Origin of the sequence: Psychromonas sp. (assembly GCF_047632955.1) — a bacterium.
GTDB lineage: Bacteria > Pseudomonadota > Gammaproteobacteria > Enterobacterales > Psychromonadaceae > Psychromonas.
Genome location: NZ_JBLIED010000005.1, coordinates 57,672 through 115,342 on the forward strand (window position 1 = coordinate 57,672; position 57,671 = coordinate 115,342).

Below are 57,671 nucleotides of genomic sequence, written 5' to 3' on the forward strand. Positions count from 1 at the left end.
AAGTGCATCACCTTGCTGGTGTTTTGAGGTGCGAATACCCAAATCATTGATGGCTTTACTGCCGGTCGGGTTTATCGGTAAATCATGTATCTGCCAGACTTGTATTAATACTTTTAAAGAAAATGAAAATTTATTTAAACAAAAATATTCTTTTAAATCAGATTCGAAAAATAACCTTGACTGAGCAGTAAGCCGCGGATAAATCGCAGTTTTCTATCTATAACAGTTATCTATAACAGTTACAAAGACTCGCTATTTTAATGCTTTAAATTCAAGCGAATATTTTCCCAAATTTTTATATTCTATTTCCGTCACTCGATCAAATTGCACTTTGACAACACCCGCATAGGAGCCGGTGATTATCGCTTCTCCTGCCTTAAAGTCCGTGCCGCGTTTGCTCATAAAATTAATTAACCAATAGATTGGGCTTTGCGGAAAAATGTTAGGATGCTTACCGCTAAATTGCTGGCTCTGTGCTCCCTGTTTAAAACTAACCTTTATATCACTTGCCGCATAGGCCTGCGATTTAGTAATTTCAGGGCCAATGAATAAACCTTGATTTGATAAACCATCGGCTAATTTTTCATAAAAGGACGCATCACAATCATTGGCAAAACGGCTCTGTATTAATTCTAGTGCCATATGGCAGCTGGCAATAGCTGCATCTATTTGCTGTTCACTGTAATCCTTTTGCTGGGCAGGTAAATCTTCGCCTAATACAAAAGCAATTTCCGGTTCAAGCTGCGCCAGGCTGTCGTCGGCGAATAGAAAACATTGTGCGCCGCGTTGAATAGTATCGGTAAAGATCGGGGCAACAATGAATTGATCTTTCCCTAAAGGGTGCAGACATTTCCATCCACCCACCTGATCTGCACGTTGTGCGATCATTTGTTGCTGTATTTGTAAGGCATCCTCACTTGAATTGGGACGAAACTGTTCAGCCAGTCGGCCCCTTTTTACGCCTGCTTTGCGTGCCTTTAATAACGCTGTTGCTGCTTGTGAAAATTTAATCTCTGTCATGTTACTGACCTCTAGTGCTAGCGGGTAATGAGCGTATCGATTGGATTAAAAACGTTAATAAGATAAACAGGATGCTGAGAATCGATTCATAAAAAGTAAAGCACTAACATGTTTTTTAATGTGCATTTATGCAAAAGCGTTAAAGAGGTCTCTTTAACGCCTTTGGGCATGAGTATAAAGCAGGCTAGATAATTTTTTTTGCTTTTAAGCACTGTTTTTAAACGCTTTTAAACCTTGTTTTTAAACATAGAACTGATGGCTACAATCACAAACAACAGTGTGTAGATTGAAAAGCTGACAATTAACCATTGCGGCATGGAATAATCTAAAAATTTCCAGACGATATCAGAGCAGTCTCCCGTGGGATTAAATAACCATGGAAGCCATTCATGTAAAGGTGCCCAGCTCGGGAAATTAGGGAAAAAATCACAGGTAAAAAAGGGAGAAGGGTGCATTTGATAATCCGTATGTTGTATCGCTAATAAAGTCCCCCAAACGGCACTTATTCCCCATAATAAAAAAGCAGTCAAACGAATCAAAACACTTTTTGGCGCACTGGCGCCGATTAAACCTGCGAATAAAATACCAAGCATGGCAAGACGTTCGTAAACGCACATAACGCAGGGCTCAAGACGCATCACGTGCTGAAAATATAAAGCACATAATTCAAGGGATAGCGCGCTTGCTGCCAATAATAACCAGGACCAACGCTGCTTGGAGATCGTTTTTAAAATTGCTAACACAAAGATTCCTAATACCAAAAAATAGAGTAACCTAACTTTATCATTTAGAAGGGTTAAATGAAAAGATTTCAACGCCATAATATTTATAAATTATTAAGCGAATATAATAAACTAATTCGCTGTGCTCATTAAAATAGCTGTATTTTTACACAGTATTCGTACAGAGACCCTTCTTTGACTGTTGATGCTTGATTTACATGGATAAAGGACCTGTTTTGTCTATTAACCTCTGTGTTACTATAGAAAGATAAAAAGTAAGGGTGAACATTTATATGGTAAAAAACATAAAAGGGCCTGCAGACATCGCTGAGCAGTATTTGATAGAATCCATTTGGAATGGCTCTATACCAGTACATTCAGCATTGCCGGCTGAACGCGTGCTGGCCGATAAAATAGGTGTGACGCGCACAACGCTGCGTGAAGTTTTGCAGCGTATGTCTAAAGACGGCTGGATTACTATTTGCCATGGTAAGTCAACAAAAGTAAATGATTTTTGGGAAACCTCAAGTTTAAATGTTTTAAGTACTATTACCCGCCTTGATATTGAGCGGCGGGCAGATTATATTGACCAGCTTATGTCAGTACGTACTAATGTCAGTGCCATTATTTTACGCATGGCTGCCAAGAATAATGCAAAAAGTGTGCTTTCTTTTTTAGATAAAGTACCTTCGATTGATGCCAGCAGTGAAGAGTTCACCGAATTTGATTACCGTTTTTATCATCAGGTTGCGGTTTCCTCCAATAATATGATTTATGTTCTGATTCTAAATGGATTACAGGACTTGTATCGTCGGGTTGGCGGTTTTTATTTTTCAAATACCGAGGCAAAATCTATTGCCCTGGATTTTTACTCTGACATTAAAGTTGTATTGGAGAAAGGGGAGATACATCAGATCATGCAGGTTGTGCGCGATTCGGCTTTCGCCAGCGGTAAAATTTGGCTGCATTTACGTCATCAGCTTCCCGATGACTTTCTGGATTAAATAAACTAAATTAATTTTTCATTCTTTTTTATAACAGGATAACTCTTTTGTCTAAAAACAACTTTCTTAACCGGCTCTCCGGTGCACAAAAATTATTAGAAGTCGGAATAATCACCTGTGCGTTTGTCTGCGTTTTTATCAGTATTTCATTGCTCACCTTTTCACCGGTTGATCCGAGTTGGTCACAACAACAGTGGGTGGCAGAAATTCACAATTCGGGTGGTCGGGTTGGTGCCTGGATAGCAGATATTCTCTTTTATGGTTTTGGATTACTCGCCTATTTTGTCCCTGTACTGATTGGTGTTTTTGCCTGGATGTTTTTATGGAAACCAAAATTTAGTTTGGATATTGATTTTTTGAATCTCGGATTACGTATTATCGGGTTTATCTTTACGGTGTTTAGTACTACAGCATTAGCTTCTCTGAACTTTGATGATTATCATTATTACCCCTCCGGTGGTTTGGTGGGCGACATTATTGCGCAAAGCATGTCCGGTTTTTTTAGTTTGTTAGCAGTGAATTTTATTCTGTTAACCTTGCTTGTTTCAGGCACAACGCTGTTACTCGGTTTTTCCTGGCTTAGTTTAATCGATAGTACCGGGGCTGTTGTTATTATTATGTTTACCTGGCTGATAACATTGCCAGAACGCTTTTCACTGTGGCGGAACAATCGCAAAGCAGAAAAGCTATTAAGGCTTAATGAAAATGCGCCGAATCGAAGTGTACCAAAAAATAAGCGTAAAATGGCGCTTGAGCAGCGAGCAGCTTCTAAACTCGCTGCAAAAAAAACGCCTGCTGATAAAGTTTTTGAGTTCCCTGATGATGCAGATGTTGATAATTCATCCTTTGACGATTCAACTTTTGATGATGCAAACAGTGATCAGCAATATTTCGATGCCCCCTTTGATATCGACTTTGTTGAAGATGATCAAAAGGATTTACCGGATTTTTCATTTGCAGCGCCGGAAACAGAAAATATACCTGCTTTTGTCACTGAACCCGCAGCCCCCAAAGCTGCTAAAGCGCAACCGGCTGCCGCGCCTAAACATAATTTTAACCATCTGCCGGAACATGCAAGACCCGCTATTAAAAGAAAGACAGTGGAAGAAAACCTGGCTCCCTTTCCAAGTATCGACTTGTTAGATCGGCCCAATAAAAAAAGCCATCCTATTTCGCAGGAAGAGCTGGACACTGCGGCGCGTTTAGTTGAGGCTAAATTACTTGAATTTAAAATTAAAGCGCAAGTGGTGAATGTCTTACCCGGACCGGTTATTACCCGTTTTGAACTTGCTTTAGCACCCGGCATGAAAGTAAGTACCGTGACCGGTTTAGAAAAAGACTTGGCGCGTGCCCTGTCGGCAATGAGCGTGCGTGTGGTTGATCAAATTCCCGGTAAGTCGGTTATTGCCTTAGAGTTACCGAACAAACATCGGGAAATTGTTTATTCTTCGGAAGTATTAGGCAGTGCCAAATTTAGAGAAAGTAAATCACCCTTGAGTATGGTGCTTGGTGCTGATATTTCCGGGCAACCCGTGGTGGTTGATTTAGCTAAAATGCCGCATCTTTTAGTGGCCGGTACAACGGGTTCGGGTAAATCCGTGGGTGTTAACTGTATGCTGGTGAGTTTATTGTATAAATCCGCGCCTGAAGACGTACGATTGATACTGATTGACCCTAAAATGCTGGAATTGAGCGTATATGAAGGAATTCCGCATTTATTAGCGGAAGTTGTTACTGACATGAAGGACGCGGCAAATGCATTACGCTGGTGTGTTGGCGAAATGGAGCGCCGTTACAAACTGTTGTCTGAACTGGGTGTGCGTACACTAGCAAGTTATAATAGTACGGTAAAAGAAGCCGCTGAAGCGGGCACGCCATTAACAGATCCTCTCTGGAAAGAAGGGGACAGTATGGACTTGAGTGCGCCGGAATTAACAAAATTACCCAGTATTGTGGTGGTGGTTGATGAATTTGCCGACATGATGATGATTGTTGGTAAAAAATGTGAAGAGTTAATTACCCGTATTGCACAAAAAGCACGTGCCGCCGGCATTCATTTGATTTTAGCGACACAGCGTCCATCGGTAGACGTTATTACCGGTTTGATTAAAGCAAATATTCCAACGCGAATTGCATTTCAAGTCTCAAGTAAAATCGACTCAAGAACTATTTTAGGTATGCAGGGTGCAGAAACCCTGTTAGGTCACGGCGATATGTTATATATGCCGCCAGGTGTTGGCGTGCCGATTCGTGTACACGGCGCCTTTGTTGATGACCATGAAGTGCATCGCGTGGTAGCGGATTGGAAAAAACGCGGAGAGCCTAATTATGTACAGGAGATCATCGATGGTGATAATACGTTAGATATGCTGCTACCCGGCGAAGAAGCTGATGGGGATAACGATATCGATGCTTTATTTGATGAAGTAGTTGAATTTATTACTGAAACTCGTAAAGTATCAATATCAAGTATTCAGCGTAAATTTAGAATCGGTTACAATCGCTCTGCGCGTTTGGTGGACCAGCTTCAAGCTCAGGGTGTGATCAGTGCACCATCAGGTGCTAATAGTAATCGCGATGTGCTCGCACCGTCTCCCGTTAAGGATTAATTTATGAAAAAAATGGTTGTAATCATTTCCATCTTGTTAAGCTCATTTCTGTCTTCTGCCGTTTCGGCAGCGACGGACTCTCAGTTATTAAAAGAAAAATTAGCCAAATTCAGTATTGTTAATGCTGACTTTTCGCAACGGGTAAGCAGTCCGGATGGTAAAATATTAGATGACAGCAAGGGCAGGTTAGCCATTTCTCGCCCGGGTAAATTCCGCTGGGAAGCTGTTACGCCCGAAGAGGAGTTAATAGTCTCCGATGGTCAAACCATGTGGATGTATAGCCCTTTTATTGAACAGGTCACTCTGCTTAACTTAAGCGATGCAATACAAGGAACTCCCTTTATCCTGCTTTCCGGAGCGAATGAGTCGCAATGGGCGAATTATCAGGTAAAAAAAGTTAACGATCAGTTCATGGTCAAGAATATTACCGACACTGCGCAGCAGAGATCTTTTATATTTGAATTTAACAAGACAGGTCAGGTTAGTAAATTTATAGTCATCGAAGCGCTCGGACAACGCAGTGAGTTTACACTGACCCATAAAGTGTTAGATAAACCCTGGCCTGCGGGATATTTTCATTTTGAAACTCCGGCGGGTGTTGAAATAGACGATCAACGTTAATGAAAGATCTATTTGAATTTAATAATGATTTTCAGCCATTAGCGGCGCGGATGCGGCCTAAAATTTTTGCAGATTACATTGGCCAGTCACATATTATCGGTACCGGTAAGCCGTTACGGATTGCCTTGGAAAACGGCGCCGCGCACTCCATGATTTTATGGGGTCCACCCGGTACCGGCAAAACAACCTTAGCAGAATTAATTGCGACCTACTGTCATGCGCATGTAGAGCGTCTTTCAGCCGTGACCTCGGGCATTAAAGAGATACGTGCTGCGATTGAAATTGCTCAGCAAAATCGCACTAATGGTATTCGTACCTTGCTGTTTGTTGATGAGGTACATCGTTTTAACAAAGCGCAGCAGGATGCCTTTTTACCCTATATTGAAGATGGCACCATTTTATTTATTGGGGCAACAACGGAAAATCCCTCCTTTGAGCTTAATAATGCACTGTTATCCAGAGCACGAATTTATTTATTAAAAAAACTCAGTGAAGCTGAGATAATCGCGGTGATTGATCAGGCTTGTGCTTCAGAGGATGGACTCGCCGATAAAAATATTAAATTTATTGGTGATGTTAAAGAAAAATTAGCGCAGCTTGTTCAGGGGGATGCCAGAAAAGCCCTTAATTATCTTGAATTATTAGCCGATATGGCGATTGATTCCGAGCAACGTTTATCCATTAATCTGGACCTGTTGAAGGAGATTGCCGGTCGTGAGGGGGTTAGCTTTGATAAAAAAGGGGACCTTTTTTACGACCTGATATCGGCCTTTCATAAATCGGTGCGTGGTTCCGATCCCGATGCCGCACTTTATTGGTATGCGCGTATGCTCGCTGGTGGATGTGATCCGCTGTATGTGGCGCGCAGGTTATTAGCGATTGCATCGGAAGATATCGGTAATGCCGATCCGCGGGCGATGCAAATCGCAATAAATGCCTGGGACTGTTTTGCGCGCGTTGGGCCCTATGAAGGTGAGCGGGCAATCGCCCAGGCTATTGTCTACTGTGCCAGTGCACCTAAAAGTAATGCCGTTTATATTGCCTTCGCCAATGCCAAGCAAGCCGTTAAAGATTTTCCTGAATATGAAGTGCCGTTACATCTTCGTAATGCGCCGACTAAATTAATGAAAGAACTTAACCATAATTTAGGTTATCGTTATGCCCATGACGAAGACGGTGCTTTTGCTGCGGGTGAAGTTTACCTGCCGGAAGAGATACAAGGCAGCAAGTTCTATCAGCCAACGGATCGTGGTTTTGAAAAGCAAATTTCCGCTAAACTTGATTATTTAGAGCAATTAAACCAGCAGAGTAATAATAAACGTTATCAGTGATCGGATTGTTTATTGGATGATCTTTATAACGTATTTACAGTGCAACAGACACAAGGTATGAGTCACTTATATGAATAGTATGGTTATAAATCTGGCATTGGTGGCCAGTGGCGGGGCATTTGGGGCGACATTACGCTATTTAATCGGAATGGGTGTGATAAGCCTCTTTGGAAAAGGTTTCCCCTTTGCTACACTCTCGGTCAATATCATTGGCTCGTTGATCATGGGCTGTATATTTCAACTTGTTCAACAAGAAACCATTGCAGCATCACCCTGGTGGCCGTTGGTTGGTGTTGGGTTTTTAGGTGCATTAACCACCTTTTCAACGTTTTCAATGGATAATTTACTGCTCTTGCAGCAGGGGGAATTATTTAAAGCGATTTTAAATGTCGCATTAAATGTTGTGGTCTGCCTTTTAGCCGCATATGTTGGCACATTATTAGTCTTTAAAAGTTAGGAAGAAGCATGTTAGATCCAAAATTTTTACGTAACGATATAGAACAAACTGCACTACTGTTAGCTTCTCGTGGATATACTTTGAATGTTGAATTAGTCAATCAACTCGAAGAAAAAAGGAAAACGCTACAGATTACCACTGAAACTTTGCAAGCTCAGCGTAACAGCCGCTCCAAAGAGATTGGCCAGGCGGCAAAACGTGGTGAAGATATTACCGCGCTGCGCACTGAAATGGGGTTATTAGGCGAAGATTTAGACCGGGCTAAAGAAGATTTTACCTTGTTAGCCGAGCAGATTAAAAACCTCGCATACAATATGCCCAATTTACCGCATGAATCAGCACCTATCGGTAAAGATGAAAGTGAAAATGTAGAAATATTAAGATGGGGTGAGCCGAAGAAGTATGATTTTGAAGTTAAAGATCATGTTGATTTGGGAGAAGCTCTAGGCGGTTTAGATTTTAAATCAGCGGTTAAAATCAGTGGATCACGTTTTATTGTTATGCGCGGACAAATCGCTAAATTACACCGCTCTTTAGCGCAGTATATGTTGAATCTTCATACTGAGCAACATGGTTATACTGAGTTGTATGTCCCTTATCTGGTTAATGCTGATAGCTTATACGGTACCGGGCAACTGCCTAAATTTGGCGATGATCTGTTTAATACCAAGCCGGCAACCGAAGAAGGCATCGGTATGTCCCTTATTCCAACGGCTGAAGTTCCGCTCACTAACATGAGCCGGGACATGATTTACGATGAATCGGAGTTACCGCTTAAGTTAACTGCCCATACTCCTTGTTTCAGAAGTGAAGCGGGATCCTACGGTCGTGATACCCGTGGCCTCATTCGTCAGCATCAGTTTGATAAAGTTGAAATGGTGCAGTTAGTGCATCCTGACAAAAGTTTTGAAGCATTAGAAGAGTTAACCGGGCATGCAGAGCAGGTCTTAAAAAATCTGCAGTTACCTTACCGTAAAGTGGTTTTGTGTACCGGTGATATGGGCTTTGGCGCAACTAAAACCTATGACTTAGAAGTGTGGTTGCCGGCTCAGGATCAGTATCGTGAAATTTCATCTTGTTCAAATGTAGGGGATTTTCAGGCGCGCCGTTTGCAGGCTCGTTTCCGCCCGACAGGTGCTAAAAAGCCGGAGTTATTACATACTCTAAACGGCTCTGGGTTGGCGGTGGGACGCACTTTGGTGGCTGTGCTTGAAAACTATCAACTGGAAGACGGTCGTATTGAAATCCCGCAGGTATTACAACAATACATGGGTGGCTTGACACATATAGGCTAGCTGTTCCTTAGCATACAACCTTTGAACATATGCAGGCAGATTCTCGCAGCTTTAACTTTGAGAGTCTGGCTGTAATGCATTTTTACAATGGCATTTCTTTATTCTACGTTTACGACCCGTAAAATATATTCCTTTTTACTTTCTCTCAATTGCTAACTTTTTTCTCTTTTAACTTTTGCTTTACTTCGGTGCTTATCAGAAACATGGTCAAAGAAGTGCCGTAATGAATAGAGCATTATCAAACTTGGAATAACCATTAATGCGGTGATAATAAAGAACGTTGACCAGTCATTTAATATATCAATCAATTGACCACTGAATGACGCGAGCGTAGTACGTCCGAGGTTGCCCAATGAAGCTAACAGGGCGTATTGGGTGGCAGAAAATGCGCTACCGGTTAACAGGGTTAAAAATGACACAAAAGCGACCGTTGAAAATGCCGTGGTAAAGTTATCAACCAGTATGGTTGCTAAGAATAGATGCTCATTCGGGCCCACATGGGCTATCCAGGCAAACATCAAGTTACTTGCTGCCATTGCCGTTCCACCAATCATTAAACCACGCACAATGCCAAATTTGACGTTAAAGACACTGCCCAGCAAAGTGAAGAAGATAGTTGCCCCCCAGCCGATAAGTTTTGAATAGTGACCTATTTGCTCATTGCTAAAACCAATCTCTTTATAAAAGACAATCGACATTCGACCCAGAAAAGCTTCGCCAATTTTAAATAAGAATACAAACAATAAAATAGTGAGTGCAACTTGAACACCATTGCGTTTAAAGAAATCCCAAAAAGGCTCAATCACGGTGACACTTAAGAAAGTCATCATTTTAGACTTAAGTACTTTGTTATATTTATTTTCAGCTTGTTTCTGCAATGTTTCGCGTTCAGTGACCGGCTCCCCAACAAACAGGGTAAATAACATTAACACGCCAACGACAACCGCCATGCCATAATAAACACCATTCCAACCCATACTGTCAGCATTCATAAAAGCAAAATAACCCGGCAGCGAATAACCTGTCCACCAACCGATCACCGCCATCGCCGCAGCTTGCGGTAATTTACTGGTTTGCTGTCTTGGAAAGGTATCTATGCGATAGGCGTCAATGGCAATATCCTGGGTAGCAGAGGCGATAGCAATGCCCAATGCCAGCATCGAAGTCATCATCAGATTAGTAGCAGGGTGCGTCCCTGCAATCAACAAGGTGAAAACCAAAATGAATGCCTGGCAAAGGAATATCCAGCTGCGACGTTGTCCCAGAAGGGGATAAAGAAGAGGGAGTTTTACTCTATCGATTAACGGCGCCCACAGAAAATTAAAGGCATAGACAGTAAATACTGATCCAAAATAACCTATTGCGGCACGCGTTAAACCGGCATCCTTTAACCAGCCTGACATGTTGGAGCCGATTAAAACCCAGGGGAAACCACTTGAGCAGGCAAGCATAAAGACCCATAACAAGCGCTTATCTAAATAGCTGTGGAAGGTATCCTTCCAAGATAGCGTTGTGCTCATTAGGTTTTCCTTTTGATTAAAGCAACGCAGATAATGATTATCCGCATCATTGTTGTAATTTTAACATGGGTTAGTCCGGCAATATATGAGCGCTAGAGAATGAACCTTATGACGGGTTAATACAACGTCAGTTTAGTGTTCGAACTGATGGCCTATTAATTCAAATCGCCAGCCCGTTAACAACTTGGGTTTATTGGCAGTTTGTCTTTGCAGAGCGTCTAATTTCCACAACCAGCTTAGATATTCGTTAATTACTCGTTTAGAGGCGATTAACTCAAGGGGTAAATTATATTGTTCAGCGCATGCTTGAATTTTATCGCGCATTGATTTCATGGTGCTTTTATACCCGGGAAAATCGACCAAACGTATCACCAGTGATGGGTAATGACTTTCGTCCTGGTTGAGTGTCTGGGTAATGATGGTCAGAATTTGTTGTCCATGAATACGAATTTCGTTGGGTAATAAATGTAAACGACGCAGATCTTCTAAACAAGTGGGTTGGTAATAGGCCAATAACCACAGGTGGTCAGCTTTGACGACAAAGTTAAGCGCCAGATTACGTTCCTGTGCGGTGAGTAAACGCCATTTTGCCAACGCTTTTATAATGGCCAGTCCCTGACGATCCAATTTAAATAAATTGTTAAGCGACTTATAAGCTTTATCGGGATCGGTTTTTAGCATCTTTTGATCAAGCACCGCCTGACACTCCTGCTCAAAGAAATGCAGCATGTTTTTATCTTCAAGTTGTTTTTGGAGTTTCTCCAGGCAGGGTTGTAAATGTAAAACATCTATCGCCGCATAGCTTATCTGCTTTTCACTTAAAGGCCGGGCACACCAGTCTGTTCGTGATTCACCTTTATCAACAATAACGTCCTCCAATGTTTCAACCATTTTAGCATAACCCAGCGAGGCGCCCAGGTTGAGAAAAGAACAGGCTATTTGGGTATCAAAAAGAGTGAAATTAAGATCACCTTTATGTTCGCGTATAATTTCCAAATCTTCACTGCTGGCATGCAAAATTATGTTTTTGTTATCAATCGCCTGCCAAAAACTTGACAGGTCGCCGACCGCAATAGGATCGATTAAGGTGATACGGGTATTTTGAGATATTTGTAACAAGCCTAAATTTGCCAAGTAAGTGCGTGTGCGAACAAATTCGGTATCAAGTGAAATCGGGCTGCTATCAAGGGTTGTTATAAAATCATGCAATTGTGCTGTTGTTGTAATTATTTCAAATTGCATCGGTGCAACCTATATATTATTAATTTAAGAAGGGGCTATATTACGTAATTAGTTGCTGATCTGCCATTGATATTCACATTTTCCGTACACTTATAAATATTTACGTTAAATGCATAGATATTCTAAATAATTGCATAGGAAAAGCATTTAAGATCCAATAAATAAACATTAAACACTTGATTATAGAGTTTATTTTAATCATATTGGTAGTTAAGGCTTTGATTTAAAATAGGATCGGATTATCCATTCGCTGAGCTGGGAAATTGCTTACAGATTTAACTAGAATGCACTATTTGATCTTGCTATATTGTTATATTGAGATCGATCAATTAGAATAAATTTTCTAAACGGAACTAAATAACCTATATCTGCAAGTGACTGTTATATAGATGGTAGGGCTTAATAGTAAATGCATAGAGGGTGGTAAGGAAAAAAATGACTAAAACAATGTATGAAAAAATCTGGGATGCGCATTTGGTTTATGAACCAGAAGCAGGCTCTCCAATTCTGTTTGTTGACAGACACCTAATGCATGAAGTGACCAGTCCACAAGCATTTGAAGGCCTTAAACTGCAAAACCGTAAAGTGCGCAACAAGCACAGCATTCTAGCCACAATGGATCATTGTGTACCGACCAAAGATCGCAGCAAAATTGTTGATCCTGTTGCGGCAAAACAGATTCAAACCATGGCGGTTAACTGTAAAGAACATGATTTAAATCTTTATGATATGAGCAACGTTAACAACGGTGTTATTCATATTGTTGTTCCTGAGCATGGTTTTGTTCATCCAGGTATGGTTGTTTGTTGTGGTGATAGCCATACTGCAACACACGGAGCATTTGGTACACTTGCATTTGGTATCGGTACTTCTGAAGTTGAACATGTAATGGCAACACAAACATTACAACAACAAAAATCAAAAACATTGCTGATAAAAGTAGAGGGGAAACTTTCTAAATATGCGACCGCTAAAGACATTGCATTAGCCATTGTCGGTAAAACGGGTACCGCAGGCGGTACTGGTTACGTTATTGAATTTGCTGGCGATACCATCGTTAACCTGTCTATGGAAGGTCGTATGACTTTGTGTAACATGGCTATCGAAGCAGGCGCACGTGCAGGTCTTATTGCACCGGATCAAACCACCTTTGATTACCTAGAAGGTAAAGAGTTTGCACCTAAGGGTAATGATTGGGATGCGGCCGTTACCTATTGGAAAACCCTTCCTTCTGATAAGGGCGCTGAGTTTGATAAAGTGATCACCCTTAAAGCTGAAGATATCGCGCCACAGGTTACCTGGGGAACTTCACCTGAACAGGTGATGTCAGTGAATGGATTTATTCCTGCACCCACTGATTTTGATGATGCAGTTAAAGCACAGGCTTGTGAAAATGCGCTTAAATACATGGAAGTGACAGCTGGTCAGAAAATAACCGACGTTAATGTCGATATTGTATTTTTAGGCTCTTGTACTAACGGTCGTATTGAAGATTTTCGTTCTGCTGCCGAGATGATTAAAGGTAAAACAGTTGCAGCTGGTGTTCAGGCAATTGCAGTCCCTGGTTCTTATCCTGTAAAAGAGCAGGCGGAAGCGGAAGGTTTAGACAAAATATTTCTTGATGCCGGTTGGGAATGGCGTGAACCAGGCTGTTCAATGTGTCTTGCTATGAACGGTGATGAATTAACCGACGGTCAACGTTGTGCTTCTACTTCAAACCGTAATTTCGAAGGTCGTCAAGGTAAGGGTGGACGTACTCACCTTGTTTCACCAGCAATGGCAGCAGCGGCATCTATTGCCGGACACTTTGTAGATATTCGAGATTGGGCATAAAGGGAACAATAATGGAAGCTTATAAAAAACATACTAGCATTGCGGCATTAATGGATCGCAGTAACGTTGATACAGACCAGATTATTCCAAAGCAGTTCTTGAAAAAAGTTGAGCGCACGGGTTTTGGTATTCACCTTTTTCATGATTGGCGTTTTCTGGCAGATAATGTCACCCCCAATCCTGCATTTGAACTTAATAAACCTGCCTTTAAAGGCGCTAAAATTTTAGTTGCGGGTGAAAACTTCGGTTGTGGCTCTTCGCGTGAGCATGCTCCCTGGGCGATCGCTGATTACGGTTTTAATACTGTTATCTCAACCAGTTTTGCGGATATTTTTTACACTAACTGTTTTAAAAACGCTATTCTGCCGATTAGAGTAAGCAAAGCTGAACTTGCTGCATTAATGGCGGAAATTAATGCTGATGAAGGGGTTGAATTTTCGGTTGACCTTGAAGCTGAAAAGTTAACCACACCAGGCGGTATTGTTATTCATATTGAAGTGGATCCGTTCCGTAAAGAATCTTTACTGGGTGGTCTTGATGATATTGCGTGGACATTAAAACACCAAGATAAAATTACTGCTTTTGAAGAAAAACAAAAACAAACATTACCTTGGTTATGGAAATAATCGTTTTTAACGTCTGAAAAAACAACATAAATTATAAGGCGCATTGATTGCGCCTTTTTTATGAAGAATTTATTCGATTAAATCCCCTTTTTTTAACTATTTTAATCAAATAAGTTTTTTACTTTTAGAAGTGATCTGGTGAATAAATTTAATGGAGTAAGGCAATGAGCCGAGAAAACGTTGTCCAGTTAATGGATACAACATTACGTGATGGAGAGCAGACTCAGGCGGTTTCATTTACGCCTGCTGAAAAAGTAAGTCTTGCCAAAGCATTATTACAGAAATTAAAAATAGACCGTATTGAAGTGGCTTCCGCGCGTGTTTCCGAAGGTGAAAAAGAAGCTGTAACAAAACTCAACAGCTGGGCAAGTCGCGAAGGCTTCATCAACAAAATAGAAGTGTTAGGCTTTGTCGATCATACCTTAAGCGTGGACTGGATAACGGATACCGGCGGAAAGGTGTTAAATCTGCTTGCCAAGGGCAGTTTGAAACACTGCAACGAGCAGTTACGCAAAACACTGGCTGAGCATATCGTTGATATCAAAGAGACTATCAGCTACGCGCAGCAGCAGGATTTACAGGTTAATATATATCTGGAAGACTGGTCAAACGGTTACAAAGACAGTCCTGAATATGTTTATCAAATGGTCGAACAATTACAGGATAGCGGGATCGCTCATTTTATGTTGCCTGATACACTGGGTGTGATGTCTCCCGATGAAGTGTTTGAAAGTTTAACGGATATGGTAGGGCGTTTTCCAACGTTGAATTTTGATTTTCACCCTCACAATGATTACGGCCTGGCGACGGCAAATGCCATGTTTGCGGTCAAAGCTGGCGTGTCTTCGATACATTGTACAATGAACTGTTTAGGTGAAAGAGCTGGTAATGCCTCTTTGTCTGAAGTGGCGGTGGTTTTACAAGACAAACTTGGCAAAACGGTGAATATTGATGAAAGCCAAATTCTTAATTTAAGCCGCCTTGTGGAAAATTATTCGGGTAAACGTATTTCCGATAATACGCCTATAGTTGGCGCTGATGTATTTACCCAGACCAGTGGAATACATGCCGATGGCGACCGCAAAGGGGGATTATATATCTCTGCATTAACCCCCGAGCGCTTCGCCCGTTCCCGCAGTTATGCCCTGGGTAAAATGAGTGGCAAAGCCTCTCTCGCCAAAAATTTAGAAGCGATGAATATTGAGCTTGATCCGGATCAGCAGAAAAAACTGCTCAAACGTATTGTCAGATTAGCCGATCAAAAAGCCAGTATCAGTGCAGATGATCTGCCTTTTATTATTGCCGACCTTTTAGAGCGAAATCATTACAACTATGTTGAGCTGTTAAACTGTTCGATCAATTCCGGATTAGACTTAGAATCCACGGTCAGTATCAGATTGCGGGTTAAGGATAAAATTTATAAAGCAAGCGGCAGTGGTAATGGTGGTTTTGATGCATTTATCGGTGCGATGAAAAAAGTATTAGATAAACAAACATTCATTTTCCCAGAATTAATTGATTATCAACTGCGTATACCACCAGGTGGAAAAACCAGCGCGTTAACCGAATGTACTATTATCTGGTCAGATGAAAAAAACCAATTTACCACGCGTGGTGTTAATGCCAATCAGGTCATGGCAGGTATCGGCGCAACGATTCGTATGATTAATCTCAAACTGCATAACAGTAACAGCTAAATAAGTGTTACATGTAAAAAAGCCTTAATCCTTCGATTAAGGCTTTTTTAATAGGTTACTGGCTTGTAATTAGTTAGACTACGTAAAAAATCAGGTAAGTAATAGAGAAGGAAATAATAATGCGAGTTTGTGGTGTAGAGTTAACGGGTAATGAAGCTATTATCAGCATAATACAGTTAAAAAATGGTTTATATGATGTCCCTAAAGTGCGCGCGGCTAAATTCAGCCTGCCCGATGCGATTAATACCGATCCCCTTAAAAAGTTTCAGTTTGAATTTTCACAATTAATGAAAGATTATCAGGTAGATACCGTTGTTATAAAACAGCGTGATTTAAAAGGAAAATATGCCGGTAATCCTTTGAGTTTCAAAATCGAAGGCGCATTACAGTTGGTGGCAGATTTAAAGGTGCACGTTTTATCAAGTCATTATATTAAAGAAGGTTTATCTATGGCTCAGGTAAAACCCGATATACGCGAAGTCGGTTTGAAACAATTTCAAACCCAGGCGATGCTCACTGCATTTGCTTATTTGGAGCAGCAAGCGGCCTTATCTCGACAAAATTAGTACTTTAATCCTGATTCCGCAGGAGAAATTTTTTTTAAGGGGTTTTGTTCCCTCTTATTTTATTGCTATAAAACATTCGGGATATTTTATAGCAATTCTATTAATTAGGCGCCGGAAAAATTCATGAAAGCAAGGCATTGATTGCAGTAACTAGATGTTCTAATTATAAAATTAATAACAAAGACTAAAACGTAGTTTTATCTAGCTAGCAGGTGTTTTAACCAGCATAAATGTGCAGAAAATTAATGGATTTGGTACAATAATACGCACAAGCCGCTTTAATTGAATTGAGATGAAGATAAAGTACAATTCATTTCAAATTAAAAATATGCTGCATCATTTTTTCTTTTTTAAGTTGCTCCCGCTTGACTTCACTTTGATCATCCTTAAACTACATCGTTTTATCCTTTCGGAATGTTTTGCATGAAAGTTTCAGATTTTTCTTTTGAATTGCCGCTAGAATTAATTGCTCGTTATCCTATGAAAGACCGTTCGGCCAGCCGTTTATTATCGGTGCAAGGAAATTCCGGCGAATTAAAACATTTACAGTTTACCGATGTAGTCAACCTTATTGATGAGAATGATTTACTTATTTTTAACGATACACGGGTTATTCCTGCTCGTCTGTTTGGTGAAAAAGAGACAGGAGGAAAAATAGAAGTGCTGGTTGAAAGAGTATTAGATGACAAAAGCTTCCTTGCCCATCTGCGCAGTTCTAAATCACCGAAACCGGGATGTAAGTTACGTTTAGAAAACAGCATTGATGCTGTGATGGTAAAACGTCAGGGTCCTTTATTTGAAATACACATTGATCATCACAGTTCTGTATTAGACATGTTGGAATCAATTGGCCATATACCATTACCCCCTTATATCGACAGGCCAGACGAAGATTCCGATAAAGAGCGTTACCAGACCGTTTATAATAAAAATCCGGGTGCGGTTGCGGCCCCCACTGCAGGTCTGCATTTTGATCAGGCAGTCCTGACAAAATTGCAGGATAAAGGTATTGATTTTGCTTTTGTTACCCTGCATGTTGGTGCGGGAACCTTTCAACCCGTCAAAGTAGATAATATACTCGATCATCAAATGCACAGCGAGTATGCTGAGGTATCTCAACAAGTTATTGATAAAATAAAATCTACCAAAGCAAAAGGCGGGCGTGTTATTGCCGTTGGTACAACCTCTGTACGATCTGTTGAAAGCGCAGCACAAGCTAGTATTAAAAGTGGTCATGACCTTATTCCCTTTTTTGCTGAAACAAGTATTTTCATTTACCCGGGTTATAAATTTCAGATAGTTGATGCACTAATTACCAATTTCCATTTGTCAGAATCGACACTGCTGATGCTGGTGTCCGCTTTTTCAGGCAAAGAACATATTGATAATGCATATAAAATTGCTATTCAGGAAAAATATCGTTTTTTTAGTTATGGTGATGCAATGTTTTTAACTAAGAAAAATCCACAGCCGTTAACTATTTAAAGCACTTGAAGATTCTATTTTTGAATCAACAAGTGCTTTTGTTATAGATAAGACCAACAAAAATAAAATCAGATTGTTCATCTGATAAGGAAAATCATGGAATATAAATTAATTAATACAGATGGGCGTGCACGTCGCGGCCGTTTGATCTTTGATCGCGGCAGCGTTGAAACCCCAGCATTTATGCCCGTTGGTACTTACGGTACAGTAAAAGGGATGACGCCTGAAGAGGTCGATGCAACCGGAGCAGAAATATTATTGGGGAATACCTTTCACCTATGGTTACGCCCAGGACAGAAAGTCATCAAAGCACACGGTGATTTGCATGGTTTTATGAATTGGAAAGGGCCCATTTTAACCGACTCCGGCGGCTTCCAAGTATTTAGCCTAGGAAAAATGCGCAAGATAAAAGAAGAAGGCGTTTATTTTCGCAGCCCTATTAACGGTAGTGAAGTGTTTTTATCACCCGAAGTATCGATGGATATACAGTACGATTTAGGATCTGACATTGTAATGATCTTTGACGAATGTACGCCTTATCCGGCGACCGAAGAAGAAGCTGAGATCTCAATGAAACTTTCCCTGCGCTGGGCACAGCGCAGCCGGGATCGCTTTAACGAACAACAAAACCCGAATGCTTTATTTGGTATTATTCAAGGTGGGTGTTTCGAGCAGTTACGCGATATCTCATTAGATGGACTAACCAAGATAGGTTTTGACGGCTATGCTATTGGCGGCCTTGCAGTGGGTGAGCCAAAAGAAGATATGCACCGTATTTTAGAATATGTCGCACCTAAAATCCCTGAGGATAAACCCCGTTACTTAATGGGCGTTGGTAAACCTGAAGATTTAGTTGAAGGCGTACGTCGCGGTATTGATATGTTTGATTGTGTTATGCCGACCCGCAATGCCCGTAACGGGCATCTTTTCACCACCGATGGTGTGGTGAAAATTCGTAACGCTAAACACCGTGAAGATGCAACTACTTTAGATTCCGAATGTGATTGTTACACCTGTAAAAATTATACTCGAGCATATCTATATCATCTTGATAAATGTGGAGAAATACTGGGTGCGCGACTAAACACTATCCATAACTTAAGTTACTACCAACGTTTAATGAAAGGTTTGCGTGAAGCCATTGAACAGGGTAGATTAGAAGACTTTGTTGATACGTTTTATCAACGCATCGGAAAACAAAAACCGTTGCTAAACGTTTAACAAATTTATCAATAACAATAATATTCAATTTTAATTTAAAAGGGTAACAAAATGAGTCTATTTATTTCTCAAGCACATGCAGCAGCAGAAGGTCAACCTGAAGGCAGTATGTCTTTTATTTTGATGATGGTCGTATTCGCTGCGATATTTTATTTTATGATTTACCGTCCTCAGTCAAAACGCACTAAAGCACATAAAAGTCTGATGGAAAGCATTGGTAAAGGTGACGAAGTCTTGACCCAGGGTGGTTTAATTGGTCGCGTTGTTAAAGTTAATACCGAAAACGATTATCTTCAGATTGAATTAAATGAAAATAATGTTATCTCGATTAAAAAAGATTATGTGACAGCTGTTTTACCAAAAGGTACGCTTAAATCTATCTAAGAAATATTCAGCTTTTTTAATAGAAAGAACGAAGTAATAAAAAAACATTACTTCGTTCTCATTTTATTAGGCGCTTCATTTAAGGACAATACAGTGTTAAATAAATACCCTATGTGGAAGTATTTGCTGCTTTTATTTATAGTTTTAATCAGTTTACTTTATGCCGCCCCCAATCTATACGGGGAAGATCCTGCCATTCAAATTTCTGCAACCCGTGGAGCAAAAGTCGAGCTTTCCACTCTGGATAAAGTTCAAGATATTCTCAAGCAGTCAAATATCACGCCTAAAAGTGTTGTGCTTGAAGATGGACAGCTTTTAGTTCGTCTCAAATCCAGTGAAGATCAACTGTTAGCGCGTGAAACCGTTGTGAATGAATTAGATAGCAGTTTTGTTACTGCGCTTAATTTAGCGCCTTCAACCCCTGCCTGGTTAGAAGCTATTGGTGCCGGGCCACTGAAATTAGGTCTTGATTTACGCGGCGGTGTTTATTTTCTGATGGAAGTAGATATGGATGAAGCCGTCAGCAAAACACAAGAGCAAATGGTCCAGGATTTACGTGGCGATTTACGCTCAGAGAAAATCAGATTTCGTGGTATCTCTAAAGCTAAAAGCGCAACGGGTGTAGAGTTGACCTTTACTGACCAATCCATTCTCGATAATGCGATTGATTATTTAAAACCTATTAATCCAGGTTATCAATTCTCTGAATCTGTCGATAATGACAATTATATTCTCACAATTGAAATGACAGAGCAGAAATTACAAGCGAGCAAAGAGTACGCGCTGCAGCAAAATTTGACTATTCTTCGTAACAGGGTTAATGAACTGGGCGTCGCTGAGCCACTCGTTCAACGTCAAGGTACGGACAGAATTGTTGTTCAACTACCAGGTATTCAAGATACGGCGCGTGCGAAAGAAATTCTTGGTGCAACTGCCACGCTTGAGTTTCATGCGGTTGACTCAGATACAAATATTAATGATGCGTTAGCAGGACGTCTGCCTTCTTCTTCTATCGTTTATAAAGAGAGAGATGGTCGCCCCGTGGTGGTTAAGAAACAGATTATTTTAACCGGTAACCATATCGTCGATGCACAATCTGGCAACGATGAAATGGGACGTGCGCAAGTTAGTATTTCACTTGATTCAAAAGGTGGCAGCATGATGTCGCGTTTTACCAAAAATAATATTGGTAAACCGATGGCAACTCTGTTTATCGAGTATTTACCGACAGGCAAGAAAAAGCCGAACGGTAAGGCGATCATTGAAAAGCGTGAAGAGGTTGCCAATGTGGCCACCATTCAAGCGCAGCTTGGCCGGAGTTTTCGTATTACCGGGCTTGATAACGCCGCAGAAGCACACAATTTGGCACTATTACTACGCGCAGGTGCGCTTATTGCGCCTATTCAAATCGTACAGGAACGTACTATTGGACCAAGTTTAGGACAGCAGAATATAGATAACGGAATTAAAGCAATGGTCTATGGCTTACTTGCTGTTGTCTTATTCATGTTTGTTTATTATCGAAAATTTGGTGTTATTGCTAATACTGCTTTGTTATTTAATATCGTCATGATTATTGGTTTTATGTCTATGATCCCCGGGGCAACATTAACCCTGCCGGGTATTGCCGGTATCGTCTTGACCGTTGGTATGGCCGTTGATGCAAATGTGCTCATATTTGAAAGGATTCGAGAAGAATTGTCTGCTGGGAAATCAATCCAGAAAGCAATTCATGAAGGTTATTCTAATGCTTTTTCTACCATAGCCGATGCGAATATCACTACTTTCATCACCGCAATAATTTTGTTTGCTGTGGGTACCGGACCTATTAAAGGTTTCGCTGTTACGCTCGCGATTGGTATTGCAACTTCTATGTTCACTTCTATTTTCGGAACGCGTGCTATTGTAAACGCTGTCTGGGGTGGTCGTAATGATATTAAGAAACTATCAATCTAGGGCAAGGAAAAATTATGTTTGAGTTATTTAAAGCTAAAAAAACGCTGCGTTTTATGCATTATTCAAAACCGGCTTCTTGGTTTTCAATGGTGTTAATTGTAGCCTCATTTGCCGCGTTAAGTATTAACTGGTTAAACTGGGGTCTGGATTTTACCGGTGGTACCGTTATTGAAGTTGGTTTTGAGCAACCTGCGGTATTAAAAGATGTTCGAGTAGTATTAGCATCGAGTGATTTTTCCGATGCCATCGTTCAGCATTTTGGTACTAGTCATGATGTTATGATTCGTTTAGCGCCTCGTGAGGGAGTTCAAGGGGAAGTTATCGGCACTCAGGTTTTGGAGTCATTGCAGAATGCTGATTTCGGACAAGTGGATATGCGTCGAATTGAATTTGTCGGACCTAACGTAGGTGCTGAATTAGCCAATTCCGGTGGTCTAGCTATTATCATTGCGCTTATCTGTATTTTAATTTATGTCAGTATTCGCTTTGAATGGCGCTTGGCATCAGGCTCTGTATTAGCTTTAGCCCATGATATTATTATAACGCTTGGCATATTTTCATTCTTTAAAATTGAAGTGGACTTAACGGTATTAGCCGCTTTATTAGCTGTTGTCGGCTATTCACTCAATGATACTATTGTTGTATTTGACCGAATACGTGAAAATTTCCGCCTGCTGACAACCACTCCTCCCATTGAAATTGTCGATATATCACTTACGCAGACCTTAAGCCGAACCTTAATTACCTCCGGAACCACTATTTTTGTATTGATTTCACTGTTTATTTTTGGTGGTGCGTTGATCCATGCTTTTGCTACCGCATTGTTGATTGGTGTTGTTGTTGGTACTTACTCGTCTATTTATGTCGCCAGTGCACTCGCCATCAGATTAGGCATTTCACGTGAACATATGATTCCAGAAGTTGTTGAAAAAGAGGGCGCAGATCAGGCTCCCTTATCATAAGATGAACTAAGTACCTTAAAAGCACTGCCCGCAGTGCTTTTTTATTTCAACACATCTAACTTTACTTTCAGGTTGTTATAGTTCACTCTTAAATCTCTTCTCTTAAAAGGTTTTTTCATGAGATTTTATCGTTCAATATTGTTTGTTTTACCGGTTTTATTTACATTAACTGCTTGTCAAAGCCTTTCCCACACTGAGCAGGATCTTTCAACGACAAATGAAGTCATTACTAAACTACCTCTCTCTACTGCTGTCCAAGTAGACTACCAAGATGAAGTTAAATTATTAAAAATTAATCAATTGCTTGCGGAAGAAAAAGACCTGGATGCTAGACAACAGGCCGCATTATTTTACGAACGTGGGGTTATTTATGACCGAATGGGGTTGGCGGCACACAGTCGTTATGATTTTACCCAGGCATTGAATGCTGATCCTACCTTTGCAGACGCTTACAATTTTTTAGGACTGTATCTGTTATTATCCCAATCCTTTGATGAGGCCTTTGATGCTTTTGATTCGGCATTAGAATTATCCGATGATATGCAATACAGTTATTTACACCGGGCAGTTGGCCTCTATCAAGTCGGGCGTTATCAATTAGCAATGAATGATATTGAAAGGTTCTATGCGCTTGATAAAAATGATCCCTATCGCGTTTTATGGCGTTTTATTATCAACAGTAAAGTCGATCAGGTAAAAGCTTTACAGACACTTAAATCATCAACTCAACTCAGCGATGATAAGCGTTTTGCTTGGGCAATCGTGGATGTTATAGCGGGCAGGGTAACAGAAAAAGATTTTCTTGAAAGTCTTTCCTACGGTGTTCGCACCAACAAAGATCTTGCCAGGCGTTTATGTGAAGCCTATTTTTATCTTGGGCAGTGGCATAAATTGTCAGGTAATTTAGATAAAGCTATCTATTACTTTAAATTAAGCACCGCGACAAATATTCATGAGTTTATTGAATATAAATATTCATTGATAGAGTTAGCCACTATTCAAAGAAACTTACAGACGGCTAAAGGTAAAAAATAACCCGCTTGCTTTTATGTTAAAATGATTTTCTTATAAAAAAGGTAACGATAAGTTACCTTTTTTGTTTAGATTCTTTTAGTTAATAATTAGATGTTATCTAAATAGCGCTCAGCATCTAAGGCTGCCATACAACCGGTGCCGGATGAAGTGATTGCCTGGCGATATATATGATCGCTGACGTCACCTGCCGCAAAGACACCTTTAATAGTGGTTTGTGTTGCGTTTCCTTCGTTACCGGATTGCACTTTTAAATAACCGTGATTCATCTCAAGTTGCCCTGCAAACATATCGGTATTAGGTTTGTGGCCAATCGCAATGAAAACACCCATTACTTCCAGAAGTTCTGTTTTTTCGGAAAGAGTCTCTTTTAAGCGCAGACCCGTTACGCCCATTTCATCACCCAAAACTTCATCTAAGGTTCTGTCCGTATGTAAGATAATATTACCGTTTGCCACTTTTTCATTGAGTCTGTCTAACAAAATCTTCTCGCTGCGAAACCCGGTACGGCGGTGAATAAGATGCACTTCGGAGGCGATATTTGACAAATACAATGCTTCTTCAACGGCAGTATTGCCGCCGCCAACCACTGCAACTTTTTGATTTTTATAGAAAAAACCGTCACAAGTCGCACAAGCTGAAACACCACGTCCCTTAAATGCATCTTCCGAGTCAAGTCCTAAGTAGCGTGCCGATGCGCCTGTGGCAATAATTAACGCGTCACAACTGTATGAACCATTATCGCCTTTTAAGGTAAAGGGCGGTTTGGTTAATTCAACTTCATTGATATGATCAAAAATTATTTCAGTATCAAAACGCTCTGCATGTTCTTTCATACTGTCCATTAAAGCGGGGCCGGTCATATCAGCCGAACCACCTGGCCAGTTTTCAACATCAGTGGTTGTGGTAAGTTGTCCACCTTGTTGCATGCCGGTAAGCAACACAGGATTTAGATTTGCACGTGCGGCATAAACCGCTGCAGTATATCCCGCAGGTCCGGAGCCTAAGATTAATAATTTGTGATGTTTTATTTCGCTCATAAAGATTCCTTGAAAAAGAGAGATAAATTATAGGGGCTAATACTAACCCCTCTGAAAAAAAAAACAGTAAAAAAAAACGGATATTTCATTGAAATATCCGTTCAAATTGATAGTTAAAGCCTATTAACTACATCTCTATTATAAAGTAGCCTTAACAGTTTCACTGCTCGCACTATTGGTCGCAAAACTACTGCCGGCTTGGCGTTCTGATTTAGTTATTGCCTGGCGCTCAGTGGCAGCAACAATAATTATTTGAGCATTCGTATCAAGCGGTCCGCTGACGGTTTTAGTCATTGGTGAAGTTGAAGATTTTTTGAAATTGCCGGCAGGTGCCTGTTTTTCATTAACAGCTGCGGTTTCTTTAACTGCTTCAGTTTCTTTAACCGTAACGCTTTCTTTAACTGCTTCAGTTTCTTTAACCGTAACGCTTTCTTCAACTGCTGCGGTTTCTTTAACCGTAACGCTTTCTTCAACTGCTGCGGTTTCTTTAACTGCTTCAGTTTCTTTAACCGTAACGCTTTCTTCAACTGCTGCGGTTTCTTTAACTGCTTCAGTTTCTTTAACCGTAACGCTTTCTTCAACTGCTGCGGTTTCTTCAACTGCTTCAGTTTCTTTAACCGTAACGCTTTCTTCAACTGCTGCGGTTTCTTCAATTGCTGCGGTTTCTTCAACTTTAGGCGTTTTTTCAACTGTAGCAGTTTCTTTAACTTCAGTGCTTTCTTCAACTGTAGCAGCTTGAATGCCTGCGGCAGCAGATGAAATTAGCTGAGCTTCTGCAATTGCAGCATTAACGCTGCTTTGAATCTGTTCGACCGTTTCTTGAACAGTAGCGCTGTTATCAATGGTTTCAATGTCCGCTGCAACGGAAGCTTGAGCTTCTTTACCGCTGATTTCGGCCATGGCTTGATCTGCAACGGGCACAAATTTAGCTTCACTATTAACATTTTCAGATTCCGGGTAGCGACTGCTTACCGGATCCTGTAAATCTTCTGCTACGGGTGATGCATCCTGATCACTGTCAGAAGTTGTATTTTTCTTAGTGCGCTGAGCATTATTACGCAGGTAACGTGAACGACGACTTGGCATTGCAACTGCTTTATGTTCTTCAGTTTCACCTTCCGTTGGAACAGTATTGTCTGTCAGCTCTGATTTTGTATCAGTGACTTCAGCTTTTACAACTTTACTTTTTGGTGTTGACGCTTTTTTAACTTTAGGCGTGTTAACGGCAGGTTTAACATCCTGGGTTTTTAACTGCTCAACAGCTGGCTCTTCTGCACTGACCGGCTCTGCTTCACGGGTATTTTGAATACGTACTTTTTTACGCATATTTCGTCGCTTACGGCGAACTGCAACGACATCATCATTTGCCGGAGGCACTGCAGCGGTTTCTTGCTTTTTAGGGCGTTCAGGCTCTTTGCGGGGAGTGGCTTTAGCTTCCGTTGGCGCTTGCGCAGCACGACTTTTATCGGGACGATTTTGAGTACGGTTGCGATTACGACTGTTGTTACGGTTATTGCGAGGAGCAGTGACATTCTCTGCGACAGGTGGTACTTCTTTTTTCTCAACAGGCTGCGGTTTTTCGCTCTCAGTGAATGCAGCAGATATCGCAGAAATTATTTTCGAAAAGAAAGAAGGTTTTGCTGTCGTTACTGCTTTTGGTGCAGAGACCGTTTCTTTTTTTGCTACTTTTGCCGGTGTAGTAGCTTGTTTGGGGCTTGAAAAACCGGACAAAACAGGATCAGCCTCATTGTTATGTTCATCTTTGATGACATTAGGAACATAAACCGTATGTTGTTTTTCAAGCGCATCGTAATTGATATCTTCTTTGCCATCTTTACGGGTACGTTTAATTTCAAAGTGCGGGGTTAAAAGGTTCGCATTAGGAATGATATAAACTTCGCAAGAATGACGTTTTTCTATTTTTTGAACATCTTTACGCTTTTCATTTAACAAGTAAGCGGCAACGGCAACCGGCACTGTCGCTTGAATTTGTACTGTGTTTTCTTTTAAGCCTTCCTCTTCTATTAACCGTAAAATGGCTAATGCGAGGGATTCATTATCGCGGATAGTACCTTGACCATGACAGCGCGGGCAGACACGCGAAGCCGATTCACCAAGAGAAGGGCGTAGACGCTGACGGGACATTTCCATCAAACCAAAACGCGAAATACGACCTAATTGGATACGCGCTCTGTCCTGACGCACGGATTCGCGCATGCGGTTTTCAACTTCACGCTGATGACGAGGTGGGGTCATATCAATAAAGTCGATAACCACTAAACCGCCCAAGTCACGCAGGCGTAATTGGCGGGCTATCTCTTCGGCTGCTTCGAGGTTGGTATTAAAAGCGGTTTCTTCAATGTCACCACCACGTGTAGCACGTGCAGAGTTGATATCAATAGAGGTTAACGCTTCGGTTGGATCAATTACAATTGAACCGCCGGAAGGCAAGCGAACTTCACGTTGGAAAGCCGATTCAATTTGGCTTTCCACCTGATAATGAGTGAATAATGGAATTTCACCTTGGTATAATTTTAAGCGGTTAACGTAATCAGGACGCACCATGGCGATGTGGTTTTTAGCAAGTTCAAAGGTCTTTGCATGATCAATCACGATCTCACCAATGTCGCGGCGCAGATAATCACGAATAGAGCGCACGATAACATTGCTTTCACGGTGGATTAAAAATGGCGCTGGCTGAGAACGCGCAGCTTCGTCAATGGCTTGCCAATGATTTACTAAAACATTCAGATCCCATTCCAGTTCTTCCGGTGTTTTACCAACACCCGCGGTGCGGACGATAAGCCCCATGCCGTTGGGCAGTTTAAGGTGGCTAAGCGCTTCTTTGAGTTCAGTACGTTCATCGCCTTCGATGCGACGTGAGATACCGCCTGCGCGAGGGTTATTTGGCATTAAAACTAAATAACTACCAGCTAAACTGATAAAGGTGGTTAAGGCTGCGCCTTTATTACCACGTTCTTCTTTTTCAATTTGGATAATAACTTCCTGGCCTTCTTTTATAACGTCTTTAATGTTCGGACGTCCTTTAAAAGAATAACCTTCGGGGAAGTAAGTGCGGGCAATCTCTTTAAGAGGAAGGAAACCGTGGCGTTCTGCACCATATTCTACAAATGCAGCTTCTAAGCTAGGCTCTACACGAGTGATTTTACCTTTGTATATATTTGCTTTTTTTTGTTCATGGCCAGGACTTTCAATATCTAGGTCATATAACATCTGACCATCTACTAGGGCTACACGCAACTCTTCTGCTTGAGTTGCATTGATTAACATTCTTTTCATTTAATAAACTCTTATATTTTATAGTTATTTTTAATTTGTTGGTTATGTATTTGTTCACTTGACCTCGAGTCTGGTTATACAGTCTCGCGACTGGAAAATATGTAGAGGTGCATTTGAAAGTGAGAGCAACGGTCTGATTCTTTTTGATTGATATAGATCAAAATACAAGAATAAGTTTAAGACTCAACATTATGTTTTTTTTGGTTGTTTAGACTGCTAGCTAATATTTTTATTAACGAGTCATTAACTTATCGATTGTCTCATTAATAGTACTTTACCCGCAATATAAATTTTTAGATATTAACTGTTTAACACGTGATAAACTTAACAGATGGAACAGATAAACCACTTAGTACGCATACTTGAGATTACTCAAGAAAATGCACAACAACGAATCGATAATTATCTTCGTTTACATTTAAAAGGCGTCCCTAAAAGTATGATCTATCGGATTGTACGTAAGGGAGAAGTACGTGTTAATAAAAAGCGTATCAAACCGGATTATAAACTGCAAACGGGCGATTTTGTCCGTATTCCGCCCGTGCGTGTTGCAAAAGAAAATGCCTTGCCTTCCCCTAAATTGAACCAAATAGCGCGTTTGGAATCGCGAATCGTCTATGAGGACGATGCTTTAATCATTTTAAATAAACCTTCAGGTCTTGCTGTACATGGCGGCAGCGGCCTTGATTTTGGCGTTATCGAGGGATTACGTGCTTTACGTCCGGAATCGCGATTTTTGGAGTTAGTACATCGACTTGATAAAGCCACCTCGGGGTGTTTACTGATCGCTAAAAAACGCAGCATGTTACGTGCATTGCATGAACAACTACGCAATAAAACAATGAATAAACAATATCATGCTCTGGTTAAAGGAACCTGGGAAAAAAAATGGCGTAGTGTGACTGCTCCGTTACTTAAAAAGGCGCAGGACTCCATTGTAAAAGTGAGTGAACTAGGTAAAGCATCTGAAACTCGCTTTAAAATTTTACAGCGTTATCAGGGAGCGACATTAGTTGAAGCATCTCCGGTGACGGGAAGAACGCATCAGATACGTGTCCACAGTGCATCTAAAGGGCATAATATTGCCTGTGATGATCGTTATGGTAATGAGCAATTCAGCAAAGAGATGCACGCATTGGGCTTAAATCGCTTATTTTTACATGCGGCGCACATTACTTTTTTTCATCCGGTATTAGAAAAAAAGATGACCGTGAGTGCGCCTCTCTGTAATGAACTGACGTCTCTGTTAGAAAAACTGCAAAAAAGTTAAGATCAAACTTCAGTTTTGTTGATAGCCGGGGCATTATTTAAGTGTCCCGGCTATAAAAATTAAATCTCAAATATCAACATTAAGCTATTAAACATAACGGAAATTTATGCACTCAAATAAACTGCCGCCTGGGAATCCGGACAATAATAAATATTCAGTTATTATTTTCGATTGGGATGGCACCCTGATGGACTCTATTGATAAAATCATCAATTGTGTTACGCAAGCCGCAAAGCTTACTGATGTAGTTGCTCCCTCTGCCGAATCAATTCGTAATATTATTGGTCTCAGCTTAGAGAAGGCAATGGCGACACTTTTTCCGATGTTATCTTTCGCTAAACAAGCTCAGCTGATCGAGACCTATCGTCATCAATATACCTATTTGAATAAACAAGAAACTCCCTTTTACCCGGGCATTAAAGTCTGGCTTAAGTTGTTAAAAGAGCAAGGTTACCTGCTCGCAGTTGCCACGGGGAAGGGGCGGAAAGGACTTGACCGATTGCTTTTGCAATATGAGGTAACAGATCTTTTTTCAATTACCTATTGCGCAGACGAAACGCTGTCTAAACCTCACCCTCTGATGTTAAACAACATATTAAAAGAATTAGAAATCAATGCAGAACAAGCTCTGATGATCGGGGACTCTTCCTTTGATCTGGAAATGGCAAATAATGCTAATATTGATTGTATTGGCGTGACTTATGGCGTGCACTCCGAAAGCATCTTATCCCGCTACAACCCCGTTGCAATTTTAAGTGATTTACCCACCCAACTTTGGAAATATATTTAAAATTCAATAGCTTTGGCGTTATTGCCAAAGCAATTAACAACCTTATTTATAAAAATTATTTCCCTTCAATTTTTCTTATTTGCACAATAACACCCATTAATGGGTGGTCTAAATAATGAATTTCTTCACTTCTTAAGCGACGTCTCTGATCAAATAAAGCTTCTTTAATCACAATTTCCTGATTATTTTCAACGCGGTTAGCGTCTCTATTAAGATCGATGATTTCAACACCATTTTCACTTTCAAGTATATTTGAATTTTGTACAGGCGCGATCTGTGGTTTGATTTTTTCCTGTACTGTTTTTTGACGGATAATGAATTGACTGTCTATATAAAGATAATGATCTAAGTATATTTTAAAATTCCCATCAACTGCCCATTTATTTTCCGATTGAGGTCCGGCTTCGAGATTTTCACCGCCAAAAAGATGGATGGGTTTTGCGCTGTTATTGCTTTTCACGGGCATCCGCCAAGCCATGTGCAAAATTGGCTTAAAGCCTGCATGTGCGGCTAAGCTTTTACGTTGTGCGCTGAGTTGCAGGTGCGAGCTGTCTAAGAGGATAAAGTTATTGGCATTTTGAACAAATTGCTGCGCACCGATAACCACCGGATTAGTCTGCCCCGCGGCATTTACCTTTAATATTTCGGTACTGTTGGCAGTGTCCAGCGTAAGAAAATCGTCAGATAATCTTTCACCGGTTTTTTCAAAACTGATATCACGTTGAAAAAGCAGTACTTCAACCTCAAACCAGCGCTCTGCAGCATTGGCTGAAAATGAGAAGCACAGCAGTATGATTGGTAAAAAAAGTTTGTAATTCAAAGTGTTATCCTTTAGCTTGTTTTATTAAATGTGATTCAAAACTATGAAGTAATTGCATAATCCAGTTTATTCGATGCTTGTTGTCCGACAGGTCACAAATAAATTTAAGTTTAGTGGGGCCGTCCAGTTTAAAGGTATTTGCCTGTGTTTGCAGCAATGACACCAAGAACATTGGATCCACCGGTGTGTTTTCTGTGAATAAAATATTACCACCATTTGTATGCGCTTCTAAACGTTTAATACCTAATGGCGTGCACTGTTGTTTTATTGTCGCCACCTGGATAAGATTTTTAGCAGAAGCGGGTAATAGGCCGAAGCGATCTATTAATTCCACCTGAATTTCTCTTAATGCCAGTTTATTTTTACTGCCGGCAATACGCTTATACAAAGATAAGCGCTGATTAACGTCAGGCATGTAATCCGTTGGAATCAATGCCGGAATACGTAGTTCAACTTCCGCTTGACTTGCCAGCAGATGTTCTAATGTAGGTTCCTGGCCATTTTTTAATGCCTCGATCGCTTGATTTAACATCTCCATATAAAGGTTGTAACCAATACTGGCAATCTGTCCAGACTGTTCATCGCCCAATAATTCACCGGCGCCGCGAATTTCTAAATCATGAGTCGCCAGTGTAAAACCGGCTCCTAGAGTATCTAACGCCTCAATAGCCTGAAGCCTTTTTTGTGCATCTTTAGTCATCAGTTTGGGTGTTGGTGTTAAAAGATACGCATAGGCCTGGTGATGTGAACGGCCAACGCGGCCGCGCAGTTGATGCAATTGTGCAAGGCCAAGGTGGTCAGCACGATTTATGATGATCGTATTGGCGCTGGGAATATCAATACCGGTCTCAATAATGGTACTGCAAACTAACACGTTTTGACGCTGATGATAAAAGTCAGCCATGATTTTTTCAAGCTGGTGTTCATTCATTTGCCCATGAGCAACAGCTACTTTTGCCAGTGGTATAAGCTGCTGTATCTCCTGGGCCGCTTTTTCGATGGTTGCGACGTTATTATGTAAAAAATAAACTTGTCCGCCACGCATGATTTCACGGGTTATTGCATCGCTGATAATTTGATCTTTCTTTTGCACGACAAAGGTTTTTACCGCTAAGCGTTTCGCCGGAGGTGTTGCGATAATCGACAGATCTCTCATGCCATTCATAGACATATTTAATGTTCTGGGAATGGGAGTCGCGGTCAGGGTTAAAATATCAATTTGTGCACGCAGGGCTTTGATCTTTTCCTTTTGGCGCACTCCAAAGCGATGCTCTTCATCAATAATTAACAACCCTAAATCAGAAAATGTCACGTCGCTGCTGAGCAGTTTGTGAGTGCCGATCAGAATATCAATTTTTCCCTGGTTTACCTCTTCGAGAATCAGTTTCTGCTGTTTTGCAGTTTTAAAGCGCGACAGAACCTCGATACGCACCGGCCAATTAGCAAATCTATCTTTAAAATTTTCATAATGCTGCTGTGCGAGCAAGGTGGTTGGCACTAGAAGAGCAACTTGACGGACATTATCCGTAGCGAGAAAGGCCGCGCGCATGGCCACCTCGGTTTTACCGAAACCGACATCACCACAAACCAGCCTGTCCATCGGCTGTGCAGAACACATATCAGATAAAACCGCCTTGATGGCAAGCGCCTGGTCATGGGTTTCTTCAAAAGGAAAGTCGTTGCTGAACAGCGCATAATTAGTTTTATTAAATTTATATTTAAACCCGACCTTTGCAGCACGCTGTGCGTAAACTTCAAGCAGTTCTGCGGCGACATCCCGAACTTTTTCTGCGGCATGTTTTTTGGCTTTTTGCCAGGTTTCGGTGCCTAATTTATTAATCGGGGCATTTTCTACATCATGACCGCTGTAGCGGCTGATCAGGTGAAGCGAGCTTACGGGCACGTAAAGTTTATCACCGCGCAGATATTCCAATTTAACAAACTCGGTTAAATGGCCGGCAGTTTCTATCGTTTCCAGGCCTAAATATTGACCCACACCATAATCAATATGAACAACGGGCTGGCCTATTTTAATCTCTGCCAAATTACGAACGATATGATCAGTGCTGTAGTTTTCATCGTTATTTTCTTTACGTCGCCGCCGTTGGGTGACTTTATGGCCCAACAATTCATTTTCGGTGACAAAGGCAAATCCGGTATCTTCCAAGATAAAACTGTTTTCAACCTGGCTGATTGTGATCCCAAGTTGCTTCTTACTTTTGACAAAAGAGCTCAGAGTAGAAAAGTCGCCAAGGCGTAATTTTAAAGGCGCTAATAACTCTAATAAAGACTCTTTACGTCCCGCCGATTCAACACTAAATAATATTTTTCCGGTAAAATTGGTGAGGAACTGCTGAAGCTTTTTTAACGGCGCATTTTTGTTATGTTCAATCTGAATATCTGGCATCGGTTGTACTGCGCAGTTCTGCCTGGCGCTTTTTGGGTGCTCAAAAGCTTGCCTGCGAAAATCGTAACGAGGCCACTGGTTTATAAGTTCAAAACACTGTTCATGACGCAGGTATAATTCTTCGGGCGGCAGTAAAGGGCGCAACAGATCAACGGATTTTTCCTGATAACGGGTTGAGATGGTTTGCCAAAAATCAATGCAGGCTTGATTGATATCACCGGCAATTGCCAGCCTGGCGCCACTTGGAAAATAATCAAATAAGCTGGCGCTGTCAGCAAAGAAAAGAGGTAAATAATATTCAATCCCCGCCGGTAAATTATGCTGACTAATTTGCTCAAAGAAAGAGTCTTTAGCGGTTGACAACGGTGAAGGGAATTTATGGGTAAATTGCGCTTTAAAACGCTTAATAGCGTCTTTGTCCGTTGCAAACTCATGCGCGGGTAATAATCTTATTTCTGCAATAGGTTTTAAAGAGCGCTGGCTTTCACTGTCAAAGGGACGAATAGAGTCAATTTCATCGTCAAAAAAATCAATACGGTAGGGGGTATCGCTGCCCATCGGATAAATATCTAACAAAGATCCTCGCGCGCAGAACTCGCCGTGCTCCATGACCTGTTCAACCGCATAATAACCGGCTTCCTGAAGGTCCGTCCGCAGTGCTTGTAATTCAATTTTTTGTTTGTTTTTTATTATTAAAGCGTACTGTTTTAAATAGGAAGGGGGGGCGATACGCAGTAACAGCGTACTGATTGGGACAATTAATATCGCATTTTTAAGATTTGGTAACTTATATAATGTTTCTATACGGTTGGAGATAATGTCCTGATGAGGCGAAAAATTATCGTAGGGCAGTGTTTCCCAATCAGGGAATGTAACGAGTTCAATATTATCTTCAACGAAAAAATCAAGTTCCTGCCTGATTTTTAAAGCCGTGGGGGTATCATTAACGATCAAGATTAAGGGGGATGCTTGTTGTTTGGCGCACTCACTAATAGCCAAAGCTTGACTACTACCGAGTAAATTTCCGAATATTAAATGATCTGATTTTTTCTTTAATGCAGGAACAGATAATAAAGCTAGGTCAGTCATTGAATGTGTTATCCATTTTATTCATTAAAAAATTTATTTAACTATTTTTAACTGTTTACGGCAAATATGCAATGAACTTTGAACTTTCTGTTGCGTATTTAGCAACAAATAGGCCATCGCTTTGATTTAAATACTTTTGGGTATCTTGATCTTTGCGAATCCATTAGAATGTCGATTAATAATTTTTAATCAAAGAGTTATTTGCCATTTTCTGATTTTTTCAGCATTTAATTTCCATTGTTAATGGCAAAATGACAGCTTAAATAATAAAGGTATTTATGTTTTATCCCCTTTGTGTATTTATCGGCTTACGCTATACAAAATCAAAGCGTAATAATAAATTTATCTCATTTGTTTCTTTGTTTTCAACGGGCGGCATTACCCTAGGTGTGCTGGCACTGATCACTGTTTTATCGGTGATGAACGGTTTTGAAAATGAACTTAAAGTCAGAATATTAGGTGCAATTCCGCATGTGATCATCAGCAATGAAGAACAGGTTATAGATGATTGGCAAAGCCGACTTCCGGCATTACAGAAGATGCCGTTGGTCAAGGCCGTCGAGCCTGTAGTTCGCACTGAAGCTATTATCCAGAGCAGTAAAAGCCTTCAGGGGGTCCAACTTGACGGTATTATACCCGAGTTATATGCAAGTGATGTGGTTAAAAATCATATTATTATGGGGCACATAAGTGATTTAAAAGCGGGACAATACAATGTTATTATTGGTCAAAGCTTAGCACAGCAACTGGATGTCACTAAGGGTGATAAAATTCGCATTATCTCTTCCAGAGGCAGTCGTTTCACGCCTTTAGGACGGATTCCCAGTCAGCGAAATTTTACCGTGGCAGGGTTGTTTGAAGTTGGATCCGATGTTGATCAACAACTTGTTTTATTACATGCGCAAGATGCTGCACGGTTAATCCGCATAGGCCAAAAGCAAGTGACCGGCTTACGGCTTTATTTTAATGATGCTTTTGATGTACAGAACTGGGTGCCGCCTGTTTTACAAGAGGGACAAACGCTGCATGATTGGCGGCAAACCCATGGTGAATTATTTGCTGCTGTAAAAATGGAAAAAAACATGATCTGGTTATTGTTATGCCTGATTATTGCCGTTGCTGCATTTAATATACTCTCTTCTTCGGTGATGGTGGTCAATGATAAAAATGCGGAAGTGGCCATTTTGAAGACCCTGGGCATTAAAGGCTCCACCCTTAATTTTATTTTTATTATTCAAGGTGCCTGGAGTGGAATTGTTGGTGCGCTTGTTGGTACCGCATTGGGAATGTTGGTGAGCGCATACATCAATGAAATATTATCATTCCTGGGGCTTAACCTGCTCTCTAATGCATCCGGAGGCACTCGATTATTACCGGTTTTGTATGAACCAGTACAGATATTTGCAATCATATTTGGTGCTATGTTATTAAGTTTAATGGCGACCTTGTACCCCGCTTATCAAGCCGGGAAAGTCAGCCCTGTAGAGGCATTAAGATATGAATGATGAACTTTTAGTGTGCCGTAATTTAAGTAAAGTGTATGTTGACGGCAAATTATCAACCACGGTATTACATAACGTTGATTTATCCGTTAAAGCGGGGGAATTATTAGCCATTGTGGGCAGCTCCGGATCAGGCAAAAGTACCCTATTACATTTGTTAGGCGCGCTGGATATACCAACTCAAGGCGAGGTATTTTATCAGGGTAAGAATATTCATCAATTAAGCGCAAATGAACAGGCGCAATGGCGTAACCAATGTTTGGGTTTTGTCTATCAGTTCCATCATCTCCTGTCTGAATTTAGTGCCCTTGAAAATGTTGCTATGCCTTTATTAATTGCGGGTAAAAGTATTAAAGTGGCAACCCAAAAAGCGCAGGCTATTTTAAAACGTGTTGGTTTGGAGCATCGGGTTTCACACCGGCCCTCTGAACTTTCGGGCGGAGAAAGACAGCGAGTTGCGATTGCCCGTGCTTTAATCAATGAACCTAAATTGGTTTTGGCCGATGAGCCTACCGGTAATTTAGATGCAAAGAGTGCCGAGAGTATTTACCAGTTGATTGTCAGCCTTAATGAAGAGTCAGGTACCGCTTTTGTGGTGGTGACTCACGATCAACAGTTAGCTAATAAATTAATGCGCCAGGAACATATGAACAGTGGTGTCTTACAGGAAAAAGTATAATGTTTCGCCCTTTGTTAATCTTCGTCGGCTTACGCTACAGCCAAGCTAAACATAAAAATAAATTTGTTTCGTTTATTTCCATGGCATCCATATTAGGCATAGCGCTGGGGGTGACGGCATTAATTGTCGGCCTATCGGCAATGAATGGTTTTGAAAAAGCATTACGTGATGAGATGTTAGCTATTATTCCTCATGCTGAGTTAGAAACGGTCAATGGCAGCTTTAAAAACCTGGACAGGTCATTAACGCAGGTCAGGCAGCATCCCGATGTTATTGCTGCAAGCCCGTATATTATGTTAAACGGTCTGTTACAAAAAGATGACAAAATAAAAGCGTTACAAATTAGAGCAATAGCCCCGGAAAGTGAAAGGGAAGTCACTTCTGTCGAAAGTTATATAAAAGGCGGTGGCTGGGCGTTATTAAAAAGCGGGCAGCGTTCAATCATATTAGGTAAAAGTGTCGCGTTAAAACTTGCCTTGAAGGTTGGTGATTCGTTGACCTTATTATTACCGCAGGACTCGGGGCCGCAATTAAAATCGCCCCGTCAAATTAACCTCACGTTGGTGGGTTTATTTGCAATGGGAGGGCAGTTGGATAACTCCCTTGGTTTTATGCATATAGACGATGCCAAACAAATATTGGGATTCGACAGCGCTAACGGTATTGCCTTCAAAGTGGCTGATGTATTAGATGCACAAAAAATCGCCCGGGATGTGGGGTACAGCCTAAATGATTATCTCTATATAAAAAGCTGGATCACCAGCCAGGGTTATTTATATCAAGATATTCAGATGGTTAAATCTTTAATGTACGTCATTTTATTACTGGTTATCGCGGTTGCCTGTTTTAATATAGTCTCTACTCTGGTCATGGCAGTTAATGAAAAAAGAGGCGATATTGCAATTTTAAAAACCATGGGCGCCTCAAAATGGATGTTACGTGGCATATTTATCGTGCAAGGGGCATTCAATGGTCTGGTTGGTTGTCTTTTAGGCGCGGTTATCGGCATTTATGTTGCTTCTAATTTAACGGCTATCGTTAAATCCATAGAAACTGTCATAGGCCATAAATTTTTATCGGGTGATATCTATTTTATTGATTTTTTACCCTCATCTTTAAATTATGAACAGGTCACCGTTGTAGTTATCGCCGCTTTTCTGATGAGTGTTTTATCTACCCTATACCCCGCCTGGCGAGCAAGTAATATTCAACCGGCATTGGAACTGGGCTTTGCTCATTAGATTGCCTGTTAAGGTTATAAACCGAATGATTACAAATTGAGCGCGCCATGTTTTTCTAATAAATTGGCGATAGCTTGAGCGATTTGTTGGTAACCTAAGCCGTTAGGATGGATAAGGTCACTGTGGTATTTAGGCTGCTGTAATGTATCTGTGATTATGTCATTTTCAATCACTACCCGCATATCATCGGCAACTTGCTGATATTGCGCAAAGGGGGATAAAATCAGTCCCGGGCGGGGAACCGCAATAAGAACAACTTGAATCTTTCTTTCTCTTGCTAACCCTATCATCTCCTTCAGGTTTTCTGCCATTAATGTTAAATCACGCTTTTGGATCATATCATTTGCACCATGGCACAAAAGTAATAATTGGGGTTTATGTAATGCTAAAAGAGCGTCTAATCTTGCCAAGCCGTCACGGCTTAATTCGCCATTTATCCCTGCATTAATAATACTGATATTGATTAATTCACTTAACTGAGCAGGATAACTTTGTGTTGTTGATGCACCATAGCCAAAAGTAAGGCTATCACCAAAAGCTAATATGGGTTGTTCTTGACTAAGGGGGGTTAACATAATGGTTGGCTCTGAACAGGAAAGAAGAAAAGCTAAAACGGGAAAATAAAAAATAGATCGTTGCATTGTATCTCCCTAAAATTAGAATATAAAAAAACGCACTATAAGTGCGTTTTTTGTTTAAGATTAAACTCTATTAGTCATCTAAAATGTTTAATAAAATCAGTAAGTGAACAAACATATTAAATAAGTTTAAGTATAACGATACGGTCGCATTGATGTAATTAGTTTCCCCGCCGTTAATAATACGGCTTGTATCAAACAGGATCATGCCGGACATGATTAAGACAACCACACTGCTAATAACAACCTGCATCAAAGGTATTTGTAAGAAAATATTTGCAACCATGGCGATAATAACCGCAATCATACCCGCCATTAAAAAGCCGCCCATAAATGAAAAGTCTTTGCGTGATGTTAATACATAAGCTGACAGAGCAAAGAAAATAATAGCGGTTGAACCTAACGCTTGCATTATAAGTGCCGCGCCATCTTCCATTGCTAAATAATGGTTGAGCATATTACCCAGTGATGCTCCCATCACGCCGGTAAAGATGAAGACCCAAAAGATCCCTTTACTGGAATTTGCATTTTTAGAGACAACAAACAATGAGCCAAAACCCACAAGCATAAGCACTAAAGATGCGGTCGGACCGATTTGCATCATAGTCGCTAAAGTGGCTGTTAAAGCAGAAAACGTCAGCGTCATGGCCAATAGCATATAGGTGTTTCTAAGTACTTTATTAATTTCAATACCCTGGCTCTTTGAGCGAGTATCAGTAATGGGTGAATTCATTTTTCTCTCCAAGTTGTTCATAAGAATCATATTTGATAATAGCACGGCATTGATTAAATGCGCTAGTTTTTCTAATACATAGCCAAATACTTGCAGATGCACAGTTTCTTCTTAATGAAAAACAGCCGCTATCATTTATATTATCTATAAAGGTCGGTGATAAAAGATCGATGAGAAAAAACGAGATTGTAGAGTTATGATTTTAATGAAGTGATAATTTCTGTTGCACGGGGAAGCATGAGTGGAAATTAAAAAGGCGCTTAATAGCGCCTTTTATTGGTATTTAATATGAAATTAAATGAAAGGTTATTTAGCGCCTTCGATAATACCAACAAATTCTTCAATTATTAGTGCAGCACCACCAACTAAACCACCATCGATGTCAGGCTGTGAAAATAATTCTTTTGCACTTGAAGCCTTAACACTACCGCCGTAAAGGATTTGTACTTTTGCAGCAACAACTTTGCTTTGTTCTGCTAACCAAGTACGGATGTGTGCATGAACTTCTTGAGCTTGATCTGAAGAGGCAACTTTACCTGTACCGATAGCCCAAACTGGTTCGTATGCGATGACTGAGTTTTCTAATGCTTCAATACCAGCAACATCGATAACCGCTTTAAGCTGTGTTTCTACAACATTAAATGTTTTATCTGTTTCACGTTCTTCTAACGTTTCACCGATACATAATACAGGGACTAAAGCATTTGCCTGGATTGCAACAAATTTAGCGGCAACAACTGCATCAGTTTCATTGTGATACTGACGACGTTCGCTGTGACCGACTAAGCTGTATTTTGCACCGAACTCTTTAACCATGACAGGTGAAGTCTCACCCGTAAAAGCACCTGAAACATGGGTGCTTATATCTTGAGCACCAAATTCGATGCTGTTATTTGCAACTAGGTTTGCTACTTGTTCGATGAAAATAGTAGGGGGACAAACTGCAACTTCAACATTTTTTGCAGCATCTGCTGCAGCTTCAATGCCTTTGACTAAAGTAGACACAGATTCTTTTGTACCGTTTAATTTCCAGTTAGCCATTACTAGTGGTGTTCTCATGCTTTTCTCCATTATTGCTATTAAATTAAAATTCGAATTCAATTATAAGTGACTCTTAGGTTAAGCCTACCTTTTTTTTAGAAAATGATCAGATCATGCTTTCTAAGAGACAATTCCATGATCTATAACAAAGCCCATAGATTGAAAGTTTATCTTTCAAATCTAAATTAATTGTTTTATTTTTACTGCTTGATGCTGTTGATAATATTGTGTTTCGGTTGCGGTGGTTTCTTGGTGGTGATGATTTAACGTTTCTTTATCAAAAGCAATATCACCACCATCAATGACGCCGGAGCTTTTATCTATCTCTTTAAAATTAAAAAGTGCGGTATCAGAAAGATGCGAAGGCACAACATTTTGCATGGCGGTAAACATAGTCTCTAACCTGCCCGGAAATTGCACATCCCATTCGTTTAACATATTCTTGGTTATTTGACGCTGTAAATTAGGCTGTGAACCGCACAAATTACAGGGAATAATAGGGTACTCTTTTAGTTTTGCGTACTCTTCAATCTGTTTTTCTTTGCAGTAGGCTAATGGACGAATAACCACGTGTTCACCATTATCTGAAACCAGTTTTGCCGGCATAGATTTTAATTTACCGCCAAAAAACATATTTAACATCAGCGTTGCCAGCATATCATCTCTATGATGCCCAAGCGCAATTTTAGTCGCCCCTAACTCTTTAGCCGTCCGGTACAAAATACCGCGTCTTAAACGTGAACATAAACTGCAGGTTGTTTTACCTTCGGGAATGATATCCTGCACAATACTGTAGGTGTTTTCCTCGACTATTTTATAATCAACGCCTAATTTTTGTAAATATTCCGGCAGGATATGTTCGGGGAAACCTGGCTGTTTTTGATCTAAGTTGACAGCAATAATATCAAAATTAATGGGGGCAGCGGCGCGTAATTCAAGCAGAATATCAAGCATGGTAAAACTATCTTTCCCACCGGACAAACAAACCATTACTCGATCACCGTCTTCGATCATATTGTAATCTGAGATCGCCTGACCAGTGGATTTGCGTAAAGACTTGTTCAATTTTTTTAGTGAGAACTGTTGTTTTTTAGAAAGTACGTCTGACATTAATAAACCTTGGAAAAGAGAGCTGATGATTTCGAGCATTGTACAAAATTAATTTTTAAGATGCAAAGCCCGACTTAATCGCATCGGGACATTAAGCTTATTTATTATGTTCGAGTTCACTTGGTTGGGTGATTTTAAGTTCACGCGGACGCGCGATTAAGTAACCTTGAATGCCATCTATCTGCATAGATTCCAGCATCTCTCTTTGTGCTAAATGTTCCACGCCTTCGGCGGTAACATAACAATCCATGCGGTGTGCAATATCTATAATCATCCTTACAAACTGCTGATCCGCGCTGTCATGTTCAATATTATTTATTAAACTTGCATCAATTTTAACAAAATCAGGTTTAAGGGTACGAAATAGACTGAATGAACCCACTCCTTTACCAAAGTTACTAATTGCAGATCTTGCGCCCACACGTCTGAGCATATCAAAAACCCGTTTACTGGAAACAATATTACAATCAAGTAACTCTTCCTGCATTTCGAAAATCAGCGTTCCAGCTATCAACGATTCACGTCTTAATAATCTTTCCAGCCATACGATAAAGCTACTATTTTGGATAGCGGTACTGCTAACATTAATTCCCCAACGACTGCTGGGGTCGGTTTTGTTACGGCATTGGTTTATTATTTTCTCTATAATCAATTGCTCAAGTTTAATCGTCATATCAACACGTTGAGCCATTGCAAAAACAGTATCAGCCGGTATCACTCGACCTTCATCGGAGACGAATCGGGTGAAAATTTCTTCGTAGCCTTTCATCTTAGGACGCAGTGCCAAAATCGGTTGGTGTAATAATGTGATACCTTTTTTAGCGATGATGTTTTCTATCACCTGACGCCACTGTTGCTGTCCGGATTGGTTGCCATTATCATTACTCTGCTGAAATACCCAGCTATTAACACCTTCTGTTTGTGCTTTTGCCAAGGCTAAATCAGTGCGTGCTAAGACTTGTTCAGGTAGCTGTCCCGAGATGAATGATGAGATACCGTTGTAGGCAATACTGTCGAGATTATGGCGATCTTGATATTGGTCAAATCGTATTTTCAAGTCCTGTGCAACACGTTGAGCTTCACTGACGTTCATTCCCGGTGCGATCAGCGCAAAATCGGATCCGCTGATTCGGTAAACCGAGATGTTTTCATGCTGAGAGGTGACTTTCAGGATCATTTCAGTTAGGTTCTCAAGGTATAAATCACCTTGCAGGAAGCCCTGCTGAGCGTTTATTGCCAGTAATTCACTTGCTCGAATAATAGATAAGATGGCATGTTTTTGCCCGCTTTCTGCGTTTAAAATTTCGCTTAAGGTTTTGCGGAAAGCATTTCTGTTATTGACGCCAGTGAGGTTGTCGGTATTTGCCTGCTGGGTTAATTTTTTGATCTTGTCTTGCTGTTCATTTAAGCGGTCTTGCAATGATTTTTTTTGCTCACTTAATAATGCGGAAACTTTAGTATAAGGACCCGGCGGTGCCTCGGACTCTGATATTTCGTCAATGAAGCTTGTTTCAATCTTTTTTAACACGCGCCAGAAATTAAAAATTATAAATGTCGCCGCAATGATTAATCCGCTATAGATGGCAAATAGAATATTTTGTATCAGCCCGAACAGCATATTATTTTTAGACTTATACTCAATTAACTGCTTACTATTTTCGGAGGTCACAAAAGTTGTAGGGATGGAAAATAACAAGTGGCTAATCTTAACGGCTTGTTTGTTTTCATAAACCAGAGGAAGCAGCAATTGATGATTAGTCACCTTAATATAAGAAAATTGATTTTCTTCAACTAACCGGCTTAATCCGGTGTCGTTCAGGATAAGGGGGGTTTCATCTAAACTGAGTTGTTGAATAAGCAGTTCTTGTTGCTGAGAAAGAAGCGGATAGAAGACAACTCTTATAACTAAAGTGATTGCCACTGCTGATAAAAATATAAATAAATAACTTACCCACATGGTTTTTTTATAATTGTTCATGCAAATTGACTCCGTAATTTTATGAACGATAATATATTCTTCTGGTTAAAACTGCCGGACAGCCCTATCGCTTATTATATATTAAAACTTATTGATTTTAATATATAAAAGTTAAATAAATCTAATGTTAAATATTATTTCCTATAGTCTGGTTGCTGACTTTTAAGCAAATTTTTAGTGATCATCTGTTGCGGCGAATTGAATATATTATCCGCCGTATTGTTTTCAACGATGATACCCTTTTGCATAACAATAACTTGATCGCTGATGTGACGTACCAAATTCATATGATGGGAAATAAATATAAAACTGACCCCTTTTTTCTTTTGTATATCTAATAAAATATTCACTATTTTGAAACCGAGAGAGATATCTAAGGTTGATAAAATTGAATCTGCAATAACGATATCAGGATTTAAGACCATCGCCCGTGCTATGGCGACTTGATGTTGCTGAACCGCCGACAACATATTTGGATAGAATTGCAGATAATCAGGTAATAACCCAACCAACTCCAATGTTGCAATGACCTGTTGTTCTCTTTGTGATGCCGTTAAATCAGTGTTTAAGTCGAGCGGGGCGGATAATATTTTGCCGATAGTCGCTTTAGGGTTTAGGGAAACAGTCGGATCCTGAAATATCATACGAACCGATTTACACCTATCCTGGCGTGACATGCTCGCAACAGCATGACCATTAATATATATATTACCGGAAGTGCTTGGAATAACGCCTGCAATCATTTGTACCAAGGTGCTTTTCCCTGAGCCATTTTCACCAATAATGGTCAAAATTTGTCCCTGCTCAAGGGTGAAATTTATTGGCCCGATGGCGTTACGAAAGCCCGAGGATAAAAAAAACTTACTACCTTTATATTGTTTATATAAATTATCGATACGAAGAAGTGCTGTCATACTATTTTGTCATCTAAGGTTGGGTAATGGCAACGGATCATATGGCCCTTATAATTTAAAGTGTCAGGTTTTTTTACGCAGGTTCTTTGCGCTCGCGGACAGCGTGGTCCTAAACGACAACCTATGGGTAACAGGTTGGATGACGGAATGTTGCCCGGTAATGTATATAATTGGCTTTTATGAATAAGATCCTGGTTAAAATTCAACGTGGTTTTTATCATCGCTTCCGTGTAAGGATGCATTGGGCTTTCATTAATTTGTTTATAACTACCGGATTCAACGGCCTGACCACAGTAAATCAGAGTAATAAAATCGGACAAATTACAGATAGCGCCAAAGTTATTACTTAGTAACAGAATGGTTGTATTGTGCAAGCGGTTTAATTTATATAATAAGCGCAGTATTTGCGCCTGAGTAACGGCTTCCATGGCATTGGTTGGTTCATCTGCAATAATAAGTCTTGGATTATTAGCAATGGCCATTGCGATCATTATTTTCTGGCAAATACCTTCCGATAGTTGGTGAGGGTAACTTTGTAATACAGCCCGATCATTCTGAATGCCCACTTTGTGAAATAATTCTTTTATTTGCCGCGTTGACGTTTTTTTTCTATTGTGTTTTATTTTATCTAATAGTCGGTTTTTTAAAGAGGTCTTGGGTAAAACTTCATTTATTTGCAGGAATATTTTTTTACTCGGATCTAAATAAGATCGCGGGTGTTGAAATATCATGGCGATTTCTTTGCCCATTATCTTACGTCGCTCAGAGGGAGATAGCTTAGTTAAATCCTTTGAATCTAAGAACATTCTATCGACCGTTACCGTCCAATTAGAGTTATGTAATCCTAAGATGGCGCTGGCAATTAAACTTTTACCTGAGCCTGACTCTCCAAATAAACCGTGAATTGAGCCATCAACAATATGTAATGATACTTTATCAACCACCCGCGTAGTGCCCTGCGCCGTGGTGATATCAATACTTAAGTTGCGGATATCTAATAGAGCCATCAATCTTCCCCTTGTATAATTGCATGACGTAAACCTTCCGTAAATATATTAACTACCATGATGATAATAAAGATCACCAGACCTGGCAGTATGATAAGCCATGGGGATAAATAAGATAAAACGATGCTGTCAGCTATTAGCTTGCCTAATTCAATATCAGGTGATTGAGTGCCAAACCCCAAGAAACCAAGCGTTGCTATTTCTAATATGGCCATAGTGAAAATTCTATTTACCAGGGTCACTATCGGTTCGAGAATGTTCGGGTAGATACCAAAGCGTAGAAGACGCATATTGGTTGCTCCGTCAAGTTGCAGGGCAACGACATATTGCTTGTTCAATTGACTGTCGATGGTGTTGTAGATACCACGTATAAACTGCGGAAGGAGTGAAAGAGAGACGGCTATTAATGCGTTTTGATAACTTGGGTCGAATAATACAATTAAAATAAGTGCAATAAGTAAGGTCGGAATAGTTAAAAGAGCATCGAGAAGATGATGTAAAACACTGGCTTTAACACCTCTTGTTAAAGCCGCAGTCGATCCAATAAGAGTACCAAAGAATGTGATAACACAAGTTATCAGTAATGCGCCACCGAAGGTGAATTGAAAACCTTTAATTAAACGCGCTAAGGTATCTCTGCCTAAATCATCGGTACCAAACAGATGTTCAGTCGTCCCGCCTGCAATCCAATAGGGAGGTGATAACAAGCGTTCTGGATCCTGTAAAAAGGGGGAATAAAGTACCAGAATATCAGCAAATAAGGAGATCAGAATAAGCGCAATCCCAACCCACATGGCAAACACCGCAAAGTTATTTTTGAGGAAAATAGACCAAATATAGTGCCATGGAGATTGTATTTTTTGCTCGTTAAATTCGTTATTTATCAGCATATAACATTTTCCGTGTCGTGGGGGAAATAACCATCTGTAAAATATCGATGGCTATGCTCGATAATAAAATGAATCCTGAAATAATGATAACAGCGGCAGAGAGTGCCAAATAATCGCCGCCTCTGATACTGGTTAATAACCACACCCCCGAGCCTTGCGCAGCAAATACAATTTCGACCGTCATAGCAAGCGATATAATCGTATTTAACTGCAGCCTTAATTGCGGGATAATGGGCGGCAATGCATTTTGCAGCACATGCCGGAAAATAATCTCTATGACCGTCAGCCCTTTAGCATTTGCAGCTTTTATATAATTGCTTTTCATGACCTGAGTGATTGAATGCCGGGTGAGCCGGATTATTTCACTGGTGAGGAAAAAAGATAAAACCACCGAGGGTAATATCAGATGCGTTAAACGGTCCACAAAGGCTGATAGGTTATACAGGTCTGAGGCTAATAAACTGTCTATCAGCTGAAAACCGGTGACCATTGGAATTTCATAGATAGGACTGATATTGCCATCGATTGGCAGGCCTAAATCGACGGTTATAGGCAACATAATCAGCATGATCGCGAGCCAAAATGCGGGCAGCGCCAGACCAATAAGTGCAATTGACATAATGGCATAATCGATGATCCCATTACGATAAATTCCGGCAAGAACCCCAAGGGGGATACCAATAATAACGGAAGCGAGCAAAGCCACTAAACAGAGTTCCAGTGTTGAAGAAAATGCAATCAGTCCATTGAGCAGGTGAGATTTGTTATTAATTAATGAAACACCCCATTGACCTTGTAAAATATTACCCATGTAATCTAGATAAAGCATAAATAGATTAATATGCTGAACGGGCGGATCCTGACTTGACCAAAGTGAAATTGTAAATGCAATGATAGAAAGGATAAGCGCTGTCATTAATAATAAATTTAAGCGGCGGAATAAATAGTTAAGCATAGTTAATGAGCTTCTGTTTTTTTGACATTTTGGAAGTTTATACCGGTGAACGGATCAACCAAAAAGCCAGATATGTTGGTATTAAATGCATCCATACGAAGTACATGTGCAATTGGAAAATAAATACGTTCCTCCTGAATAATTTTTTGCAGTTTATAATAATTTTTTATTCGAGTGGTGAAGTTTGATTCTAATAGAGTTAAATTCAGCAAAGACTGCACCTCTTTACTGCACCATTGACTGGAGTTGCCTTCTAATACGCTTGAATCACAACTTAATAAGGGTCTGAATATACTATCCGGATCATTTATTTTTCCATTGACCGCAGTCACATAGGTATCATATTCACCATTGAGCAAACGTTTTTCAAGTTCGCTTTGAGTCAAAAGGATTATGTCACTTTTTACGCCTATTTTTAATAGGTTTGCCTGAATTAATTCCGCTATTTTATAGAAACTATGGTTAAAAAGTGAATTTTTGACGGGTGTAAGAATACTGATGGTACTATTAAAATCATAACCAATTTCCTGCAGGGTGCTTAATGCCTCTAGTGGTTTGTATTGAATGTCAGTTGACCTGCGATTGTACGCCCAGGATTGATGGCTTAATAGCGTGCTTGTTGCGGTCGCACTTTCATAAAAGACTGCCTCTAAAAGGTTTTTTTGATCGACGGCTTTAGAGAATGCCTGACGAATTTTTTTTTCTGTAAAAGGCATTTTATTACTGTTGAATGCCCATAGCAGGATATTGGCGGTAGGTTCGCTGCTGAGCAATATATTAGATTTTTCACTCATCTGTTTTAACTGGCTGGGTGCCGGATTGGCAATAATATCGCATTCACCCGTCAGTAGTTTTGCATAACGTTTGGTATTATTTTCCGTCACGTCAAAGATAAGATTGTTTACCGATACCTTATCTCCCCAAAACTTAGGATGGTTGATGTAATGGGTGATCCCGGCATCATTGCTGCTTTTAAATTTATAGGGACCTGTTCCAACAGGATAAAAATCAATTTTTTCAGGCGTGCCGGCAGCCATCAATCGCTGGGAATACTGTTTAGAAAGAATCACTGAATAATGAGCCGCCAGATTGTCAAGCAAGGTGATATCCGGTTTTTTTAAAATAAACTTAATTGTGTAATCATCAATTTTGACAATATCTGTTATTAAATTCGTAAAGGGGTGGTTAAAAAAATAATAATTCATCCCGTGATTAACGGAATGGAAAGGATGCTTGGGATCGAGCATTCTTTTTAGACTAAAGATCACATCATCAGCGTTGAAATAACGGGTCGGAGTAAAATAATCGGTTTGATGAAAGTTAACCTTGTTGCGCAGGAAAAAAGTATAACTTAGTTTATCTTCACTTAACAACCAGCCTGTCGCAAGATCAGGAATATAGCGATGAGTGGTTGGATCTCTTTTAACCAAGCGGCTATACAACTGATGAGTTGTTGCATCTAAGCTTGAAATATCGTGACTGATTTGCGGATTAAAAGAGAGAGCATTACTTTCCGGACAGTATATTAAACTATCCTTTAGTGAGGATTCGCTCTGATAACATCCACTTAAAATAAGTGCCGTAGTAAAAATAACAATAAAATGCTTGGTCAAATCTATTATCCTATTTGATATATAAATATAGCCAACTCCCTGAAGGTGATAAACAATGCTCTTCGTTGTTAGCAGACTTGGACTTTGAATAACGACATAATCAGCCTTGTGCCTAGAATATTATCATTTATCGTCTTGCTGATGCCTGCATCTTCAAGTAATTTGGGCATAAATCCTTCGCCATTTTTGATTAGAGCAATATTACTATTTATTGTTAACAAAATTGACCAATAAATTGAAGCTGGATCATTTTATTTATATTTTTTCTATATTACTCATTATCTTATAGGTTAATAACAAAGAGAAAGGAAGAAATAATATTTTCCCTACTGCTTGACCATACAATATACCCGGGGCTTGAAAATAGAAAGTGCTAAGGGTGACAAAAAGGCGTGGTTTCCTGCGTCATCTTAGCTGCATTTGAGACAGTAACCAATTTCATATCCCTCAAATTTTAAGGCAGATCATTGCAATAAAATTTAAGAAAGTTGTTAAGCCAAAAGCATATAGGTTGAAACGGGTAATATATCGGCAAGCTTTCTGGTTATTTTCCCACTCTTTGATGTTACCAAAGCAAACTTAAAGCTGGTAATAATAACATCGCAGCCGCATAACCTATCGCGGCCATCAATGTGCACCAAATAGACCATGTCCGTCACTAATGAGAACATGGTTATTAGATGTTGAGTCAATAACTAACTGTATAATTCTGCAAATTTATCTATCAATTGCTGCTCTGATTCGATATTTTCAGGATCAATAATAATACAGTTGATTGGACAGACCGCCATACAAGTTGGCTTTTCATAAAAACCGATACATTCAGTGCAAAGATCCGAATTGATTTCATAGATCTCTACGCCAAAAAAAATGGCTTCATTGGGGCATTCCGGATCGCACATATCACAATTGATACAGTTATCTTTAATTAAGAGTGCCATGGTTATTTACTGTGCGGGTTACGGGTGTTTTGGCCGTTATTAAGGTTACGCATTAACAAAGCATGACTCAGGTCGATTTCTTTTGGAATCGGCATATAGAGTACGTGCCCTGAACCGGGTGCAACATCAACAAGTTCACCTTTTTTGGTCTGCAGCTGCTCCAGGGTAAAATTAATATTGCCCTGCGGTGTCATCAATTCAAGTTGGTCACCGACTAAAAATTTATTTTTAACCATCACCTCAGCGAACCCCTGAGCGTCACGCCCTGTCATTTCGCCAACAAATTGTTGAGTATCACTAATAGAGTAACCATAATCATAGTTTTGATATTGATCATGGCTATGACGGCTTAAAAAACCTTCCGTATACCCCCGATGAGCAAGATTTTCTAATGTGCCCATCAACTTAGGATCAAATGGTCGACCCGCGATGGCATCATCCATTGCCTTTCTATAAACCTGTGCAGTGCGCGCGCAGTAATAATAACTTTTGGTTCGGCCTTCAATTTTTAAGGACTGCACCCCGATACTTAAAAGACGTTCAACGTGTTGAATCGCGCGTAAGTCTTTGGAATTCATGATGTAAGTACCATGCTCATCTTCAAAGGCGGGCATGTATTCATCGGGACGACCTTGCTCTTGTAATAGGAACATTTGATCAGTCGGTTTGCCTTCACCCAGGGTTGGATCCGGACGCTGAATAGCAACAATATCGCCGGTTTCATTTTCTGTTGCCGGGTGCGCATCATATTTCCAGCGGCAAGAGTTGGTGCATGTTCCCTGATTGGGATCGCGTTTGTTAATGTAACCAGACAACAAACAACGGCCAGAATAGGCCATGCACAGTGCACCATGAACAAAGACTTCAATCTCAATATCAGGACAATGTTGTCGAATATCTTCAATTTCATCTAATGACAATTCCCGAGATAGGATAACCCGTTCAATACCTTGTTTTTCCCAAAATTTCACACTTGCCCAATTCACGGCATTCGCCTGCACACTTAAGTGCACCGGCATATCAGGAAAGGCTTCCCGTACCATCATGATCAAACCGGGATCAGACATGATTAAAGCATCTGGTTTTAAATTCACAATGGGATGCATATCCCGAATAAATGTTTTTAATTTAGAATTATGGGGTTGAATGTTGCAGACAACATAAAGCTTTTTGCCCTGTGCGTGTGCTTCATTGATGCCAATTTCTAATTTTTCAACATTGAACTCATTATTTCTTACACGCAGTGAGTAACGGGGTTGACCGGCATAAACAGCATCTGCTCCATAGGCAAAAGCATAACGCATATTTTTTAAAGTTCCGGCGGGGGAAAGTAATTCAGGAGTCATAATAAATCTCTATTCTGATATCAAGTCAGGGTAAACCATGTGGTTTATGGGCGGCATATTCTACTTGCTTTGGTTATAAAGTCTTGGGGTCAGATCAATTCTAGGTGCTATAAGAACAGATTAAAGTAAAAATAGCCTAGGAGGGCGTCAGTTTAAGCCTTAACAACCCGTAAAATCATGAACAAACATAAATTAAGTTTCACATTTTACTATCGCATCCCTATACTATGGAATAATTTTATAGTCCCAGTGAATTAAAACGACGTTTTAATCATTGAACTACTGGCATCACTAATTAGGTTCTACATGGAAAACACAGAAAAATTTACTAACAACAAACAAATAATTAACTTTCTAACTGAACAGTTTCCTTTATGTTTTACGACGGCTAATCATCCCGCAAAGCCTTTGAAAATTGGTATATTTCAAGATCTTGCTGTACGTTTAGAAGATGAGCAACGGGTTAGTAAAACGCAACTACGTGGTGCTTTACGTCAATACACTTTAAGTTGGCGTTATCTGCACTGCATAAAAGAATCAGAAAAACGTGTTGATTTAGACGGTGGCGAAGGTGACAGCGTTTCTGCTGAACATGCAGAGCATGCTTTAAAAACACTCAAAGAAAGCAAAGAGAAAGTGTTTGCTAAACAGAAAAAAAACCAGAAAGAAGCTGCACCCGTCAGAGCCGCCAAACAAGTTAATGTGCCTAAACGTGTAGAGAAAAAAGTGTTCAAAAAAGAACCTTCTCCTGACCTGAGTAATTATAAAGAGGCAACTCACTCTGAACTTACGCTAAAACAAACTGTCAAAGTTTTACTTGGAAAATCACCCGTTTCAGCCGTTGTTGTTGAAATTTCAAAAGATGATGTGCAGGTACAACTTGCTTCTGGAATGATGGTAAAAGTTAAAGCCAAACATTTAATCGTTTAAAGGAATATTGATGAACAAATATTTTCGACACTTAGCCGTTATAGCTGGTTATTTATATATTGGTATAGTTTACGCTGTTCCAGCCGATGTCAGCAGCGTAGATCTCCCGCAATTAGAGCAACAAGCACAACATGCCAAAGTGACGAAAAGAGTGAGCGACCTATTCAGTCGTTCTCATTACAAATATATACCGTTAAATGACGCTCTTTCGCAAAAAGTGTTTGAGCGTTACATCGAGCAGCTCGATTATAATAAACAAATCTTTATGCAGAGCGATATTGATGCATTAAAAAAATATCAATTTTCCCTCGATGATAATCTACAAACAGGCCAATTAAAGCCTGCCTATGACATTTACCAACTCAGTCTGAAACGTCGTTATGAACGTTTTAGTTATGCTTTATCTTTGCTCGACAAAGAGATCAAGTTTGATACTGCGGATGAGTTTCAATTTGACCGTAGCAAGGCCCCCTGGGCAAAAGATACCGTTGAACTTAATCATATTTGGCAGGAAAAAGTAAAATCCGATGCGTTAGTGCTTAAATTAAGCGGTAAAAAATGGCAAGAAATCAAAGAGCTATTAAGTAAGCGTTACAATTACGCGCTTAAACATTTGACTCAAACTGAAAGTGAAGACGTTTTCCAAACGTTTATGAATGCTTATGCGCGAACCATTGAACCCCATACAAGCTACTTGTCACCGCGTAATGCCGAACGTTTTAAAATGGAAATGAACTTGTCTCTGGAAGGAATAGGGGCAGTTCTGCAACTCGAAGATGATTATACTGTTATCAGAAGTCTTGTGCCCGGTGGGCCCGCAGAGCGTTCTAAGCAAATATTCAAAGACGATAAAATAATAGGCGTCGGACAAGATGATGCTAAAATTGTCGATGTGGTTGGCTGGCGCTTAGATGATATTGTCGATTTAATAAAAGGCCCGAAAGGCACCGATGTTAAATTACAGATTTTATCGGGTAAAGCCGGAGATAAAAGCCATATTGTGATCATTACCCGCGAGGAGATACACCTTGAAGACCGGGAAGCAAAATCATCTGTAGAAGTAATTGACGGTCAAAATATTGGGGTTATTACGATTCCCAGCTTTTACATGAAATTAAGTGAAGACGTTGATAAAGAATTAGCCGGATTAGCAAAAGAAAATGTTAAGGGCATTATTATTGATTTACGTAATAATGGTGGCGGTGCATTAAGCGAAGCAACATTATTAACCGGTTTATTTATCAAAACAGGTCCCGTTGTACAGGTACGTGACGGACGTAATCAAGTTTTAGTCCACGAGGATGAAAATAAAGCAATCAGTTATAATGGGCCTTTAACCGTTCTGATTAATCGCAATAGTGCATCGGCCTCTGAAATATTTGCTGCGGCTTTACAGGATTATGGACGTGCGATTATCATTGGCGAACAAAGTTTTGGTAAAGGGACAGTACAACAGCACCGTCGTATTTCTCGATTTTATGATAAAGACGCGGATCTGGTTGGTTCAGTTCAATATACCATTGCTAAATTTTATCGTATCGACGGTGGCAGTACGCAAAACAAAGGCGTGATTCCTGATATTCAGTTTCCAACTGGAATCGATCCCAGTGAAACGGGTGAAAGTCTGGAAGATAACGCATTACCCTGGGATAATATAAAATCAGCTAATTATTCTCCCGTAGATAATTTAAAGCCTGTAGTTAAGTCATTAACTAAAAAGCATAATTTACGCATTAAAAATGAAGTTGAGTTTACTTACTTAGAAAAGGATATTGCAGAATACCTTCAAGAAAAAGATATGACGACAATTTCTCTTAAAGAAAGTGAGCGGGTTAAATTACGAGAAGAAAACGAAAAGCAGGCTTTAGTGCGGGTTAACGAGCGTTTAAAACGTGCCGGTTTATCCGAGGTGAAATCACTGGATGATGTTCCCGATGATTTTGAACCTATCGATGCATTTTTACTTGAAGCTGCTGCTATTACGCTGGATTATAGTAACTCTTAATTTGTGTCTTTGATTTTAAAAGCCGGCTATATAATAGCCGGCTTTTTTATATTGTTAGTTTAGCTGTTACCAATTTATTACTGTTAATTTTAACCGCATAGGATTGGCCTGTTTGCTATAAGGTTAGTTATAAAAATCAATCGGACGAATAACTAAATTAATTTTGTCCTGCTGAACTTCGACATAACTTAAATTATTACGCCAGTCGCCCACATCATAGCGCTGCGCAGGTTGGCCATTAACCAAAATATCGTGACAAGCGACACGATGGGTATGCCCATGGATTAAAGTTTGAACATGGTGTTCTTCCATTAAGCGTAATACTTCATCTTTAGTAACATCCATCACTTCGCGATGTTTATAGACTTTCTTAGACTGGCTTGCATGACGAATTTTCCAACCTATTTTTTTACGCAGAAATAACGGTAGAAGGTTAAAAACGAATTGCAGTAGCGGGTTATGGATCAGCTTACGCATTTTTTGATAATTTTTATCTGCTAAACAAAGCGTATCACCATGTAAAATCAATATTTTTTTGCCATATAAATTTATTTCACAGTGTTCCGGTAACAATTGCATTGATGATTGTTGTGCATATTTTTTGCCAATCATAAAGTCACGGTTACCGTGTATGTAATACAGTGGTATATTATTTTTTAGTGAATATTCCGATAATTTAAGCGCCACTTCATTCATTAGGGGAGTGCGTTCGTCATCACCGATCCACACTTCAAATAAATCACCCAAAATATATAAGGCATCCACCTTTTCAGCTTCATTGTGCAGAAACTGAAAAAATGAACGGCTTATTTGCGGATGTTTTTCACTGAGATGCAGATCGGCGATGAACAGTGTGCGCATAGAAGACACCCGTTAACCGTTAAGCAACAGTGACACTTGTGATGATCACATCTTCCAGTGGTACATCCTGATGCACAAAACCAGAGTTACCCGTCGCCACGTTTCTTATTTTATCAACAACATCTGTGCCTTCAACAACTTGTGCAAATACGCAGTATCCCCAACCATCAGTTGTTTCTGATTTAAAATCTAAAAACTTGTTGTCATTAAGATTAATAAAGAATTGCGCAGACGCAGAATGAGGTTCCATTGTTCTTGCCATTGCGACGGAATATTTGGTGTTTGACAGGCCGTTGTTTGCTTCATTTTTAACCGGTTTGTTGGTTGGCTTTTCTTCCATTCCAGCTGCAAATCCACCACCTTGAACCATAAAACCATCGATAACACGATGAAAGATAGTATGGTCATAATGACCAGATTGAGCATATTTAATGAAGTTGGCAACGGTGTTAGGTGCCTTTTCTGCATTTAAATCAAGTTTAATATCACCGAAGTTTGTGTGTAAAGTAACCATGTTTAGATCCTGTAATTGAAAAAAAAGTAAATCCCCTCAGGGTTTGCGCATATCATACCCTAAAGCATCAGATTCATTAAATACAAAGGGTGAATTTCTACTAATTGCGGGTTAGAATGCCCGTTCTATAGTGATCAGATTGGAAGCCCCATGTTAAAAATATACAACAGCTTAACGCGACAAAAAGAACTGTTTAAACCTCTCATTCCAGGCAAAGTTGGTATGTATGTGTGTGGTATAACTATTTACGATTATTGCCATATAGGCCATGGTCGCACCTTTGTTGCTTTTGATACTGTGGCGCGTTATTTGCGTTTTAGCGGATACTCACTTAATTATATTCGTAATATCACCGACGTAGACGACAAAATAATTAAACGGGCGGCTGAGAATAATGAAAGCTGTGAGCAATTAACAGCACGTTTCACCGAGGCCATGCATCAGGATTTTGATGCGCTGTTTATGCTGCGCCCGGATATTGAACCTCGTGTGACAGATCATATGCCGGAAGTTATCGCTATGATTGAAAAATTGATCGCCAAAGGGCACGCCTATCTTGCCGAAAATGGTGATGTTTTATTTGCCGTTGAAAGTTTTAAAGAATACGGTCAATTAAGCGGTCAAAATTTGGAGATGTTAAGGGCTGGATCGCGTGTCGAGGTTGAAGAGAGTAAACGTAACCCGTTGGATTTTGTGCTTTGGAAAAAGGCAAAACCCGCTGAGCCTTTCTGGGCTTCTCCCTGGGGAAACGGCCGTCCCGGTTGGCATATTGAATGTTCTGCCATGAACCATAAACATCTTGGTGAAGTCTTTGATATCCATGGTGGTGGCTCGGATCTTGCTTTTCCGCACCATGAAAATGAAATTGCGCAATCCTGTTGTGCGCATCATGGCCAGTACGTGAATACCTGGATGCATTCGGGCATGGTACAAGTCGACAAAGTTAAAATGTCAAAATCCCTTAATAACTTTTTTACCATTAAAGATGTATTAAATGTTTATGACAGTGAGTCGCTGCGCTACTTTTTGATTTCCGGGCATTACCGCAGCCAACTTAACTATTCTGAAGATAATTTAAAGCAGGCGCGTGCCAGTCTGGAGCGTTTATACACTGCTATCCGTGATCTGACTTTTGCTAAAGACACCGCGCAGAATAAAACTAATCCGTATTATCAAAGATTTGTTAAAGCAATGGATGATGATTTTAATACGCCTGAAGCATTAGCCGTATTGTTCGATCTTGCTAAAGAGATAAATCGTCTTAAACAGTCAGATATTAAACAGGCATCTGTATCTGCACGATTATTAGTGACCCTGGCTAATGTGCTTGGTTTATTAAATCAATCACCAGAGCAGTTTCTGCAGGGTGATGAATCTCAAGATGAAGTTGCCATGATTGAAGCACTGATCAAGCAGCGTAATGATGCTCGAACCAATAAAGATTGGGCGGCGGCGGATTTGGCGCGTGATAAACTGGCTGAATTAAAAATCGTTTTAGAAGATGGCCCGAGCGGTACAACTTGGCGAAAACAGTAAGTATTTTTTAGCGCTTAAGCATTTTTCAAGCACTTTTTTAGCACATTTGACGGCTTTAGTAAGTTAATTTTACTAAAGCCACAAATTCTGGCGTTTATAGCGGCATCTTTTATTAGATGGAGAGAAAATGGAATATTCTGTTCTGATATTATTTGTACCCACTTTTTTTGCGGTATCGGCGACGCCCGGAATGTGCATGACCCTGGCAATGACCCTGGGCATGACCATAGGCGTACGAAAAAGCCTGTGGATGATGTTAGGTGAATTAGTCGGGGTGGCACTGGTGACCATTTCATCACTTATTGGTGTGGCAACTATTTTATTAGCCCGACCGAATATGTTTCTGGTGCTCAAATATCTGGGTGGCAGTTATCTATTTTATCTGGGCATACAGATGTGGCGCTCCCGCGGTAAAATGGCGATTCCTGAAAATTTTGCGCAACAGGATAATGTTACTCGCAAGTCACTTATCATCCAGGGTTTTGTGACTGCCATTGCCAATCCCAAAGGGTGGGCATTTATGATTTCATTATTACCTCCTTTTATTAATGCTGAGCTACCATTGTATCCACAGGCTATGATTTTAGTGACTATCATATTGTGTTTTGAGTTTGTCTGTTTATTGCTTTATGCAACAGGCGGGCATACTCTGCGCCATCTTTTGCAGCAGCGTGGTAATGTTATTCTGCTGAATAGAATTGCCGGTAGCTTAATGCTCTGTGTCGGACTGTGGCTCTGTTTTACCTAAAAAAGTGACACTGAAATGATTATTTGAAGAGAGGGTGATAATGGATAATATTGGTTGTAAAGTGATTGTTTCAGGAACAGTGCAGGCGGTTGGTTTCCGTTATTTTACCCGTGAGCAAGCACGTTTGTATAATCTTATGGGGCATGCAAAGAATTTACAATGCGGTGACGTTGAAGTTGTTATCTATGGT

The 57,671-nt window shown here is 40.1% G+C and carries 50 protein-coding genes (2 of these 50 cut by a window edge); 27 read left to right on the plus strand and 23 right to left on the minus strand.

From position 1 onward, the window contains the following. A protein-coding gene (locus ACJAZP_RS05460) for a cysteine-rich CWC family protein (protein WP_415229723.1) crosses the window boundary here: on the plus strand, positions 1–184 show its 3' portion. 65 nt of this gene lie to the left of the window's left edge; the window shows 184 of its 249 coding nt (coding positions 66–249); its start codon lies beyond the left edge, outside the window; its stop codon occupies positions 182–184. Positions 185–252: 68 nt separating this feature from the next. Here the strand turns inward: ACJAZP_RS05460 and ACJAZP_RS05465 are convergent, their stop codons facing one another. Together ACJAZP_RS05465 and dsbB are read right to left on the minus strand one after the other, a co-directional pair. After that, complete coding sequence (locus tag ACJAZP_RS05465) at positions 253–1,020, minus strand: hydratase (protein ID WP_415229724.1); 768 nt, start codon at positions 1,018–1,020, stop codon at positions 253–255. Between the two features lie 227 nt (positions 1,021–1,247). Then, the gene (dsbB, locus tag ACJAZP_RS05470; protein WP_415229725.1) at positions 1,248–1,763 is read right to left on the minus strand and encodes a disulfide bond formation protein DsbB; all 516 of its coding nucleotides are present in this window, start codon (positions 1,761–1,763) and stop codon (positions 1,248–1,250) included. A gap of 272 nt (positions 1,764–2,035) precedes the next feature. Between dsbB and fadR the strand changes: the two genes are divergently transcribed. The 6 genes from fadR (at position 2,036) to serS (ending at position 9,059) form a co-directional block, all read left to right on the plus strand. Next, positions 2,036–2,746, plus strand: coding sequence for a fatty acid metabolism transcriptional regulator FadR (gene fadR, locus ACJAZP_RS05475; RefSeq protein WP_415229726.1), 711 nt, complete (start codon positions 2,036–2,038; stop codon positions 2,744–2,746). Between the two features lie 47 nt (positions 2,747–2,793). Then, on the plus strand, positions 2,794–5,355 hold the full coding sequence (locus tag ACJAZP_RS05480) for a DNA translocase FtsK 4TM domain-containing protein (protein WP_415229727.1): 2,562 nt from the start codon (positions 2,794–2,796) through the stop codon (positions 5,353–5,355). Positions 5,356–5,358: 3 nt separating this feature from the next. Beyond that, a complete protein-coding gene (gene lolA / locus ACJAZP_RS05485; protein WP_415229728.1) occupies positions 5,359–5,976 on the plus strand; it encodes an outer membrane lipoprotein chaperone LolA in 618 nt (205 codons plus the stop codon). Further along, complete coding sequence (locus ACJAZP_RS05490; RefSeq protein WP_415229729.1) at positions 5,976–7,307, plus strand: replication-associated recombination protein A; 1,332 nt, start codon at positions 5,976–5,978, stop codon at positions 7,305–7,307. The genes lolA and ACJAZP_RS05490 overlap by 1 nt, the downstream gene beginning before the upstream one ends. A 70-nt stretch (positions 7,308–7,377) precedes the next feature. Continuing rightward, on the plus strand, positions 7,378–7,764 hold the full coding sequence (gene crcB, locus ACJAZP_RS05495) for a fluoride efflux transporter CrcB (RefSeq protein WP_415229730.1): 387 nt from the start codon (positions 7,378–7,380) through the stop codon (positions 7,762–7,764). An 8-nt stretch (positions 7,765–7,772) separates the two neighbouring features. After that, positions 7,773–9,059 carry a serine--tRNA ligase gene (gene serS / locus ACJAZP_RS05500; RefSeq protein WP_415229731.1) on the plus strand — a complete coding sequence of 429 codons (1,287 nt, stop codon included), beginning with the start codon at positions 7,773–7,775 and terminating at the stop codon, positions 9,057–9,059. 152 nt (positions 9,060–9,211) lie between these two features. Here the strand turns inward: serS and ACJAZP_RS05505 are convergent, their stop codons facing one another. Beyond that, positions 9,212–10,579 carry an AmpG family muropeptide MFS transporter gene (locus tag ACJAZP_RS05505; RefSeq protein ID WP_415229732.1) on the minus strand — a complete coding sequence of 456 codons (1,368 nt, stop codon included), beginning with the start codon at positions 10,577–10,579 and terminating at the stop codon, positions 9,212–9,214. A gap of 132 nt (positions 10,580–10,711) precedes the next feature. Further along, entirely contained in the window at positions 10,712–11,821 is a 1,110-nt protein-coding gene (gene rnd, locus ACJAZP_RS05510; RefSeq protein ID WP_415229733.1) for a ribonuclease D, read from the minus strand. A gap of 435 nt (positions 11,822–12,256) precedes the next feature. On the opposite strand from rnd, the gene leuC reads away from it, so the two are divergent. The 10 genes from leuC to nlpI all read left to right on the plus strand — a co-directional run bounded on the left by leuC (position 12,257) and on the right by nlpI (position 23,586). After that, the gene (leuC, locus tag ACJAZP_RS05515; RefSeq protein WP_415229734.1) at positions 12,257–13,654 is read left to right on the plus strand and encodes a 3-isopropylmalate dehydratase large subunit; all 1,398 of its coding nucleotides are present in this window, start codon (positions 12,257–12,259) and stop codon (positions 13,652–13,654) included. Positions 13,655–13,665: 11 nt separating this feature from the next. Then, on the plus strand, positions 13,666–14,280 hold the full coding sequence (leuD, locus tag ACJAZP_RS05520; protein WP_415229735.1) for a 3-isopropylmalate dehydratase small subunit: 615 nt from the start codon (positions 13,666–13,668) through the stop codon (positions 14,278–14,280). A 164-nt stretch (positions 14,281–14,444) separates the two neighbouring features. After that, complete coding sequence (locus ACJAZP_RS05525) at positions 14,445–15,977, plus strand: alpha-isopropylmalate synthase regulatory domain-containing protein (RefSeq protein WP_415229736.1); 1,533 nt, start codon at positions 14,445–14,447, stop codon at positions 15,975–15,977. Between the two features lie 119 nt (positions 15,978–16,096). Beyond that, a complete protein-coding gene (locus tag ACJAZP_RS05530; protein ID WP_415229737.1) occupies positions 16,097–16,543 on the plus strand; it encodes a DUF3010 family protein in 447 nt (148 codons plus the stop codon). A gap of 423 nt (positions 16,544–16,966) precedes the next feature. Then, the gene (queA, locus tag ACJAZP_RS05535) at positions 16,967–18,028 is read left to right on the plus strand and encodes a tRNA preQ1(34) S-adenosylmethionine ribosyltransferase-isomerase QueA (RefSeq protein ID WP_415229738.1); all 1,062 of its coding nucleotides are present in this window, start codon (positions 16,967–16,969) and stop codon (positions 18,026–18,028) included. Between the two features lie 96 nt (positions 18,029–18,124). Beyond that, entirely contained in the window at positions 18,125–19,249 is a 1,125-nt protein-coding gene (gene tgt, locus ACJAZP_RS05540; RefSeq protein WP_415229739.1) for a tRNA guanosine(34) transglycosylase Tgt, read from the plus strand. A 51-nt stretch (positions 19,250–19,300) separates the two neighbouring features. Then, positions 19,301–19,633, plus strand: a complete 333-nt coding sequence (gene yajC / locus ACJAZP_RS05545) for a preprotein translocase subunit YajC (protein ID WP_415229740.1) — start codon at positions 19,301–19,303, stop codon at positions 19,631–19,633. Positions 19,634–19,726: 93 nt separating this feature from the next. Further along, positions 19,727–21,589, plus strand: a complete 1,863-nt coding sequence (gene secD / locus ACJAZP_RS05550; protein ID WP_415229741.1) for a protein translocase subunit SecD — start codon at positions 19,727–19,729, stop codon at positions 21,587–21,589. A 14-nt stretch (positions 21,590–21,603) separates the two neighbouring features. Beyond that, positions 21,604–22,551, plus strand: a complete 948-nt coding sequence (gene secF / locus ACJAZP_RS05555) for a protein translocase subunit SecF (RefSeq protein ID WP_415229742.1) — start codon at positions 21,604–21,606, stop codon at positions 22,549–22,551. 117 nt (positions 22,552–22,668) lie between these two features. Continuing rightward, entirely contained in the window at positions 22,669–23,586 is a 918-nt protein-coding gene (gene nlpI / locus ACJAZP_RS05560; RefSeq protein WP_415229743.1) for a lipoprotein NlpI, read from the plus strand. Positions 23,587–23,672: 86 nt separating this feature from the next. Here the strand turns inward: nlpI and trxB are convergent, their stop codons facing one another. Together trxB and rne are read right to left on the minus strand one after the other, a co-directional pair. After that, positions 23,673–24,623 (minus strand): thioredoxin-disulfide reductase, encoded by a 951-nt coding sequence (gene trxB, locus ACJAZP_RS05565; RefSeq protein ID WP_415229744.1) that lies wholly within the window; start codon positions 24,621–24,623, stop codon positions 23,673–23,675. Between the two features lie 138 nt (positions 24,624–24,761). Next, positions 24,762–27,923: a ribonuclease E gene (gene rne / locus ACJAZP_RS05570; RefSeq protein WP_415229745.1), complete on the minus strand. Its 3,162-nt coding sequence runs from the start codon at positions 27,921–27,923 to the stop codon at positions 24,762–24,764. Between the two features lie 331 nt (positions 27,924–28,254). Between rne and rluC the strand changes: the two genes are divergently transcribed. Further along, positions 28,255–29,193 (plus strand): 23S rRNA pseudouridine(955/2504/2580) synthase RluC, encoded by a 939-nt coding sequence (rluC, locus tag ACJAZP_RS05575; RefSeq protein ID WP_415229746.1) that lies wholly within the window; start codon positions 28,255–28,257, stop codon positions 29,191–29,193. A 106-nt stretch (positions 29,194–29,299) separates the two neighbouring features. Continuing rightward, positions 29,300–29,983 (plus strand): HAD family hydrolase, encoded by a 684-nt coding sequence (locus tag ACJAZP_RS05580; protein ID WP_415229747.1) that lies wholly within the window; start codon positions 29,300–29,302, stop codon positions 29,981–29,983. Between the two features lie 55 nt (positions 29,984–30,038). Here the strand turns inward: ACJAZP_RS05580 and ACJAZP_RS05585 are convergent, their stop codons facing one another. Both ACJAZP_RS05585 and mfd read right to left on the minus strand, forming a co-directional pair. After that, positions 30,039–30,803, minus strand: coding sequence for a peptidoglycan binding protein CsiV (locus ACJAZP_RS05585; RefSeq protein WP_415229748.1), 765 nt, complete (start codon positions 30,801–30,803; stop codon positions 30,039–30,041). A 4-nt stretch (positions 30,804–30,807) separates the two neighbouring features. Beyond that, positions 30,808–34,299 carry a transcription-repair coupling factor gene (mfd, locus tag ACJAZP_RS05590; RefSeq protein ID WP_415229749.1) on the minus strand — a complete coding sequence of 1,164 codons (3,492 nt, stop codon included), beginning with the start codon at positions 34,297–34,299 and terminating at the stop codon, positions 30,808–30,810. A 278-nt stretch (positions 34,300–34,577) separates the two neighbouring features. Here mfd and ACJAZP_RS05595 point away from each other — a divergent pair, with 278 nt between their 5' ends. The 3 genes from ACJAZP_RS05595 to lolE are packed head-to-tail and all read left to right on the plus strand — an operon-like array spanning position 34,578 to position 37,721. Further along, positions 34,578–35,804: a lipoprotein-releasing ABC transporter permease subunit gene (locus tag ACJAZP_RS05595; protein ID WP_415229750.1), complete on the plus strand. Its 1,227-nt coding sequence runs from the start codon at positions 34,578–34,580 to the stop codon at positions 35,802–35,804. Further along, a complete protein-coding gene (lolD, locus tag ACJAZP_RS05600; protein ID WP_415229751.1) occupies positions 35,797–36,480 on the plus strand; it encodes a lipoprotein-releasing ABC transporter ATP-binding protein LolD in 684 nt (227 codons plus the stop codon). Before ACJAZP_RS05595 ends, lolD begins: the two co-directional genes overlap by 8 nt. Beyond that, complete coding sequence (gene lolE, locus ACJAZP_RS05605; protein ID WP_415229752.1) at positions 36,480–37,721, plus strand: lipoprotein-releasing ABC transporter permease subunit LolE; 1,242 nt, start codon at positions 36,480–36,482, stop codon at positions 37,719–37,721. Before lolD ends, lolE begins: the two co-directional genes overlap by 1 nt. A gap of 29 nt (positions 37,722–37,750) precedes the next feature. Here the strand turns inward: lolE and ACJAZP_RS05610 are convergent, their stop codons facing one another. From ACJAZP_RS05610 to yegQ, 13 genes are all read right to left on the minus strand, one after another. Continuing rightward, the gene (locus ACJAZP_RS05610; RefSeq protein ID WP_415229753.1) at positions 37,751–38,362 is read right to left on the minus strand and encodes a GDSL-type esterase/lipase family protein; all 612 of its coding nucleotides are present in this window, start codon (positions 38,360–38,362) and stop codon (positions 37,751–37,753) included. A gap of 70 nt (positions 38,363–38,432) precedes the next feature. Beyond that, the gene (locus ACJAZP_RS05615) at positions 38,433–39,092 is read right to left on the minus strand and encodes a Bax inhibitor-1/YccA family protein (RefSeq protein ID WP_415229754.1); all 660 of its coding nucleotides are present in this window, start codon (positions 39,090–39,092) and stop codon (positions 38,433–38,435) included. A 306-nt stretch (positions 39,093–39,398) separates the two neighbouring features. After that, the gene (tpiA, locus tag ACJAZP_RS05620; protein ID WP_415229755.1) at positions 39,399–40,151 is read right to left on the minus strand and encodes a triose-phosphate isomerase; all 753 of its coding nucleotides are present in this window, start codon (positions 40,149–40,151) and stop codon (positions 39,399–39,401) included. 162 nt (positions 40,152–40,313) lie between these two features. Beyond that, positions 40,314–41,243, minus strand: coding sequence for a tRNA 2-thiocytidine(32) synthetase TtcA (gene ttcA, locus ACJAZP_RS05625; protein WP_415229756.1), 930 nt, complete (start codon positions 41,241–41,243; stop codon positions 40,314–40,316). 97 nt (positions 41,244–41,340) lie between these two features. Beyond that, positions 41,341–43,221 (minus strand): EAL domain-containing protein, encoded by a 1,881-nt coding sequence (locus ACJAZP_RS05630; RefSeq protein WP_415229757.1) that lies wholly within the window; start codon positions 43,219–43,221, stop codon positions 41,341–41,343. A gap of 134 nt (positions 43,222–43,355) precedes the next feature. Further along, the gene (locus ACJAZP_RS05635; RefSeq protein WP_415229758.1) at positions 43,356–44,135 is read right to left on the minus strand and encodes an ATP-binding cassette domain-containing protein; all 780 of its coding nucleotides are present in this window, start codon (positions 44,133–44,135) and stop codon (positions 43,356–43,358) included. Next, the gene (locus ACJAZP_RS05640) at positions 44,132–45,142 is read right to left on the minus strand and encodes an oligopeptide/dipeptide ABC transporter ATP-binding protein (RefSeq protein WP_415229759.1); all 1,011 of its coding nucleotides are present in this window, start codon (positions 45,140–45,142) and stop codon (positions 44,132–44,134) included. The genes ACJAZP_RS05635 and ACJAZP_RS05640 overlap by 4 nt, the downstream gene beginning before the upstream one ends. Continuing rightward, a complete protein-coding gene (locus tag ACJAZP_RS05645; RefSeq protein ID WP_415229760.1) occupies positions 45,142–46,032 on the minus strand; it encodes an ABC transporter permease subunit in 891 nt (296 codons plus the stop codon). The genes ACJAZP_RS05640 and ACJAZP_RS05645 overlap by 1 nt, the downstream gene beginning before the upstream one ends. Beyond that, positions 46,019–46,987: an ABC transporter permease subunit gene (locus tag ACJAZP_RS05650; protein WP_415229761.1), complete on the minus strand. Its 969-nt coding sequence runs from the start codon at positions 46,985–46,987 to the stop codon at positions 46,019–46,021. The genes ACJAZP_RS05645 and ACJAZP_RS05650 overlap by 14 nt, the downstream gene beginning before the upstream one ends. 2 nt (positions 46,988–46,989) lie before the next feature. Next, positions 46,990–48,600, minus strand: coding sequence for an ABC transporter substrate-binding protein (locus ACJAZP_RS05655; RefSeq protein ID WP_415229762.1), 1,611 nt, complete (start codon positions 48,598–48,600; stop codon positions 46,990–46,992). A 491-nt stretch (positions 48,601–49,091) separates the two neighbouring features. Then, positions 49,092–49,292 carry a hypothetical protein gene (locus tag ACJAZP_RS05660; RefSeq protein WP_415229763.1) on the minus strand — a complete coding sequence of 67 codons (201 nt, stop codon included), beginning with the start codon at positions 49,290–49,292 and terminating at the stop codon, positions 49,092–49,094. Between the two features lie 3 nt (positions 49,293–49,295). Next, entirely contained in the window at positions 49,296–49,541 is a 246-nt protein-coding gene (locus ACJAZP_RS05665) for a YfhL family 4Fe-4S dicluster ferredoxin (protein WP_415229764.1), read from the minus strand. Between the two features lie 2 nt (positions 49,542–49,543). Beyond that, positions 49,544–50,887 (minus strand): tRNA 5-hydroxyuridine modification protein YegQ, encoded by a 1,344-nt coding sequence (gene yegQ / locus ACJAZP_RS05670; protein WP_415229765.1) that lies wholly within the window; start codon positions 50,885–50,887, stop codon positions 49,544–49,546. A gap of 306 nt (positions 50,888–51,193) precedes the next feature. Between yegQ and proQ the strand changes: the two genes are divergently transcribed. Continuing rightward, on the plus strand, positions 51,194–51,817 hold the full coding sequence (gene proQ / locus ACJAZP_RS05675; protein ID WP_415229766.1) for an RNA chaperone ProQ: 624 nt from the start codon (positions 51,194–51,196) through the stop codon (positions 51,815–51,817). Positions 51,818–51,827: 10 nt separating this feature from the next. Next, positions 51,828–53,822: a carboxy terminal-processing peptidase gene (gene prc / locus ACJAZP_RS05680; protein ID WP_415229767.1), complete on the plus strand. Its 1,995-nt coding sequence runs from the start codon at positions 51,828–51,830 to the stop codon at positions 53,820–53,822. A 123-nt stretch (positions 53,823–53,945) separates the two neighbouring features. On the opposite strand, the gene ACJAZP_RS05685 is transcribed toward prc, so the two are convergent. Together ACJAZP_RS05685 and ACJAZP_RS05690 are read right to left on the minus strand one after the other, a co-directional pair. Beyond that, positions 53,946–54,683, minus strand: coding sequence for a UDP-2,3-diacylglucosamine diphosphatase (locus ACJAZP_RS05685; protein WP_415229768.1), 738 nt, complete (start codon positions 54,681–54,683; stop codon positions 53,946–53,948). 19 nt (positions 54,684–54,702) lie between these two features. Then, positions 54,703–55,197: a peptidylprolyl isomerase gene (locus ACJAZP_RS05690; protein WP_415229769.1), complete on the minus strand. Its 495-nt coding sequence runs from the start codon at positions 55,195–55,197 to the stop codon at positions 54,703–54,705. Between the two features lie 150 nt (positions 55,198–55,347). Between ACJAZP_RS05690 and cysS the strand changes: the two genes are divergently transcribed. The 3 genes from cysS to ACJAZP_RS05705 all read left to right on the plus strand — a co-directional run. Further along, entirely contained in the window at positions 55,348–56,733 is a 1,386-nt protein-coding gene (gene cysS, locus ACJAZP_RS05695; protein ID WP_415229770.1) for a cysteine--tRNA ligase, read from the plus strand. 127 nt (positions 56,734–56,860) lie between these two features. Then, complete coding sequence (locus ACJAZP_RS05700) at positions 56,861–57,481, plus strand: LysE family translocator (RefSeq protein WP_415229771.1); 621 nt, start codon at positions 56,861–56,863, stop codon at positions 57,479–57,481. A gap of 40 nt (positions 57,482–57,521) precedes the next feature. Beyond that, a protein-coding gene (locus ACJAZP_RS05705) for an acylphosphatase (protein WP_415229772.1) crosses the window boundary here: on the plus strand, positions 57,522–57,671 show its 5' portion. The gene runs 123 nt beyond the window's last position; 150 of the gene's 273 nt are visible here — the first part of the coding sequence; it begins with the start codon at positions 57,522–57,524; its stop codon lies off the right edge, out of view.

Coding starts and splice junctions, on each gene's coding strand:
- ACJAZP_RS05490 (WP_415229729.1), top strand. CDS start 5,976: ATGAAAGATCTATTTGAATTTAATAATGATTTTCAGCCATTAGCGGCG.
- leuD (WP_415229735.1), top strand. CDS start 13,666: ATGGAAGCTTATAAAAAACATACTAGCATTGCGGCATTAATGGATCGC.
- lolA (WP_415229728.1), top strand. CDS start 5,359: ATGAAAAAAATGGTTGTAATCATTTCCATCTTGTTAAGCTCATTTCTG.
- ttcA (WP_415229756.1), bottom strand. CDS start 41,243: ATGTCAGACGTACTTTCTAAAAAACAACAGTTCTCACTAAAAAAATTG.
- crcB (WP_415229730.1), top strand. CDS start 7,378: ATGAATAGTATGGTTATAAATCTGGCATTGGTGGCCAGTGGCGGGGCA.
- ACJAZP_RS05665 (WP_415229764.1), bottom strand. CDS start 49,541: ATGGCACTCTTAATTAAAGATAACTGTATCAATTGTGATATGTGCGAT.
- lolD (WP_415229751.1), top strand. CDS start 35,797: ATGAATGATGAACTTTTAGTGTGCCGTAATTTAAGTAAAGTGTATGTT.
- queA (WP_415229738.1), top strand. CDS start 16,967: ATGAAAGTTTCAGATTTTTCTTTTGAATTGCCGCTAGAATTAATTGCT.
- ACJAZP_RS05610 (WP_415229753.1), bottom strand. CDS start 38,362: ATGCAACGATCTATTTTTTATTTTCCCGTTTTAGCTTTTCTTCTTTCC.
- ACJAZP_RS05630 (WP_415229757.1), bottom strand. CDS start 43,221: ATGAACAATTATAAAAAAACCATGTGGGTAAGTTATTTATTTATATTT.
- ACJAZP_RS05505 (WP_415229732.1), bottom strand. CDS start 10,579: ATGAGCACAACGCTATCTTGGAAGGATACCTTCCACAGCTATTTAGAT.
- mfd (WP_415229749.1), bottom strand. CDS start 34,299: ATGACTGACCTAGCTTTATTATCTGTTCCTGCATTAAAGAAAAAATCA.
- yajC (WP_415229740.1), top strand. CDS start 19,301: ATGAGTCTATTTATTTCTCAAGCACATGCAGCAGCAGAAGGTCAACCT.
- ACJAZP_RS05465 (WP_415229724.1), bottom strand. CDS start 1,020: ATGACAGAGATTAAATTTTCACAAGCAGCAACAGCGTTATTAAAGGCA.
- ACJAZP_RS05685 (WP_415229768.1), bottom strand. CDS start 54,683: ATGCGCACACTGTTCATCGCCGATCTGCATCTCAGTGAAAAACATCCG.
- rne (WP_415229745.1), bottom strand. CDS start 27,923: ATGAAAAGAATGTTAATCAATGCAACTCAAGCAGAAGAGTTGCGTGTA.
- nlpI (WP_415229743.1), top strand. CDS start 22,669: ATGAGATTTTATCGTTCAATATTGTTTGTTTTACCGGTTTTATTTACA.
- secF (WP_415229742.1), top strand. CDS start 21,604: ATGTTTGAGTTATTTAAAGCTAAAAAAACGCTGCGTTTTATGCATTAT.
- ACJAZP_RS05595 (WP_415229750.1), top strand. CDS start 34,578: ATGTTTTATCCCCTTTGTGTATTTATCGGCTTACGCTATACAAAATCA.
- ACJAZP_RS05690 (WP_415229769.1), bottom strand. CDS start 55,197: ATGGTTACTTTACACACAAACTTCGGTGATATTAAACTTGATTTAAAT.
- proQ (WP_415229766.1), top strand. CDS start 51,194: ATGGAAAACACAGAAAAATTTACTAACAACAAACAAATAATTAACTTT.
- ACJAZP_RS05650 (WP_415229761.1), bottom strand. CDS start 46,987: ATGCTTAACTATTTATTCCGCCGCTTAAATTTATTATTAATGACAGCG.
- ACJAZP_RS05700 (WP_415229771.1), top strand. CDS start 56,861: ATGGAATATTCTGTTCTGATATTATTTGTACCCACTTTTTTTGCGGTA.
- rluC (WP_415229746.1), top strand. CDS start 28,255: ATGGAACAGATAAACCACTTAGTACGCATACTTGAGATTACTCAAGAA.
- ACJAZP_RS05640 (WP_415229759.1), bottom strand. CDS start 45,142: ATGGCTCTATTAGATATCCGCAACTTAAGTATTGATATCACCACGGCG.
- prc (WP_415229767.1), top strand. CDS start 51,828: ATGAACAAATATTTTCGACACTTAGCCGTTATAGCTGGTTATTTATAT.
- rnd (WP_415229733.1), bottom strand. CDS start 11,821: ATGCAATTTGAAATAATTACAACAACAGCACAATTGCATGATTTTATA.
- ACJAZP_RS05525 (WP_415229736.1), top strand. CDS start 14,445: ATGAGCCGAGAAAACGTTGTCCAGTTAATGGATACAACATTACGTGAT.
- yegQ (WP_415229765.1), bottom strand. CDS start 50,887: ATGACTCCTGAATTACTTTCCCCCGCCGGAACTTTAAAAAATATGCGT.
- trxB (WP_415229744.1), bottom strand. CDS start 24,623: ATGAGCGAAATAAAACATCACAAATTATTAATCTTAGGCTCCGGACCT.
- ACJAZP_RS05635 (WP_415229758.1), bottom strand. CDS start 44,135: ATGACAGCACTTCTTCGTATCGATAATTTATATAAACAATATAAAGGT.
- tgt (WP_415229739.1), top strand. CDS start 18,125: ATGGAATATAAATTAATTAATACAGATGGGCGTGCACGTCGCGGCCGT.
- ACJAZP_RS05615 (WP_415229754.1), bottom strand. CDS start 39,092: ATGAATTCACCCATTACTGATACTCGCTCAAAGAGCCAGGGTATTGAA.
- lolE (WP_415229752.1), top strand. CDS start 36,480: ATGTTTCGCCCTTTGTTAATCTTCGTCGGCTTACGCTACAGCCAAGCT.
- fadR (WP_415229726.1), top strand. CDS start 2,036: ATGGTAAAAAACATAAAAGGGCCTGCAGACATCGCTGAGCAGTATTTG.
- ACJAZP_RS05530 (WP_415229737.1), top strand. CDS start 16,097: ATGCGAGTTTGTGGTGTAGAGTTAACGGGTAATGAAGCTATTATCAGC.
- tpiA (WP_415229755.1), bottom strand. CDS start 40,151: ATGAGAACACCACTAGTAATGGCTAACTGGAAATTAAACGGTACAAAA.
- serS (WP_415229731.1), top strand. CDS start 7,773: ATGTTAGATCCAAAATTTTTACGTAACGATATAGAACAAACTGCACTA.
- cysS (WP_415229770.1), top strand. CDS start 55,348: ATGTTAAAAATATACAACAGCTTAACGCGACAAAAAGAACTGTTTAAA.
- ACJAZP_RS05645 (WP_415229760.1), bottom strand. CDS start 46,032: ATGCTGATAAATAACGAATTTAACGAGCAAAAAATACAATCTCCATGG.
- ACJAZP_RS05580 (WP_415229747.1), top strand. CDS start 29,300: ATGCACTCAAATAAACTGCCGCCTGGGAATCCGGACAATAATAAATAT.
- leuC (WP_415229734.1), top strand. CDS start 12,257: ATGACTAAAACAATGTATGAAAAAATCTGGGATGCGCATTTGGTTTAT.